Annotated in this window: 50 protein-coding genes (2 of these 50 cut by a window edge); 28 read left to right on the top strand and 22 right to left on the bottom strand. The window is 63.1% G+C overall.

The window, feature by feature from the left end; genetic code table 11:
- On the bottom strand, positions 1 to 720 hold the 5' portion of the coding sequence (gene ubiU / locus AC3IQ7_RS11960; RefSeq protein WP_416208778.1) for a ubiquinone anaerobic biosynthesis protein UbiU. Its footprint begins 318 nt before the window's first position; 720 of the gene's 1,038 nt are visible here — the first part of the coding sequence; the start codon lies at positions 718 to 720; the stop codon falls past the left edge of the window.
- Positions 721 to 882: 162 nt separating this feature from the next.
- Between ubiU and AC3IQ7_RS11955 the strand changes: the two genes are divergently transcribed.
- From AC3IQ7_RS11955 to AC3IQ7_RS11925, 7 genes are all read left to right on the top strand, one after another.
- Positions 883 to 1,299 carry a hypothetical protein gene (locus AC3IQ7_RS11955; RefSeq protein WP_489209733.1) on the top strand — a complete coding sequence of 139 codons (417 nt, stop codon included), beginning with the start codon at positions 883 to 885 and terminating at the stop codon, positions 1,297 to 1,299.
- A 118-nt stretch (positions 1,300 to 1,417) separates the two neighbouring features.
- The gene (locus tag AC3IQ7_RS11950) at positions 1,418 to 3,166 is read left to right on the top strand and encodes a ribonucleoside triphosphate reductase (protein ID WP_489209731.1); all 1,749 of its coding nucleotides are present in this window, start codon (positions 1,418 to 1,420) and stop codon (positions 3,164 to 3,166) included.
- Positions 3,163 to 3,363 carry an anaerobic ribonucleoside-triphosphate reductase gene (gene nrdD / locus AC3IQ7_RS11945; protein ID WP_092712624.1) on the top strand — a complete coding sequence of 67 codons (201 nt, stop codon included), beginning with the start codon at positions 3,163 to 3,165 and terminating at the stop codon, positions 3,361 to 3,363. Before AC3IQ7_RS11950 ends, nrdD begins: the two co-directional genes overlap by 4 nt.
- Entirely contained in the window at positions 3,353 to 4,060 is a 708-nt protein-coding gene (locus AC3IQ7_RS11940; RefSeq protein ID WP_489210437.1) for an anaerobic ribonucleoside-triphosphate reductase activating protein, read from the top strand. Before nrdD ends, AC3IQ7_RS11940 begins: the two co-directional genes overlap by 11 nt.
- 148 nt (positions 4,061 to 4,208) lie before the next feature.
- A complete protein-coding gene (locus AC3IQ7_RS11935) occupies positions 4,209 to 8,264 on the top strand; it encodes a Pls/PosA family non-ribosomal peptide synthetase (protein WP_489209729.1) in 4,056 nt (1,351 codons plus the stop codon).
- A complete protein-coding gene (locus tag AC3IQ7_RS11930) occupies positions 8,264 to 8,791 on the top strand; it encodes a 4'-phosphopantetheinyl transferase family protein (RefSeq protein ID WP_489209727.1) in 528 nt (175 codons plus the stop codon). Before AC3IQ7_RS11935 ends, AC3IQ7_RS11930 begins: the two co-directional genes overlap by 1 nt.
- Before the next feature lie 198 nt (positions 8,792 to 8,989).
- Positions 8,990 to 9,898: a LysR family transcriptional regulator gene (locus tag AC3IQ7_RS11925; RefSeq protein WP_489209725.1), complete on the top strand. Its 909-nt coding sequence runs from the start codon at positions 8,990 to 8,992 to the stop codon at positions 9,896 to 9,898.
- On the opposite strand, the gene AC3IQ7_RS11920 is transcribed toward AC3IQ7_RS11925, so the two are convergent.
- Positions 9,895 to 10,572 carry a phosphoribosylanthranilate isomerase gene (locus AC3IQ7_RS11920; RefSeq protein ID WP_489209723.1) on the bottom strand — a complete coding sequence of 226 codons (678 nt, stop codon included), beginning with the start codon at positions 10,570 to 10,572 and terminating at the stop codon, positions 9,895 to 9,897. The genes AC3IQ7_RS11925 and AC3IQ7_RS11920 overlap by 4 nt on opposite strands.
- Before the next feature lie 221 nt (positions 10,573 to 10,793).
- Between AC3IQ7_RS11920 and AC3IQ7_RS11915 the strand changes: the two genes are divergently transcribed.
- Entirely contained in the window at positions 10,794 to 11,198 is a 405-nt protein-coding gene (locus tag AC3IQ7_RS11915) for a hypothetical protein (RefSeq protein ID WP_489209721.1), read from the top strand.
- On the opposite strand, the gene AC3IQ7_RS11910 is transcribed toward AC3IQ7_RS11915, so the two are convergent.
- The 7 genes from AC3IQ7_RS11910 to AC3IQ7_RS11880 form a co-directional block, all read right to left on the bottom strand.
- A complete protein-coding gene (locus AC3IQ7_RS11910; protein WP_489209719.1) occupies positions 11,195 to 12,223 on the bottom strand; it encodes an RNA methyltransferase in 1,029 nt (342 codons plus the stop codon). The genes AC3IQ7_RS11915 and AC3IQ7_RS11910 overlap by 4 nt on opposite strands.
- A gap of 64 nt (positions 12,224 to 12,287) precedes the next feature.
- Positions 12,288 to 12,629 (bottom strand): zinc ribbon domain-containing protein YjdM, encoded by a 342-nt coding sequence (locus tag AC3IQ7_RS11905; protein ID WP_034756972.1) that lies wholly within the window; start codon positions 12,627 to 12,629, stop codon positions 12,288 to 12,290.
- 90 nt (positions 12,630 to 12,719) lie between these two features.
- Positions 12,720 to 13,679: a CDF family Co(II)/Ni(II) efflux transporter DmeF gene (gene dmeF / locus AC3IQ7_RS11900; RefSeq protein ID WP_489209716.1), complete on the bottom strand. Its 960-nt coding sequence runs from the start codon at positions 13,677 to 13,679 to the stop codon at positions 12,720 to 12,722.
- A 10-nt stretch (positions 13,680 to 13,689) separates the two neighbouring features.
- Positions 13,690 to 13,965: a metal/formaldehyde-sensitive transcriptional repressor gene (locus AC3IQ7_RS11895; protein WP_034756961.1), complete on the bottom strand. Its 276-nt coding sequence runs from the start codon at positions 13,963 to 13,965 to the stop codon at positions 13,690 to 13,692.
- Between the two features lie 58 nt (positions 13,966 to 14,023).
- Positions 14,024 to 14,848 carry a TlpA family protein disulfide reductase gene (locus AC3IQ7_RS11890; RefSeq protein WP_489209714.1) on the bottom strand — a complete coding sequence of 275 codons (825 nt, stop codon included), beginning with the start codon at positions 14,846 to 14,848 and terminating at the stop codon, positions 14,024 to 14,026.
- Positions 14,849 to 14,918: 70 nt separating this feature from the next.
- On the bottom strand, positions 14,919 to 15,458 hold the full coding sequence (locus AC3IQ7_RS11885) for a DUF2325 domain-containing protein (protein WP_489210435.1): 540 nt from the start codon (positions 15,456 to 15,458) through the stop codon (positions 14,919 to 14,921).
- Between the two features lie 274 nt (positions 15,459 to 15,732).
- On the bottom strand, positions 15,733 to 16,338 hold the full coding sequence (locus AC3IQ7_RS11880) for a hypothetical protein (RefSeq protein ID WP_489209712.1): 606 nt from the start codon (positions 16,336 to 16,338) through the stop codon (positions 15,733 to 15,735).
- A 224-nt stretch (positions 16,339 to 16,562) separates the two neighbouring features.
- Here AC3IQ7_RS11880 and AC3IQ7_RS11875 point away from each other — a divergent pair, with 224 nt between their 5' ends.
- From AC3IQ7_RS11875 to AC3IQ7_RS11830, 10 genes are all read left to right on the top strand, one after another.
- Positions 16,563 to 19,721, top strand: a complete 3,159-nt coding sequence (locus tag AC3IQ7_RS11875) for a type VI secretion system Vgr family protein (protein WP_489209710.1) — start codon at positions 16,563 to 16,565, stop codon at positions 19,719 to 19,721.
- Entirely contained in the window at positions 19,718 to 21,478 is a 1,761-nt protein-coding gene (locus tag AC3IQ7_RS11870; protein ID WP_489209708.1) for a hypothetical protein, read from the top strand. Before AC3IQ7_RS11875 ends, AC3IQ7_RS11870 begins: the two co-directional genes overlap by 4 nt.
- 2 nt (positions 21,479 to 21,480) lie before the next feature.
- Positions 21,481 to 22,506 (top strand): PoNe immunity protein domain-containing protein, encoded by a 1,026-nt coding sequence (locus tag AC3IQ7_RS11865; RefSeq protein ID WP_489209707.1) that lies wholly within the window; start codon positions 21,481 to 21,483, stop codon positions 22,504 to 22,506.
- 63 nt (positions 22,507 to 22,569) lie between these two features.
- Positions 22,570 to 22,728: a hypothetical protein gene (locus AC3IQ7_RS11860; RefSeq protein ID WP_489209705.1), complete on the top strand. Its 159-nt coding sequence runs from the start codon at positions 22,570 to 22,572 to the stop codon at positions 22,726 to 22,728.
- A 137-nt stretch (positions 22,729 to 22,865) separates the two neighbouring features.
- Positions 22,866 to 23,891, top strand: a complete 1,026-nt coding sequence (locus tag AC3IQ7_RS11855; protein WP_489209703.1) for a PoNe immunity protein domain-containing protein — start codon at positions 22,866 to 22,868, stop codon at positions 23,889 to 23,891.
- A 250-nt stretch (positions 23,892 to 24,141) separates the two neighbouring features.
- Positions 24,142 to 25,395, top strand: coding sequence for a type VI immunity family protein (locus AC3IQ7_RS11850; RefSeq protein ID WP_489209701.1), 1,254 nt, complete (start codon positions 24,142 to 24,144; stop codon positions 25,393 to 25,395).
- 90 nt (positions 25,396 to 25,485) lie between these two features.
- Positions 25,486 to 26,367: a PoNe immunity protein domain-containing protein gene (locus AC3IQ7_RS11845; protein ID WP_489209699.1), complete on the top strand. Its 882-nt coding sequence runs from the start codon at positions 25,486 to 25,488 to the stop codon at positions 26,365 to 26,367.
- Position 26,368: 1 nt separating this feature from the next.
- Entirely contained in the window at positions 26,369 to 27,286 is a 918-nt protein-coding gene (locus tag AC3IQ7_RS11840) for a PoNe immunity protein domain-containing protein (RefSeq protein ID WP_489209697.1), read from the top strand.
- Positions 27,287 to 27,288: 2 nt separating this feature from the next.
- A complete protein-coding gene (locus AC3IQ7_RS11835; RefSeq protein WP_489209695.1) occupies positions 27,289 to 28,125 on the top strand; it encodes a PoNe immunity protein domain-containing protein in 837 nt (278 codons plus the stop codon).
- Positions 28,122 to 29,225 (top strand): hypothetical protein, encoded by a 1,104-nt coding sequence (locus tag AC3IQ7_RS11830; RefSeq protein ID WP_489209693.1) that lies wholly within the window; start codon positions 28,122 to 28,124, stop codon positions 29,223 to 29,225. The genes AC3IQ7_RS11835 and AC3IQ7_RS11830 overlap by 4 nt, the downstream gene beginning before the upstream one ends.
- Positions 29,226 to 29,243: 18 nt before the next feature.
- Here AC3IQ7_RS11830 and AC3IQ7_RS11825 read toward each other — a convergent pair whose 3' ends face one another.
- From AC3IQ7_RS11825 to AC3IQ7_RS11805, 5 genes are read right to left on the bottom strand one after another with little or no spacing between them, the layout of a single operon-like run.
- On the bottom strand, positions 29,244 to 30,887 hold the full coding sequence (locus AC3IQ7_RS11825) for a T6SS phospholipase effector Tle1-like catalytic domain-containing protein (protein WP_489209691.1): 1,644 nt from the start codon (positions 30,885 to 30,887) through the stop codon (positions 29,244 to 29,246).
- A gap of 3 nt (positions 30,888 to 30,890) precedes the next feature.
- Complete coding sequence (locus AC3IQ7_RS11820) at positions 30,891 to 31,553, bottom strand: hypothetical protein (protein ID WP_489209689.1); 663 nt, start codon at positions 31,551 to 31,553, stop codon at positions 30,891 to 30,893.
- A complete protein-coding gene (locus tag AC3IQ7_RS11815; protein ID WP_489209688.1) occupies positions 31,550 to 32,485 on the bottom strand; it encodes a DUF4123 domain-containing protein in 936 nt (311 codons plus the stop codon). The genes AC3IQ7_RS11820 and AC3IQ7_RS11815 overlap by 4 nt, the downstream gene beginning before the upstream one ends.
- Positions 32,486 to 32,487: 2 nt before the next feature.
- Positions 32,488 to 35,385 (bottom strand): type VI secretion system Vgr family protein, encoded by a 2,898-nt coding sequence (locus AC3IQ7_RS11810; protein WP_489209686.1) that lies wholly within the window; start codon positions 35,383 to 35,385, stop codon positions 32,488 to 32,490.
- On the bottom strand, positions 35,382 to 36,125 hold the full coding sequence (locus AC3IQ7_RS11805) for a hypothetical protein (RefSeq protein WP_489209684.1): 744 nt from the start codon (positions 36,123 to 36,125) through the stop codon (positions 35,382 to 35,384). Before AC3IQ7_RS11805 ends, AC3IQ7_RS11810 begins: the two co-directional genes overlap by 4 nt.
- Before the next feature lie 269 nt (positions 36,126 to 36,394).
- Here AC3IQ7_RS11805 and AC3IQ7_RS11800 point away from each other — a divergent pair, with 269 nt between their 5' ends.
- Genes AC3IQ7_RS11800 through tssA form a run of 7 tightly spaced genes read left to right on the top strand, consistent with a single transcriptional unit; the run spans position 36,395 to position 45,685 of the window.
- Positions 36,395 to 37,237 carry a M15 family metallopeptidase gene (locus tag AC3IQ7_RS11800; RefSeq protein WP_489209682.1) on the top strand — a complete coding sequence of 281 codons (843 nt, stop codon included), beginning with the start codon at positions 36,395 to 36,397 and terminating at the stop codon, positions 37,235 to 37,237.
- An 11-nt stretch (positions 37,238 to 37,248) separates the two neighbouring features.
- Positions 37,249 to 37,518: a PAAR domain-containing protein gene (locus AC3IQ7_RS11795; protein WP_099380627.1), complete on the top strand. Its 270-nt coding sequence runs from the start codon at positions 37,249 to 37,251 to the stop codon at positions 37,516 to 37,518.
- 31 nt (positions 37,519 to 37,549) lie between these two features.
- Positions 37,550 to 38,986 (top strand): hypothetical protein, encoded by a 1,437-nt coding sequence (locus AC3IQ7_RS11790; protein ID WP_489209680.1) that lies wholly within the window; start codon positions 37,550 to 37,552, stop codon positions 38,984 to 38,986.
- 53 nt (positions 38,987 to 39,039) lie between these two features.
- Positions 39,040 to 42,804, top strand: a complete 3,765-nt coding sequence (gene tssM / locus AC3IQ7_RS11785; RefSeq protein WP_489210433.1) for a type VI secretion system membrane subunit TssM — start codon at positions 39,040 to 39,042, stop codon at positions 42,802 to 42,804.
- Positions 42,801 to 43,784, top strand: a complete 984-nt coding sequence (gene tagF, locus AC3IQ7_RS11780; RefSeq protein ID WP_099380629.1) for a type VI secretion system-associated protein TagF — start codon at positions 42,801 to 42,803, stop codon at positions 43,782 to 43,784. Before tssM ends, tagF begins: the two co-directional genes overlap by 4 nt.
- Before the next feature lie 2 nt (positions 43,785 to 43,786).
- Positions 43,787 to 44,599 carry an OmpA family protein gene (locus AC3IQ7_RS11775; RefSeq protein WP_322428642.1) on the top strand — a complete coding sequence of 271 codons (813 nt, stop codon included), beginning with the start codon at positions 43,787 to 43,789 and terminating at the stop codon, positions 44,597 to 44,599.
- A gap of 48 nt (positions 44,600 to 44,647) precedes the next feature.
- Complete coding sequence (gene tssA, locus AC3IQ7_RS11770; RefSeq protein WP_489209677.1) at positions 44,648 to 45,685, top strand: type VI secretion system protein TssA; 1,038 nt, start codon at positions 44,648 to 44,650, stop codon at positions 45,683 to 45,685.
- A 13-nt stretch (positions 45,686 to 45,698) separates the two neighbouring features.
- Here tssA and tssH read toward each other — a convergent pair whose 3' ends face one another.
- The 8 genes from tssH to AC3IQ7_RS11730 all read right to left on the bottom strand — a co-directional run bounded on the left by tssH (position 45,699) and on the right by AC3IQ7_RS11730 (position 55,063).
- On the bottom strand, positions 45,699 to 48,356 hold the full coding sequence (tssH, locus tag AC3IQ7_RS11765) for a type VI secretion system ATPase TssH (protein ID WP_489209675.1): 2,658 nt from the start codon (positions 48,354 to 48,356) through the stop codon (positions 45,699 to 45,701).
- A 55-nt stretch (positions 48,357 to 48,411) separates the two neighbouring features.
- Complete coding sequence (gene tssG / locus AC3IQ7_RS11760; RefSeq protein ID WP_099380633.1) at positions 48,412 to 49,497, bottom strand: type VI secretion system baseplate subunit TssG; 1,086 nt, start codon at positions 49,495 to 49,497, stop codon at positions 48,412 to 48,414.
- Complete coding sequence (gene tssF / locus AC3IQ7_RS11755) at positions 49,461 to 51,305, bottom strand: type VI secretion system baseplate subunit TssF (protein WP_099380634.1); 1,845 nt, start codon at positions 51,303 to 51,305, stop codon at positions 49,461 to 49,463. The genes tssG and tssF overlap by 37 nt, the downstream gene beginning before the upstream one ends.
- 2 nt (positions 51,306 to 51,307) lie before the next feature.
- Positions 51,308 to 51,799, bottom strand: a complete 492-nt coding sequence (gene tssE, locus AC3IQ7_RS11750) for a type VI secretion system baseplate subunit TssE (RefSeq protein ID WP_035817453.1) — start codon at positions 51,797 to 51,799, stop codon at positions 51,308 to 51,310.
- A gap of 95 nt (positions 51,800 to 51,894) precedes the next feature.
- Positions 51,895 to 52,386: an Hcp family type VI secretion system effector gene (locus tag AC3IQ7_RS11745; RefSeq protein WP_035817450.1), complete on the bottom strand. Its 492-nt coding sequence runs from the start codon at positions 52,384 to 52,386 to the stop codon at positions 51,895 to 51,897.
- A gap of 33 nt (positions 52,387 to 52,419) precedes the next feature.
- Positions 52,420 to 53,904 (bottom strand): type VI secretion system contractile sheath large subunit, encoded by a 1,485-nt coding sequence (gene tssC, locus AC3IQ7_RS11740; protein ID WP_077402280.1) that lies wholly within the window; start codon positions 53,902 to 53,904, stop codon positions 52,420 to 52,422.
- A 1-nt stretch (position 53,905) separates the two neighbouring features.
- Positions 53,906 to 54,415: a type VI secretion system contractile sheath small subunit gene (tssB, locus tag AC3IQ7_RS11735; protein ID WP_035817446.1), complete on the bottom strand. Its 510-nt coding sequence runs from the start codon at positions 54,413 to 54,415 to the stop codon at positions 53,906 to 53,908.
- Positions 54,416 to 54,487: 72 nt separating this feature from the next.
- The gene (locus AC3IQ7_RS11730) at positions 54,488 to 55,063 is read right to left on the bottom strand and encodes a hypothetical protein (protein WP_489209672.1); all 576 of its coding nucleotides are present in this window, start codon (positions 55,061 to 55,063) and stop codon (positions 54,488 to 54,490) included.
- Between the two features lie 289 nt (positions 55,064 to 55,352).
- On the opposite strand from AC3IQ7_RS11730, the gene tssK reads away from it, so the two are divergent.
- The 3 genes in view from tssK to AC3IQ7_RS11715 are tightly spaced (at most 9 nt apart) and all read left to right on the top strand, a layout consistent with a single transcriptional unit that may run on beyond the window.
- Positions 55,353 to 56,699: a type VI secretion system baseplate subunit TssK gene (gene tssK, locus AC3IQ7_RS11725; protein ID WP_099380636.1), complete on the top strand. Its 1,347-nt coding sequence runs from the start codon at positions 55,353 to 55,355 to the stop codon at positions 56,697 to 56,699.
- Between the two features lie 9 nt (positions 56,700 to 56,708).
- Positions 56,709 to 57,491, top strand: coding sequence for a type IVB secretion system protein IcmH/DotU (gene icmH, locus AC3IQ7_RS11720; RefSeq protein WP_489209669.1), 783 nt, complete (start codon positions 56,709 to 56,711; stop codon positions 57,489 to 57,491).
- On the top strand, positions 57,491 to 57,671 hold the start of the coding sequence (locus tag AC3IQ7_RS11715; protein ID WP_489210431.1) for a type VI secretion system Vgr family protein. Its footprint extends 3,647 nt past the window's final position; the window shows 181 of its 3,828 coding nt (coding positions 1–181); it begins with the start codon at positions 57,491 to 57,493; the stop codon falls past the right edge of the window. Before icmH ends, AC3IQ7_RS11715 begins: the two co-directional genes overlap by 1 nt.

Raw genomic sequence — 57,671 nt, 5'->3', positions numbered from 1 at the left:
GGCGTTTTCACCGGGCGCATAGCGGTCGATCAACACGCCGTTCAGGCGCGATTCCAGGCCCTTCGGCGTTTCCAGCCAGCGCACGGATTTCGCCGGCGAGCACACGCCGTGCGTGTTCGGCGCCTCGCCCGTCGCATACGACGACAGCGCGCAGCGCCCTTCGACCATCACGCACAGGCTGCCGAAGCCGAAAACCTCGATCTCGACTTCCGTCTTGGCGATCAATTGCTCGACCTGCGCCATCGACAGCACGCGCGGCAGCACGGCGCGGGCGATGCCGAAGTGTTCATGGTAAAAATTGATGGCTTCGTAGTTGGTGGCCGAGCCCTGCACGGACAGGTGCAGGCGCAGCTGCGGGTGGTGCTGGGCCGCATACGCCATCAGGCCAGGATCGGCCACGATCATGGCGTCGATGCCGGCTTGCGCGGCGCGGTCGATGGCGCTGCGCCACACGGCCCAGTTGTGCGGCTGCGGATAGGTGTTCAGCGCCAGCAGCACCTTGCGTCCATATTGATGGGCGTAGCGCACGCCCTCGGCGATGGCCTTCTCGTCGAAATTGAGGCCGGCGAAATTGCGCGCATTGGTGGCATCGCGAAAGCCCAGGTAGACGGTGTCGGCGCCATTGTCGACGGCCGCTTTCAAGGCAGGCAGGCTGCCGGCGGGGCAGACCAGTTCCAGCGGTCCGGCCACGCGGGTGGCGGTGGTTGAATCAAGCATCATGATATTCACAGTCCTGTATCGGCTCAGGGTGCAGACTATAGCCCCGCCCATGCCGCCCAGTCCTTGACGCAGGTGAAGGAATGCATGCATGGCTGGCGCGCGTTCAACTTGCTTGACCTGGCTGTAAAATGCCCCACTTTTCTCCCTCTTCGATTGCCCGCCATGACCCGCAAACCGCTGCTGATTTTCCTGCTCACCCTGTTCCTCACCGCGCTGCAAGTGCAGTGGGCCGGCCCGGCCGATGGCTATGACGCAGAGACCATCTCCGTCCTGTCGCCGGAAGTACTGGGCGCGTATCCGGGCGTGCTGCTGCTGTTCCTGCTGGCCGTGTTCGCGCGCCGCCAACTGCCGCTGCTGCGTCAGGCCGCCATCTGCACGGGCCTGCTGGCCGTCTACTGGCTGCTGGCGAACTACGTGACGTTCGACGCACGCGTGGCCAGCTGGAGCACCTACTCGCCGCTGGAAATCTGGGCGCACGTGCTGCCCGCCTCCGTCGCCAGCATCGCCGCCTGCGGCGTCGCGTTCTTTTGCGTGAGCTGGCTGATCCTGCGCGAAACGCGCTGGAACAAAACCGGTTGAGGTGGTTTTTTCACCTGCATCAAGGATTCGTCACGCAACTGCACGCACCCTTTGACGCCACTATATTTAGTGATTAATCTCCATAAAAACACCGCATGTTGTGTTTATTGGAGGTTTCATGACGACAAATGCAGTTTCCCCCACACGCGGCCAGGTCGATGTCGCCGCGTCCATCAATGAATACCTGGACCGGCGCGACTGGCGTGTCAACGCCAATGCCAACCAGGGCTACTCGCTGGGTGGCCTGATACTCAACGTGTCGGGCAAGGTCATCGCCAACTACTGGCTGGACCAGGTGTATCCGCCGGAAGTGGGCGCGGCGCACCGCGAAGCGGCGCTGCACATCCACGACCTCGACATGCTGGCCGGCTATTGCGCCGGCTGGTCGCTGCGCACCCTGCTGCACGAAGGCTTGAATGGCGTGCCGGGCAAGATCGAATCGGGCCCGCCGAAACACATGTCGAGCGCCATCGGCCAGATCGTCAATTTCCTCGGCACCTTGCAAAACGAGTGGGCCGGCGCGCAGGCGTTCAGCTCCTTCGACACCTACATGGCGCCCTACATCCGCAAGGACAGCCTGCGCTACGAAGACGTGCGCCAGTACATGCAGGAGCTGATCTTCAACCTCAACGTGCCATCGCGCTGGGGCACGCAAACGCCATTCACCAACCTCACGTTCGACTGGGTCTGCCCGGACGACCTGCGCGAACAGATTCCCGTCATCGCCGGCCAGGAGATGGACTTCAGCTATGGCGAGCTGCAGGCGGAGATGGACATGATCAACCGCGCCTACATCGAGATCATGATGGCGGGCGACGCCAAGGGACGCGTGTTTACCTTCCCCATCCCCACCTATAACATCACCGAGAATTTCGACTGGCATAGCGAAAACGCGGAACGCCTGTTCGAGATGACGGCCCGCTACGGCCTGCCCTACTTCCAGAACTTCATCAATTCGGAACTCAAGCCGAACATGATCCGCTCCATGTGCTGCCGCTTGCAGCTGGACTTGCGCGAACTGCTCAAAAGGGGCAATGGCCTGTTCGGTTCCGCCGAGCAGACCGGTTCCCTGGGCGTGGTGACGATCAACTGCGCGCGCCTGGGCCACTTGTGGCGCGGCGACGAGCCAGCGTTGCTGGCCGACCTGGACCGCCTGCTGGAACTGGGCAAGACCAGCCTGGAAATCAAGCGCCGCACCATCGAGGAACTGATGCAGCAAGGCCTGTTCCCGTACACGAAACGCTACCTGGGCACCCTGCGCAATCACTTTTCCACCCTGGGCGTGAACGGCATCAACGAGATGATCCGCAATTTCAGCGGCGACGCTTACGACATCACGTCCGCCGAAGGCCATGCGCTGGCGATACGTCTGCTCGACCACGTGCGCGCCCGCATGGTGGCCTTCCAGGAAGAGACGGGCCATATGTACAACCTGGAAGCGACGCCGGCCGAAGGCACGACGTACCGCTTCGCCCGCGAAGACCGCAAGCGCTATCCCGCCATCCTGCAGGCGGGAACAAGCGACAACCCGTACTACACGAATTCGTCGCAGCTGCCCGTCGGCCACACGGACGACCCGTTCGAGGCGCTGGAATTACAGGACGCGCTGCAGCGCAAGTATACGGGCGGCACGGTGCTGCACCTGTACATGACGGAAGCGCTGTCGGATGCGAGCGCGTGCCGCGAGCTGGTAAAACGCGCCCTGAGCCGCTTTTCGCTGCCCTACATTACCGTCACGCCCACGTTTTCCATCTGCCCGCGCCACGGCTACCTGGCCGGCAAACATGAATTCTGTCCCACCTGCGACGCGGAACTGATCGCCCGCAAGCAGTCCGATTTCGCTCACCCACTCAAGGAAACGCCATGAACGCACGTCCCGACTTCACTCCCGCCATCACCCTGCTCGACACCGAACGCCAGCGCTGCGAAATCTGGACGCGCGTGATGGGCTACCACCGCCCCGTCGCCTCGTTCAACATCGGCAAGCAGGGCGAATTCCACGAGCGCCAGTACTTTACGGAAGCGAGCGCCCGTGTTGGCCAGCCCGCGTGCCATGGCGGCTGAGTTGAAAGTGGGCGGCCTGACGCCCTTTTCCGCCACCGACTATCCGGGCAAGCTGGCGGCCGTGGTGTTCGTGCAGGGCTGTCCCTGGCGTTGCGGCTATTGCCACAATCCGCACTTGCAGCCCCGCACGCCGGAAGGCGCCATGCCCTGGCAGGACGTCCTGACCTGGCTGCGCCGCCGCGTGGGCCTGGTCGACGCCGTCGTCTTCAGCGGCGGCGAAGCATGCATGGACCCGGCGCTGGCGCGCGCCATGCAGGACGTCAGGGAACTGGGTTTCGGCATCGGCCTGCACACGGCCTGCATCTATCCGCAACGCCTGCAGGAAGTGCTGTCCCTGGTCGATTGGGTCGGTTTCGACATCAAGGCGCCGTTTGCCGACTATCGTCATGTGACCCGCGTGGCCGCCAGCGGCGACCCGGCGCGCGCCTGCCTGGACGCCATCCTCGCCAGCGGCGTCGCCTACGAGTGCCGCACCACCACCCACCCGGACCTGCTGCCGGACGAGCAGTTGCTGGCCCTGGCCACCACCCTGGCCGCCAAAGGCGTCGATAATTACGTGCTGCAGCAGTTCCGTGCCGAAGGCTGCGCGGATGCGGCGCTGGCCGGCCGCCCCCTGCACGGCTATCCGGCGGCGCGCACCGTGGCGCAAATCGGCGCCATGTTTCCGCGTTTTACATTCCGTAATCATGGCAGTTGAGCCGATGACCACATAATTTCGCAAAGCCCCGCAAAATTCCCCGTTCTGCAACGCTGAAATGTCTTGCGTACTGTAATGTATCAACTGTGCCGCGCACCACGCGCAGCCCAGCAGATTTTTCACACCGCATTACAGATAAGCGTCATCCATGAACGATTTCACCGCAGTCAACCCAGGCATCCCTTCGACCCACGCCGACATCCTGTACGGCCCACCGCGACCGGATCTGCTGCGCGAGGAAGTGCTGGCCGACCTGCTGGAGGCAACGGCCCGCCGCTGCCCCGAGCAAATCGCCCTGATCGATGGCGCGCGCCGCATCACGTATGCGCAGCTCGATGCGCAGGCGGGCCTGGCCGCGGCGCGCCTGGTGGCGGCCGGCGTCAAGCCCGGCGACATCGTGGGACTGTGGCTGCCGCGCGGCGCCCATCTGCTGCTGATGCAGGCAGCGATTGCCAAGGCGGGCGCCGCCTGGCTGCCCGTCGATGAAGACACGCCCGTCGAGCGCCTGCAGGTGTGCCTTGATGACGCCAATGGCTTTGGTGTGGTCAGCTGCGCGCAGTTCGCGCCGCGCCTGGCCGATGCCGGACTTGGGCGTCCCGTGTGGACGGCGGAAAGCCTGCTGGCCCCCGCCGCTCCGGGCGAACAGCTGCCCACGCGCGCCACCGTGCTGCCCGAACACCCGGCCTACGTGATCTACACGTCCGGCTCCACGGGCAAGCCCAAGGGCATATTGATCAACCAGCGCAGCATCTGCCACTTCCTGCGCAGCGAAAACGCCGTGCTGGAAGTGACGCAAAGCGATACTGTCTACCAGGGTTTTTCCGTCGCCTTCGACATGTCGTTCGAGGAAATCTGGATCGCCTACCTGGTGGGCGCCACCCTGTGGCTGGGTCCCAAGGAGATTTCGGGCGACCCGGAAGCCTTGCCGCGCGCGCTGGCCGACAACAAGGTCACCGTTCTCCACGCGGTGCCGACCTTGCTGGCCCTGTTTGCCGAGGAAGTGCCGAGCCTGCGCCTGATCAACCTGGGCGGCGAGATGTGCCCGGAGTCCTTGGTCGAGCGCTGGTCGCGCCCGGGCCGCGCCATGTTCAACACCTATGGCCCGACGGAAGCGACCGTCTCGTGCAGCCTGGCGCGTTTGCGGCCCGGCGAGCCGGTGACCATCGGCACGCCGCTGCCCAACTATGGCTTGCTGGTGCTGCAGGTGGCCGAGCCGGGAGAAAACCGTCCGCTCGTCCTGCTGCCGCGCGGCGAGACGGGGGAACTGTGCATCATCGGCCCCGGCCTGGCCGAGGGTTACCTGGGCCGGCCCGACCTGACGCTGGAAAAATTCCTGCCCAATCCCTGGAGCACGGGTCCTGACGATGCGCGCCTGTACCGCACGGGCGACCTGGCGCGCATCGATCTTGATGGCCAGGTGCTGTGCCTGGGCCGCGCCGACGACCAGGTGAAAATTCGCGGCTTCCGCGTGGAGCTGGGCGAGATCGAAGCCGTGCTGGCGCAGCAGGCGGGCGTGGGTACGGTGGCTGTATTGTTGCGCAAGGATGACGGTATCGACCAGCTGGTGGCGTATATCGTCGGCAGCGACGAGGCGCCCGACGATGCCCTGGCGGCGAAAACCCTGCGTGCGGCATTGAACTTGCACTTGCCGCCGTATATGGTGCCGGGCCGTTTTGAATTGCTGCCGCTGATGCCGCGTCTGACCTCGGGCAAGATCGACAGGAAGGCCTTGAAAGCCATGCCCCTGTCCGCACCGCCGGCTGGCGAAGCCGGTGAATCGGACGTGCCGGAAACGCCGGCAGAAGCGGCCCTGTTCGCGGCGCTGGCCAAGCTGTTCCCGGGCCAGGCGATCTTGCGCCAGCTGGACTTCTTCAGCGACCTCGGCGGCCATTCCTTCCTGGCCGCGCGCCTGGCGTCCGCACTGCGCGCCGATCCGGCCTACGCCCACATGACGGTGCGCGACATTTACCAGAACCGGCAGATCGGCAAGATCGCCGCCGTGCTCAATGAAGCGCCGGCGCTGGCCACGCCGGAAGCGGAATGGACGCCACCATCGACCCTGAAGCGCTGGATTTGCGGCGCGGCACAGGCGGCGGCCGTGCCTGGCCTCGTCACCCTGCGCATGGCGCAGTGGATGGCGCCGTTCTTCACTTACCACTTCTTCACGGGCGACACGGGCGATACCGTGCCGCGCGCCATCGCCGCCTCCATCGGCGTGTTCCTGCTGGCGACCCTGGCCGAATTTGCCATTGCAATCGCCGGCAAGTGGCTGATCGCGGGGCGTTTGATACCGGGCAGCTATCCGCTGTGGGGCGTCACCTACTACCGCTGGTGGCTGGCCGACCGCCTGGTCGAATCGGCGCCCGCCTACCTGCTCAGCGGCTCGTCCCTGAACAGCTGGTGGTTGCGCGCGCTGGGCGCCAAAGTCGGCAAGGAAGTCGTCATCGGCTCGATGACCCTGCGCGCGCCCGACCTGCTATCCATCGGCGACAACGTCAGCGTGGGCAATGCCGTCAACTTTGAAAACGCCCGGGTCGAGCGGGGCCGTTTGTTGCTGGGCCGGATCAGCATCGGCGACGACGCCTGCATCAGTTCTTACGCCATCCTGGAAGGCAACACGCAAGTGGGCGCCTTCGGCCACCTGGAAGGACAATCGGCCCTGGCCGATGGCGCGGCGGTGCCGGCCGGACGCGTGTACACAGGTTCTCCCGCGCGCGACATTGGCGCGTTTGACCCTGCCAGCCAGCCGCCCCGCCCCGCCGTTTCGCGCCTGCGCCTGACGGGCGAAACCGTGTTCTTCTGCTTCGGCATGGTACTCATCGCCGTGCTGTTCTTCATGCCCGTCTTCCCCAGCTTCGTGCTGATCGACTGGTTCGACGAGCGCGAAATGATGCCGTGGCTGCAGGGGCGCGACGTGACGACCCAGCTGGCCCGCTACTTCCTGCTGGCCTTCCCCGCCAGCGCCGTGCTGATCGTGCTCACGGCCCTGCTGTCGGCCGCCATCCGCTGGGGCGCGCTGCCGCGATTGAAGCCGGGCAGCTCGCCCGTGCACAGCAATATCTATTGCGCCAAGTGGCTGGTCAGCCATATCCAGGAATCGAGCCTGAACGTCCTGCACGGCATTTACGCCACCGTGTACGCGCCGTACTGGTACCGCCTGCTGGGCGCCAAGGTCGGCAAGGGTGCCGAGATTTCCACGGCGCTGGGCGTGGTGCCCGACATGCTGACCCTGGGCGACGATACCTTCATCGCCGACGCCGTCATGCTGGGCGACGAACAGATCGACGGCGGCTGGATGACCATGCGTCCCACTGTCATCTCGCACCGCAGCTTTGTCGGCAACGGCAGCTATATCCCGGATGGCACCACGCTGCCCGAACACGTACTGATCGGCGTGCACACGCATGCGCCGCGCAATGAGCAGATGCACAGCGGCGACACGTGGCTGGGCTCCCCCCCCATGCATTTACCCGCGCGCGAACAGGTCAGCGGCTTTGCCGAACACCTGACGTTCAAGCCATCGCTGTTGCGCCGCCTGGGTCGCAGCCTGATCGAAGCGTTCCGCATCGTCGCGCCGCACGCGGTGGTGATCGCCGTCGGCTACACCCTGGTACTGGACGTGATGCCGATCGCGGGCGCCGGACGCTGGGGCGAAGTGGTAAGCGACCTGGCCATCGCCGGCCTGGCCTACGGCATCGGCAATTTTTTGGTCGTCGTGCTGTTCAAGTGGCTGCTGCTGGGACGCTACCGCAAGCACGCGGCGCCCATGTGGACGCCGTTCGTGTGGATTTCCGAAGGCGTGACCAACCTGTACGAAGGCATCGCCGTGCCCAACTTCATGCGCTACCTGCGCGGCACGCCGTGGCTGCCGCTGGCCTTCCGCCTGTTCGGCTGCAAGATCGGCCGCGGCGTCTACATGGACACGACCGACATCACGGAATTCGACTGCGTGCACATCGGCGACTACAGCGAATTGAATGCGCTCACCTGTCCGCAAACGCATCTGTTCGAGGACCGCGTGATGAAGATCGACCACGTGGAGATCGGCCAGCGCGTCTACATGGGCCCGCGCAGCTCCGTGCTGTACAGCGCCAATGTGGGCGACAATGCGCGCCTGGGACCCTTGACCCTGGTGATGAAGGGCGAGCACATCCCCGCCGGCAGCAACTGGGCGGGCTGCCCGGCCGCGCCTTTGCGTAGCTGATGGATTTTACCGTGCTGTGGGCGGGCGACGGCGTGCTGGCGATCGGCATTGTGCCGCCGCCGTCACGCATGGAAGCGCGCGCGCACCTGCGCCAGGCCGTGTGCGAAGCGGCGGCGCAGTGGCAAAACCTGGACATCGACGCGATTTCGGTGAAGTCAACGCCGGGCGCCCCTCCCCGTTTGCTGCTGGCCGGCCGCGTGGCGGGTTTGTCATTTACCCATGACGAAGGCATCTCGCTGGCCGCCATCGGCCTGCATGGCCCTGTCGGCATCGACGTGATGCGGGTGCAGGACATTGCCGGCTGGTTCAATCTGGCGCGCGACTATCTGGGGCCGCAGGTGGCCGAGGAACTGGCCGCCTGTCCCGATGCACAGCGCCCCTTGGCCCTGGCGCAGGCGTGGACGGCGCGCGAGTCGTTGCTCAAGTGCGCAGGGCTGCCGCTGGCGGAGTGGAGCGGGGTAGCACCGGCTTGCCGCTTGCAAGCGCTGGCCTTGCCGGCACCGTATGTCGCGACTCTGGCATATTAATCTTCCTTGCCTTTGCCAGTTCCACCAATCTGGACGAAAATCAGTTTTACGATAATACTGACGAGCAATCCCAGCACCCCGATCAATTCCAGCATGGCCATTCCTTTGCAGTGACAGCAGACCAGGCCACTGTAACGCGAATACCGGGACCAGGCTAATATCAAATCAGGCAGTCTCCGATCTCGAAAAGGCATACGATTGATTTCCATCAGACAGTTCCGCTATTTTGTCGAAGTCGTCGATGCGGGCAGCTATTCGCGCGCGGCGGAAAAGTTATTTATCGCGCAGTCGGCCCTGAGCCGGCAGATCAAGGAGCTCGAGGGCGAGGTGCAAGCCCAGTTGCTGACGCGCGACGCGCGCCATATCGAACTGACACCCGCGGGACAGGTCTTTTATGAACGGGCAAAGCGCATCCTCGAAGACATCGACGAAACCGTGCGGCAGACGCGCCACGTGGGACAAGGGGCGCAAGGCATCATCCGCCTGCTGCATTCGAGTTCCGTCACCCTCACGCCCGCCATCGGCGCCGTGCTGAACCGCCTGCTGGCGCAGTTCCCCGGCGTCTCTCTCGATGTGTCGAAGGGCTCGTCGGAAAACCAGGCTGCCGATATCGAGGAAGGCCGCGCCGACCTGGGCCTCGTGCGCCTGCCCACCCTGCGCAAGCATGCCAATATCGTCGTGCGCGAACTGTTTGCGGAAAAACTGGTGGTGGCCGTGTCATCTGCCTCGCCGCTGGCCGCGCTGGAACGCACGACGATAGCCGCCCTGCGCGACGAAGCGTTCGTCTCGATCCCGCACAAGGACCGGGGAGGCCTCAGCTACCTGGTGGCGGGCCTGTGCCTGGCGCAGGGCTTCTTTCCGAAGGCGGCGCGCGCCCTGTCGCGCAAGACGTCGCAGCTGAACCTGATCGAGGCCAACATGGGCATCGCCATCGTCCCCGACAGCATGCGCCTGGTGGCGCCGCCAGGCGTGCGTTTTATTGCACTGCCGGATGAGGAATCGCATTCCATCGTTGGCTTGATTTCGCCGCGCGCGGCCAGCGGCATGGTGGCCGCGTTTACGGAAGCGTTCGTGCGCGAGATGAATGTGCTGCCGGCGGCTGATTAGCCCTCCGCATACAGCGCCGCGTCCACGTCGCGCACGGCCGCCATCAGCAGGGCCAGCTTCATGACATCGAGCTTGCCGTCCGTGCGCACGCGCGAGCACAGGTCGATGCCGTAGGGGCGCACCTGGCGCAGTGCATCGGCAACGTTGGTGTCGTTCAGCCCACCGGCCAGGAAAACGGGACGGGGACTGGCGCGCACGAAGCGCGCACTGATGGACCAGTCGTGCGTGCGGCCCGTGCCGCCCAGTTCCGGGACCAGCGCGCCAGGGCGGCCCGAATCGAGCAGGAAAGCGTGCACATGGGGCGCGTAGGCGGGGATCAGGTCCAAAGCCTGCGGCCCCTCCACATGGATCACCTGCACGCGCCGCACATGGGGCAGCAGGCGCGCCAGTTCCTCGACTTCACGCGGGTCGATATGGCCGACGATCTGCACGGTGGACGGCTGCGTGGCGCGCACGTGTTCGGCGATGGCTTGCGCCGTCGTCTCGGACGTCAGCAAGAACGTGGCTACCGGGGGCGGCGTCCAGGCGGCGATCTGCGCGATGCGCGCGTCGGGAATCGGGCCGGGGCCGGACGGCATGGCAGCCACCAGGCCCAGCGCATCGGCGCCGGCGGCTATGGCCAGTTGCGCTTCATCGATGGAAGCGATGCAGCAAATCTTGATGCGGGTTCTCATGGCCTTGTGTGCTCAGTCGGGATGAGCAACATTACAACACAGGGCGGCACGCGCGCCAAGACACGCGGTCAAGGCCGCGTCATGCCGCCGCAAAACCATCACCAGCACAGCAACGAGCAAGGGCCGATCCTATGGCGTCTGATCGTCAGCCCGCGCTGATTGACAGGCGCCAGGCGGCGGACGATACTTGATTTATCCGGGATCGCCATTGGAAGCCGCACATGCGTATCGTCGACTTTGAAGTCCGCAAGGAGTGTCCGCCGCAGTTGTGCGACTGCGGGCGCAAGCGCCTGCTCGACGATGCGCAGGCCGATCTGTCCATCCTGCGCCTGAACCTGACGGAAGAAAAGCGTTTGCTGGCGCACATCGAGGCCATCGCCACCCATGCGCAACTGCAAAAGCTGCAACTGCTGTTGCAGAAAAACCTGGGCGTGGAATTGCAGATTACACCGGGCAGCGGCGAAGTGCGCACTGTGCGCGGCTTCCAGATCCGCCTGATGGAACGGCCCGGCCTGTGCCGCAAGACGCGCGCCGCCATTCCCGCCGCCGTGCGCCGCTGCCTGGCCGCGCACCCCGAGATCGCGTTTGCGATATTGAATGAAAACGATTTGCTGGGAGGAGTTTAGACGCTGGCACGAATGGGAATGACCTTGCCCTTGGCCTCACGCGCACGCAACTGCCCGCAGCCGCCTTCCACGTCCTGCCCGGCCGAATCGCGCAATTTGGTCAGCACGCCGCGCGCGTGCAGGGCGGCGGCAATGGCGCGCGCCTTTTCCCAGCTGGGGCGCTTGAACGGCAAGTCGGCTATGGTGTTATACGGGATCATGTTGAGCACGGCGTACTTGCCCTGCAAGAGCGCGACGATGCCGTCCATCTCATCGTCACCGTCGTTGACGCCTTCCATCAGGGTCCACTGATACTGCACCGGATAGCCGGTCAGGCGCGCATATGCTTCGCCGAAGTCCACCAGTTCGCGCGGCGACAGCCTGGGCGCGCGCGGCAGCAGCTGTTCGCGCAACTCCGGCTTGGTCGTGTGCAGCGACAAGGCCAGCGCCGGCTTGACCCGCCCCTGCGGCAAGCGCTCGAAGGCGCGCGGGTCGCCCACCGTGGAAAACACGAGGTTCTTGTGGCCGATATTGCCCTCGGTACCCAGCAGCTCGATCGCTTCCATCACATTGTTCAGGTTATGCGCCGGCTCGCCCATGCCCATGAAGACGACTTTTTTCACGGGACGCATGGTGCGCGCCAGTACCACCTGGGCGACAATTTCTCCGCTGGTGACTTGCCGGATCAAGCCGTCACGGCCCGTCATGCAGAACTGGCATCCCACGGCGCAACCGACCTGGCTCGATACGCACAAGCCGTCGCGCGGCAGCAGCACGCTTTCCACCGTCTGGCCGTCGTGCAGGCCCACCAGCAGGCGCGCGGAACCGTCGGCACCCGGATGGGTGCTGAGCAGTTTCAGCATGCCTTGCAATTCGAGGTCGAGCGCGGGCAAGGCCTCGCGCACGGGCAGCGGCAAAAAATCTTCGGCGCGGCGCCGGCCCTGGTCGTGTGGCTGGCCCTGGATCCAGTCGCGCAGCACGCGCTGTTCGTGCAAGGGCTTGGCGCCCAAGGCGCGCAAGCGCTGGCGGAGATGGTCGATTTGCATGGCGTCTGAATAAAAAACGGCGCGCTGGTATCAAGCCAGGCGCGCCGTATGACAGGGAATAGCGTTAGACTTTCTTGACGAATTCCGTCTTCAGGCTCATGGAACCGAAGCCGTCGATCTTGCAGTCAATATCGTGGTCGCTGTCGACCAGGCGGATGTTCTTGACCTTGGTGCCCATCTTGACGACACCGCCGCCGCCCTTCAGTTTCAAGTCCTTGATGACGCTGACCGTGTCGCCATCCTGCAGGATATTGCCGGCCGAATCGCGGTACACCTTGGCGCCCTCTTCCACCGCTTCGCCGGCCGTGGCCGACCATTCATGCGCGCATTCAGGGCAGATCAACTGGCTGCCGTCTTCGTACGTGAATTCGGACTTGCATTGCGGGCATGGTGGTAATGTGCTCATTTTATTCTCTGTCTGGTGAACAGCGCGTGCTGTAAAAGCCGACATTATACTGCCTACGCCCCGCATCAGCGTGCTTTTTCGCCATCATTGTCAAGGCCGGCGAATAATCTCGATGGTGCTGTGGACGATTTCCTCGTGGATGCCGATGCGCGCGCGCAGCTGGGCGGCCGTCAATGCGGCATCGCGGCTGACGACGGACAAGGCGCACGAGTACAGCTGCTTGCCGACTCGCCACACGTGCAGGTCGACGATGCGCGGCGTGTCGCCGGCGCTTTCCACCTCCATCGCCTCGCGGATTTCCTCCACCACGGGGTGGTCCATCTCGCGGTCCAGCAAGACCTTGCCCGTTTCCTGCATCAGCTTTTTCGCCCACAGGGCCACCAGCACGGCGCCCGCGATGCCCATCACGGGATCGAGCCATTGCCAGCCGTAAGCCCAAGCGCCGCCCAGCGCGATGATGGCCAGCACGGACGTGGCGGCGTCGGCCAGCACGTGGATGTAGGCGGCCTTCATGTTCAGGTCTTCGCCATGGTGGTCGTCGTGATGGTCGTGATGCTCATGGCCGTGACCATGGTGGTGATCGTGGTGTCCGCCGAGGATCAGCGCGCATACGAGATTGACAGCCAGGCCGAAAGTCGCCACCGCCATCGCCTGCGGATAGTGGATGGGCTGCGGCGACAACAGGCGCTCGACGGAGGCCACGACCATCAGCACGGCCACGCCCAGCAGCAGGATGGCGCTGGTGTAGCCGGCCAGCACCTCTATCTTCCACGTGCCGAAGGCAAAGCGGGGATCGCGCGCATAGCGGCGCGCGGCCGCATACGCAAACGCGGCCAGGCCGATGGCCAGCGCGTGCGAACTCATATGCCAGCCATCGGCCAGCAGGGCCATGGAGTTGTACCACCAGCCAGCGACAATTTCCAGCACCATGGTGGCCAGGGTGATCCACATGACGATGCGCGCGCGGCGCTCGGCCTTGTCGCTGGCTGCGCCAAAGACGTGTTCGTGCTGCCAGGCGGAGAGGTCTTCCTTGATAAATGGCGTTTGCATGGCGGTCTCCTTATTTGAGGTAGGTGCGCAGGATGCCCGCGATGTCGTCGGCGCCCCTGGCCCGCTCCTCGCCGGAGATATCGGGACTGGCCACGTGCTCGCGCAAGTGTTCTTCGATGACTTCGGCCATCAAGCCATTGACGGCGCCGCGCACGGCGGCGATCAGCTGCAGCACTTCGCCGCAGTCGCGTCCCTCTTCCAGGCCCCGCTCCAGGCCTTCCACCTGTCCCCGAATACGCTTCACGCGATTGAGCAGCTTGGTCTTGTTGTGCGCCGTGTGTCCCATGATCCCGCCTCCATAAATACTATAGGGGGGTATACTATCAGAAACGGCTGCGGCCGCGTCAGGGCGCCGGCGCGATCTTTTGCAGCTTGCTGGCCAGCGAGGCGTCGGACAATTCGCCCAGGTGAGTATCGATCAATCTCCCCTGCGCGTCGTAGAACAGGGTGGTGGGCAGGGCCGAGGAACCGGCCGCCTTGCCCAGCGCCGCTACGCTGTCGAGCAGCACATTGCGCAGAGTGACGCCGCTCCGGTCCAGGAAAGCTCTGGCCGCCGCCGCATCCTCGCGCTGGTTCGCATACACGAAGACGATATCGGCGCGCGCCTGCTGCGCGGCGGCCAGCACGGGCATCTCGCGCCGGCATGGCGGGCACCAGCTGGCCCACAGATTGACCACCATGGGCTTGCCGCCGGCCAGCGCCGCCAGGGTCACCGGCGCGCCGTCGAGCGCCTGCAACGCCACGGCCGGCAAGGCCGCCGGCTTGTCGTAGGCCAGCGAGATCCCTGCGCTCAGCACGCCCCAGGCCAGCGCGGCGCACGCGACGCTGACGGCCAGCGGACGGCGCATGGCAGCCATGGCGGGACGCCGGCAGCGCCAAGCGGCGATGGCCAGGCCGGCCGCGATGCCGGCTGGCGCGAGAAAACCGCCATCGCGGATATTGATGATGGACCAGGGCGCCACCAGATATTGTTCGTGCCAGCGCAGGACGAACGCCAGGCGCGCCGCCAGCAGGCCGGCGATCAGCATGTCGGAAACGAGAGGACCGGCGTCCGGCTGTTGGCGATACCGCCTTAGTGACCACGCCACGCCATAGGCGACGCACAGGGAAACGATCAGCAGGACGAGGCCCGTGGGCAGGGCCAGGGGACCGATTTGCAGGGACAGCATGGGCGCTCTCTATAACGTCGAATGGATCGCCATTGTGGCCCAGGCGGATTAAGCGTGCGTTAATCCGGCGTCAAGAAGCGGCAAGCGCCTCCTTGCGCACAAAATGCATGGCTTGCGGCTGGCCCACCAGCACGCACTGCTTGCCCGTGCGCTTGCAGTGGTCCTGCACGCGCCAGTAGGCGTCGTGGCTGACGCAGCCCGTCTGGCAAATCACCAGGTCGGCCGCCACCAGGCCCGCTTCCAGCGCCGCTACGTCGTCGGCGCCATCGTCACCGCCAGCATGGTGCAGGAAGCGCCCGCCGGCCTGCTCGATGGCTTGCTGCGCCACGTTGGCGCCGGCGGCCTGCTGGCCCGCATTCTGCTCCAGATAGCTGCCCACATACAGCACGGCTTTTTCGCGTACGTCGGCCTGCAGGGCTGGCGCGGGCAGCCACTGCAGGCGCAGCAGCTCGCGCATCAGGTCCTGCACCCGCTCGCCGAGCCATTCGACCCGGCGCGCCAGCCTTGCACGCGTCGGCAGGCCCGGCACGCTGGCCGCCAGTTCGGCCAGTTCATCACGCGCCAGCGCCAGTTTTGTATCGCGGATCACGACCTGCGCCCGCGCGCGCATCAAGTCCGACTCCAGCTGCGCGATGCGGGCCGCCTGCGCAGCCAGCTGCGCACTGCAGCGCGCCTGCGCGCGGCCATACTCCGCCATCAACACGCGATGCTCGCGCGCGATCATGTCCTCGTTGCCATACATACTGCCCATCATGCCCTCCTTCACCGACCGTGGCGCCATGGCGCCAGCCCATCGCTACCCCATGGATCCGCATTATAAATGAGAATCATTATTATTTGTCCATGCGCGTGCGCGCAGTAGGGGTATGCGGTGGCCGCCAGCGTCACGCAGCCGGCGGGCAAGACAGCAGTCGCTTCCATACGTCGTCCTGCACCTCCCGCACATGCCGCAGGCCATCGGGGCCACGATAGATCCCCAGCGTGTTCGGCCACGCCATATCGATGAACAACAGCCGCGCCGGATCGATCAGCAGGGACTGGCCCACATAATTACCCTTGATCTCGCCCTTGTTCACGGTCAGCAGGCGCGCACCACCGGCAAGCGCCCGCTCGTCCAGCGCCACGCCGCTGCGCTCGGCCACATCGCGCAGCCAGCGTTCACGCCAGCGCGCCTGCTCGCCGAACTGCCCCTTGGGCGGCCGGTCCAGCTTGACGATGGCCGCCACGGGCCCGTCTATCCCCGCCTGCAGCGAAAAGCCCAGGCGTTCCTGCAGTTCGACCGTGTAGGTCTCACCCTTGACGTCGATCTGATAGCGCCCCACCCCGTCCTGTACCCGCAGGTCAGCCTGATGGTAGGAAGGTTTGACGCAATTGGCGTATTGATGGACGAGCACATCGAGAAACGGCGGCTCGACGGGGGATGTCGCCGCCATGGCGGGCGACAGGCTGGCACACAACATGGCGGCAGCCACGCATTGCATCGTATTCATTCTTGCTCCGGTTATTGCACAATTTTTTTCAATGGTGGAATTGGCAAGATCCACACTCTAGCAGAAGGGGAAAAAACGCCCCGCACGGCCCGAGCATGACAGGCCCCGGCGCACGATTCAATTGAATCGCGCTTGTTAAATCACTATTTCTAAGGTGTAATCTTATAAGCAAATCATTGAATTAAATGCAAGTACCCTCATTTCGCCACACGGAGTTCCAGTCAATGTCCGAATTGGTCCAAGCAAGCGCGTCGCCGTCACCCGGTACGTCACCCGTCGCCAACGGTTTCAGCCAGGCCACGCGCCTGCTGAAGCTGAGCACGCCCCTGGGCCCGGACAAGCTGCTGGCCGAATGCGTGCGCGGCGAGGAAGGCCTGGGGCTGGGCTATACCTTCCACATCGCCGCCCTGGCGCTCGACGCGGCCATTCCCCTCAAGTCGCTGATCGGCCAGCCCATCCTGCTGGAATTGCTCATGGCCGATGGCGGCTGGCGCCCGTTCCACGGCCACGTCACCGCCGTCGAACTGGCGGGCGCGAACGGCGGCTTTGCCCGCTACAACCTGACCATGCAGCCGTGGACGGCCTTCCTGGCGCACGGCCGCGACAGCCGCGTCTTCCAGGACCTGGCGGTGCCCGACATCCTCGAAGTCGTCTTTGCCCGCTACCAGGGCCAGGGCATGCTGGCGCCGGCTTGGCGCTTCGATCTGCTCGACCGCGCAATCTATCCGAAACGCAGCATCTGCAGCCAATACCAGGAAAGCGACTGGGCCTTTGCCGAGCGGCTGATGAGCGAGGAAGGCCTGTTTTACTATGCCGAACACACGGGCGACGCGGGCAGCGCCAGCCTGGGCAGCCATACCCTCGTCATCGCCGACCACAACGGCAGCTTCAAGCCCAACACCCAGGCCAGCATTGCCTACAGCCAGCCAGGCGCCGTCATGCCGCAAGATACGATGGACCGCTGGCGCATGCAGCTGCGCCAGCAAACCAACGGTATCGAACTGTCCAGCTGGGACTACCGCGCACTGGGCCTGCGCCCCATCAGCGCCGCCAGCGCCCATGACGGAACGATGGCGCTGGTCAGCCGCGACGCGCCCGGCGCCTATGCCTACCCGTCGCGCGAACACGGACAACGGCTTGCCGAGCGCCAGTTGCAGGCGCTGACGGCGGCCAGGGAAGTGTTTACGGGCGCCGGCACCGTGCGCACGCTGGCGCCCGGCACCACGTTTACCCTGAGCGGTCAGGCGCAAACGGATGCGGCGGGCGGTGGCGACGCTGCAAGCTTCCTCGTCACCCGCACGGTGCACCTGATGCATAACAACCTCGATGCGGAACTCGGCGGCGGCCTGCTGCAGCGCTTCGGCCAGGGCTTGCTCGACGCGCTGATCGGCGAAGAGGCGGCCGGCAGCCTGCATGCCGTCGGCGACACCATCAGCGAACGCCCGCCCTACCGCAACCGCATCGACGCCATCCGCAGCAAGGTCCCCTACCGCAGCACCTATGCCAACGACCACGGCCAGCTGCTGCATCCACGCCCCGTCATCATGGGCCAGCAGACCGCCATCGTCGTCGGCCCGGCCGGCGCCCAGCTGCATACGGACCGCGACCACCGCATCAAGGTGCAATTCCACTGGCAGCGGGGGGCGCAAAGCCATAGCCGGCTGGCGCATCCGGCCGCCGACGGCCACACGGGTGCGCCCGGCGACGACAGCGCCGGCACCTGGGTGCGGGTGGCCACGCCGCTGGCCCCCGTCGCCGGCGCCAACTGGGGCAGCAATGCCCTGCCCCGCGTGGGCCAGGAAGTGCTCGTCGATTTCCTGGAAGGCAATATCGACCGCCCCGTCGTCATCGGCACGCTGTACAACGGCCGCGGTCAGGCCGACGCGCAAAACAACCAGGTCAGCCAGGGCACGGGCGCGGCGACGGGCAACGCGCCGGCCTGGTTTCCCGGCCAGGCCGGCGCCCATGCCCACCCGGCGGCCTTGTCGGGCATCAAGACGCAGGCATTGCCAACGAGCCAGGGCGGCGGTGGCGCCTACAGCCAGCTGGTGTTCGACGACAGCCCGGGCCAGGGCCGCGTCGCCCTGCAGCGCCACGCAGGCCCCCATCAGGGAACGGCCGAACTGAACCTGGGCCATTTGCGCCACCAGAGCGACAACCAGCGGCTGGCGCCGGCCGGCTTTGGCGCCGAGCTGAAAACGGAACACAGCGCCGCCCTGCGCGCGGGAGCGGGCATGCTGCTGTCGGCGCATGGCCGCGATGCTGGCGGCAGCCAGATGGATGCGCAGGAAGCGCTGGAACAGCTCAGGCAAAGCTTGCAACTGCAGACCTCGCTGACTGAGCAGGCGCAGAAACATTTCGCGCTCGAAATGCCCAGCCCGGCCACAGCCGGTGCGGCCGCGCCAGCTTCCGCTGCCACGCCGGACCAGACGGAGACGCCTTCGCCAGCCGCGCAGCTCCCCGCCCTCGCCCAGATGCAGCACAGCATCGATGTCCTGGGCGCGACGGCCGAGGGCGCCGCCACGACGGGCCAGGGCCAGCAGGCGGCGGGCGGCGAAGGCCAGGCCAGCGCGTATGGCGACCCGCAACTGCAATTATCCAGCCCGTCCGGCATCGCCGCCACCACGCCAGCCAGCGCCGTCCTGGTCGCGGGCGGCAATGGCAGCCTGACGGCGGACGCCGATCTCAACTTTGCGGCGCAAGGCAACAGCCTGTACGCGCTGGGCAAGGGCATCAGCCTGTTCACCTACGGCAAGGCCAGCAGCAAGGACAAGCCCAACCAGGAAACCGGTATCCGCCTGCATGCGGCCAGCGGCAAGGTCAGCAGTCAAAGCCAGTCCGATGCGACACGCCTGACAGCGGACAAGGCCATCACCGTCAGCAGCACCGCCAAGAGCGTCACGGCGGCGGCCAAGCAGCACATTCTGATGACGGCCCAGGGCGCGTACATCCGCCTCGAAGGCGGCAACATCATGCTGCATGGCCCCGGAAAAATCGATTTCAACGCCAGCATGAAGGAATTGACGGGACCGGCAAGCAGCCAGCCCACCTTGCCTGCACTGCCGAATGCGGCCGACCTGGGCCGGGCAGTCGAACTGAACCTGCATTATGGCGATCTCGAACCTGTCATTAACTCCCCCTACAAAATCACGTTCGCCAACGGCACGTCGCTGAGTGGATTACTTAACGACAAGGGCCATGCCCGCCTCGAAAACATTCCTCCCGGCGCGTATCACATTGAATATGGTGAGGACCAACGCGACTGGGTGGCGCCGCCATTGGTAGCGGAGCCCCGTCTACAGCAAGCGAGGCAGCAGTTGAAACAGGCATCCGCATTGCTGGAGGCAGCCCGAAAAACCAGTAAGCCGGAGCCCAAGCCATGAGCCAGAACTTTGTCGATGAGATCGTGGAGTTTTTCAAGGACCTGATCCTCGGCGACTTCGAGGATGACCAGGGCAAGGCCGCCATGATCGTTGGCGGCGCCATTTCCCTGATCCCCGTGGTTGACCAGGTGATGGACGTGCGCGATGTCTCGGGCATGATCTACCGCGTCGGCAGGAAAGGCGTGTCGCGCGCGACCCGCGATGACTGGGTCGACATGGCGCTGGCGGCGTTCGGCTGCATTCCGGAAGTCGGCAGCCTGTTCAAGACCATCATCAAGCCTTTGCGCAAGTACCGCAAGGAGGTTGGCACGGCGGCCGCTGGCGGCAATGTCATGATCGAAGCCATGCTGGGCAAGAGCAAGGGCGCCGCGATCAAATTCCTGAAAACCTTCCAGTGGGCGCAAAACACCCAGCTGGCAATCAGCACGGCCATGAGCGCGCTGGACAACTGCGTGCAATTGCTCGGCTACCTGTCGACCAGCCATTGGTGGCTGCCGTCGGACTTGCAGCACCTGGCGCGCGACATGAAGCCGCAAGTCGAAGCGGTGCGCGGTCCCCTCAAAGCAGGCATTGCGCAGGGCGCCAAGGCGCTGCAGGAATTGATCGAGGACATGCTGGGTGAAGACGCCTTGTGGGCGGCAAAAAAAATCGCCGCCGCAGCTGGCACCGGCGCCAATACGGCAGCCAGGCACAATCACAAGCCAGGCAACGCGCATCCGCACAGCGCCAACGCCCAGTTCAAGTCGCCCACGACAAGCTCAGATAAAAAGTCAAAGGGCGTGGATGCCAAAGCAAAAACCAAAGAACGGGACTCGCCGGGCAAGGGCAAGGAACACAAACCGGTGGCCGACTCGCACCGCCAGAGCAGCGACGGCGGCACCGCACCGGTGAAGAATACGTCACGGCCGATTCGCGAATTGCTGTCCAAAGTGCCATTCGGGCCAAAGGGACTCCTCGGCGAGCATATGGCAGATTATTACCATATGGAACACGTGCTTAAAAAAGCCACCGCCTGGCCGCACGGTAACGTCAATGGAAAATGGCGCTTTGACTACCCGCGCATTGTTGGACCCGATAACGCACACAGACGCCCGACAGAGCTTGTACCCGAAGACTTAAAAAAAATGGTACAGAATGGTGTGGATACCATCTGGCAGACGAATAGTGACACATTCCATTTCATCGAAGCAAAATTCAGTGGCAGTGCCTACACGCTGTTCCAGCGGCTGCAAAAGGAAGTGGAACGTGGCAACATCCCACGCCCCCCAGCATCCCTCAACGACAGAGAGCTGATGTTATGGACTTTGCTCGGTGAACGTATAAAGGGCACGCAAATGGGAAAAAAATGGCTTACCAACAGCACCAAAGCCGGTGTCATGCAATCCGATAAAAATTTAAAAAATCGCTGGACATATCTAATACTGGGAAGTACCGCACTCTCCAATCCGTTCGTGACGGCAGCCCACCCGCATGGCAAGCTCAAGCTAGCAGCAGCACCTGGAGTTGTCGACCATCTTGAAGCGACATTGGAGCTACTCGCATCAGGCGATCATTACAATATAAAAATACATGACAAACACAAAGAAACTCATGGAATAAGCGACACATTCAATTACATGGAAATCGATCGCATAGACAAAAGACGTAGGAGCCTCGAAAACTCAACGTCCAAAAAACCAGCCGATCAGCAGGAACAGCAAGAAGGCAAGAATAAATCAAGCAAAGCAGCTTCAGGAAAGAGAAACCGGAGAAAGTAAAAATGAAAATTCCAGAATTTCATGAGCGCCGACGCCAACAATTCCTTTATGAGGAGCTTTATACTAAAACCAGAAAAAATCAACTCTCACTGATTGAAGGCCAACTTGCCAATAAAAAAGTGGCCGACTCAACGCAAAGTCAAACTGTTATTTACCAGTTTTTGTATTTGGAAACGTTCTGGATATGGATACTCGACTATACGGCAGGTGAGCCAATTGATGCACTGGCGCCGCGCATTGCAGACATCGTGGATAAATTTGAAGAATGGAACGAGGTGGATCAACTCTATCAGCGGGAATTGGCGCTCGATTTTCCAGAAGATGGGCCATATGAATACCAGGGTGCGCCGCAGTTTTCCACCCTTTCCGACTATGAGGACACACTACAACTGCTCAGCATCGCCATCCTGCTGCGCGATCAGCGTTCGGTGCGACGTATTATTCACGTACTGCGCAGCCACCGTGGCCGCGATGGGCTGTTCGAGCAATTGATTGGCGCATATGTCGAGGACAGTCAAGACCTGGACACCTGCATTATCAGCAAGCCCTACAACACCCTGCTGCAAGTATTCTATGAAGAAGACGACAACGCTGCCTTAGCCCTGCTCCAGAAGTATTTGAAACAGTGGTATCCGGCCATGAAAAATCATCCACGCTGGTACGATGAGCATCTCAACATCAACGGGGAAGGCTATGCCGCCTATTACGGCTACTGGGCATTCGAAGCAGGGGCGACCGTCTTTATACTCGACCTGGACGACAGCCAGATCGACCATCTGGTCTACCCCAAAGACCTGGTCGATTATGCACGACAGTTATGGGAAGAAGGCCGCTTTACCAGTCAGGAAACAGAACCACTGATGCGCAAGGGACGCGTCGACGGTGGCCAGCCCTGCCCTCAATCTGGCTTCTGGGAAACCCCGGCAAAGTTACACAGCCGTAGCCATTTTGAGCAAGGCCAAGTCATGCCTGTTTTTGATGATGCGGCATACGGTGAAACCATCTGGCATTGGAGTGAAGAACAATAGCCAAATTCCATCTTGCACAGCCAGCGGCTGGCCCCGCGTCGAGCTGCGCCAGCGCAGGAGCCTTTGGAATTGCGCGCCTACGCCGGCGAGGCATGCCCACAGACCGGTAAGTGGCAAGCGCTCGATATTCCGCCGCCAACCCGCAGATTTGAACAAGGCAAGATCATGAGCAATCTGGATTCTGCCTATGGCTTGACGGTGTGGCGCTTCCTGAAAGCATGAAGAAACAGCCACTGTACTGATGTTCGAGACCATCAGCCTGATGCTCGACCGGGAAAGGCAATCATGCATTGCGGTTCCAGCTCGCGCATATTTTCTTTGACAAAAATACAATTTACCCAAGAAAAAAGCACGTAGACATGGAAGATTTATCCTTTCATCACCGACGCAGACAGCAATTTCTCTATGAAGAACTTTACAATAAAACGCGATTGAATCAATTGTCGCTAATTGGAGGAGGAATTGAAAATAGAAAAATTACTAAAACGATGCAACAAAATTCTGCGATTCATCAATTCTTGTATTTGGAAAAACTCTGGATCTGGATGCTCGACTATACGGCAGGCGAACCAATCAATGCGCTAGCGCCGCGCATCGCAGGCATCGTCGATAAATTTGAAGAATGGAATGCGGTCGATCAACTCTATCAACAGGAAACGGCAATTGAGCTTCCAGAGTTTGGGCCGTACGAATATGTGGGAGCACCGGAGTTTTCCGTCCTTTCCGACTATCAGGACACACTACAACTACTCAGCATTGCCATCCTGCTGCGCGATCATCATTCGGTTAAACGCATCATCTACATGCTACGCAGCCACCGTGGCCGTGATGGCCTGTTCGAACAATTGATTGACGGGTATGTGGAGGATGGGCAAGCGCTTGGCACCTGTATCCTCGGCAAGCCCTATGACACCCTGCTGCAAGTGTTCTATAAGGAAGATGAGAGGGCCACGCTCGACCTGCTCCAAAAATACCTGAAACAGTGGTATCCAGCGATGAAAAATCATCCCCGCTGGTACGACGGGCATCTGAGAATCCGGGATGAAGGCTACGCGCCCTATTACGGTTACTGGGCATATGAAGCGGGTGCGACGGTTTTTTTACTCGACCTGGACGACAGCCAAATCGACCATCTGGTTTATCCCAAGGACCTGGTCGATTATGCACGCCAGCTACGGAAAGATGGCCGCTACACCAGCCTGGCCACAGAACCGCTAATGCGCAAGGGACGTGTCGAGGGCGGGCAACCCTGCCCCCAAACTGGCTTCTGGGAAACCCCAGCAAAATTACACAGCCGTAGCCATTTTGAGCAAGGCCAAGTCATGCCTGTTTTTGATGATGCGGCATACGGTGAAACCATCTGGCATTGGAGTGAAGAACAATAGCCAATTTTCCATCTTGCACAGCCAGCGGCTGGCCCAGCGCCGAGCTGCGTCAGCGCAGGAGCCATTGGAATTACGCTCCTATTCTGGCGAGGCCTGCCCGCAGACCGGCGAGTAGCAAGCGCTGGACATTCCGCCGCAAACCCGCAGATTGGAACAAGGCGAGATCATGAGCAATCTGGATTCTGCCTATGGCTTGAAGGTGTGGCGTTTTCTGAAGGCATAAAGAAACAACCCGGTGAGAGGAGAAAAGATGAGTGCAGCACACAGTTTTCTTGGCAATGACGATATCGAAGGATTTGCTTCCGATCTCAAGGAGTGGCCGAATTCATCTTATGGAAATGACCAGATCACACATAATGTCAGCCCTTTCGTCAGCTTTTATTTTCTCTACGACAGCAAGCATCATCTTGATACATCATTACTGATGGTGGATATACATGAGAAATTTGAGCGCCTGACGGGAAATCCCTATCTTATTGGCACGCATCCCGATTCGGAACGTCCTCACCCTTACGGCTCAAAGCGTTTGCCAGATCTGCGTGAATTTGCCCGAAAAACAAAAAAAGAAGACTATTTCGCCTTCAATTTTACAGATCAAAAAAATCATATTTCCTCTCCTGCGACGGCAGGATACTTTTGGAAAGTTCGGGATTATATGAACGACAACGCGGTGCCATCAAACAGAACCTATTCATCGATTCAATTTTACTATCGTTGGTCATGGTGGCTAGAGAATAAAGACGCCTGGAGAAAATTTGTCCTTCAAACGGCTGAAATCCTTGATGCTGCGCAGGTATACAGCGGCTTTGCCATGGCGACGCCGTTGGCGTATGGCTCCCGTTCGGAAGTCTCTGTTTGGGAACGCTCCCTGACATCCCATTTCTACGGGCTTGATATCGATGACTTTCTCGGCATGCACGGTGAATTGGCGATAGGTATCCGCCCCCCCACGTGGGGCTTTCTGCTGTCGGACACCTGGCGCGAGAAACTGGATATCACCCGCAACCAGGTCAAGCTCAGCCTCAATCATCCGAACATCAAAATAGAAGAACTCAGCACGGGGCTGTGGATTGAATTAGGCGACGAACCGTCGCTTTACCCGGTCGAAGACGGTATCCCGGCGCTGCCCGTATTACTAAACAAATTACTCAAACCGATACGCCATGATCATATGGGCCTGCTAAGTGGCGCCCAATGGGACGGCGATCCCAACGAACGCTTCAACGATGCCGACTCGCTGCGCTGGATGCGGCGCTTCGACGCCGACAGCGACTGGCCCAGCGCCGAACTGCGTCAGCGCCAAAATAACGGCGGCCCGGATGTCGCCACGTCAGCGCAGGAGCCTTTGGAATTGCGCGCCTACGCCGGCGAGGCCTGCCCGCAGGCTGGACAGTGGCAAGCGCTGGACATTCCCCCGCAAATCCGGCGATTTGAACAAGGCGAGATCATGAGCAATCTGGATTCTGCCTATGGCTTGACGGTATGGCGTTTTATATTTTCTTAAGAACGTAAAGGCATGTGGCATTACGATTCCAGCACGTGCGCACCTTCTTTGATACGAATACAATTTACGCAAGAAAAGAGGTTTATAGGCATGGAAGATTTACCATTTCACCAGCGCCGCCGCCAGCAATTCCTTCACGAGGAGCTCTACAGGGAGACAAGAAAAAATCAACTCGCGATAATAGATGTTGAACTCGAAAATAAAAGAATAACCGACTCAATGCAGGGAAATGCTTCCGTCCATCATTTTTTGTATTTAGAAGAATTCTGGGTCTGGATGCTCGACTACACCGCTGGCGAGCCGATCGAGGCACTGGCGCCCCGCATCGCGGGTATCGTAGATAAATTTGAAGAATGGAACGAGGTGGATCAACTCTATCAGCAGGAAGCGGCGATTGAACTCCCAGAGTACGGGCCATACGAATACGAGGGAGCGCCACAGTTTTCCATCCTTTCCGATTATGAAGACACGCTTCAACTGCTCAGCATCGCCATCCTGCTACGCGATCAGTGTTCGGTGCGACGCATCATCCACGTACTGCGCAGCCACCGTGGCCACGATGGGCTGTTCGAGCAATTGATTGGCGCATATGTCGAGGACAGTCGAGACCTGGACACCTGCATTATCAGCAAACCCTACGACACGCTGCTGCAAGTATTCCATGAGGAAGATGAGAAAGCTAGCTTGATCCTGCTTCAAAAATACCTGAAGCAGTGGTATCCGGCCTTGAAAAATCATCCGCGCTGGTACGATGAGCATCTCAACATCAACGAGGAAGGCTATGCCGCGTATTACGGTTACTGGGCCTTTGAAGCGGGTGCGACCGTCTTTATACTCGACCTGGACGACAGCCAGATCGACCATCTGGTCTACCCCAAAGACCTGGTCGATTATGCGCGCCAGCTACGGAAAGAGAGCCGCCACACCAGCGTGGAGATGAAACCATCGGCCAAACGAGAGCGCGGCGAATAAAATGAAAAATCCACCATTCGATGATCGCCGCCGCCAACAATTTCTTTGTCGGCCGTTATATGAAAAAACCCTGGGGAATTCACGTGCGCTGCTACAAGTTCAGCTAAGAAACAAGGAATTAGCTGAATGCGCTGGAGACACCGGTTTGGCTTGCTATTTCCTATATCTGGAAAATTTATGGATCTGGATGCTGGATTACACCGCTGGCGTGCCAATCGAGGAACTTGCGCCACGGCTGTCCGATATCGTGGACAGGTTTTCGGAATGGAACGAAGCCGATCAACATCAACAAAAGAAAATGTTGTCGCAATACCCCGAGTATGGCCCATACAAATACAGGGCGGCGCCAAATTTCGGCGACCTTTCCGATTATGAAGATACGCTGCAATTACTAAGTGTCGCCATATTACTGCGCGATCAGCGCTCGGTCATGCGCATCATCCGCATATTTCGCAGTCATCGAGGACAGGACGGCCTGTTCGAACAGCTGATTGGCGCGTATGTGGACGATGAAATGACCCTCGATACCTGCATACTGGGCCAGCCATACGACACTTTGTTGCAGACGGTATATGAAAACGACGAGTATGCGGCACAAACGCTCATCAAAAAGTATTTGACGCAGTGGTACCCTGCCATGAAGGATCATCCACGCTGGTACAACGGCCATCTGCGCATTAGCGACGAAGGCTACGCTCCCTATTACGGTTACTGGGCATTTGAAGCGGGTGCAATGGCCTTTGTGTTTGACCTCGATGACAGCGGTATCGATCATTTCGCCTACCCGACAGATCTCGTTGCGTATGGGCGTGCACTGCGCGAGGAAAACCGTTATACCAGCAGAGATATGAATGCGTCGGGCGAGGTCGGACATGTCGAAAGCAAACAGCCCTGCCATGACACGGATTTCCGGGAGTAAACATGCAGACTCTGGACGAACACACTTTTTTAGCCAGGCGCAGGGAACCGCTGCTGTCCTACGCGATTTATCTTGAAAGCAAAGACAGCCAGGACGAGTGCTTCGACATGGTGGAGGCAGGCTTGCAACAGCCTGCTGAAGTACTGCAAAATATCCCGCCAGAAAACTTCATGACGGCCACGCGCCAGCGGGCGTGGGATGGCATCGACCTGCTCAGCCTGGCTTACAGCGCCGGCCATACGACAGCCGATCTGCGCGCGCTGTACCCCACGATACTCGAATACTGGGAAGAGTTTGCCAACTATGACAGGGCCTTTGACGTGCAGGCCAGCGCCGCGGAACAGGGATTTCCCCACTTCGCCCTGCCCGGTGACGGCTACGAGCAGGTCAACCGGATGATCTGCCTTGGCATTCTCCTGGGTTGGGGCAATTTGCTGCCCCGCCTGGCGCCTGTCATCGATTTCAACAACCATGAAAAAGATGGGCTGGTCGAACGCCTGCTGGCCTCTTCCGTCGATGGCAGGGACACCGCATGGCCAACATGCACGCGCCGCCAACCCTATTTCAAGACGCTCAAGATATTTGCGGCAGAAAAACAAGAGCGTCCGGCATTGATGCGGGACTACCTGGCAAAATGGTATGACGCCAGCCGCCGCGAACCCTACCATGACAGCCACGCGCGCGACACGTCATTTTCAGGCTACTGGTCATGGGAAGCGGCAGCCATTACCTGCCTGCTCGATATCGACGACAGCAGCTATCGCGATGCCGCATTCTATCCCGCCGACCTGGTGGCATTCCAGCGTCAGCCACCCTCCATGCGATTGGATCCAGCATGAGCAACAAACCCGCCGTGATGGCAGCCTGTCTCATTTTCGCCATGCCCGCGCTTGCGCACGCCGCCGACGGCCCCTTCCCAGGGATTTACTCCGTCATCGATCCCGTCACGGGCATGACACAGGATGTGCTGAAAATCAAACCCTTCATCGATGGCGAATTCAACGTCTTTCCCCGTTTCGCGGGCGAACGGGCATGGGCCGGCGTGCTCTCCGCCAAGGTCATGGGCGCCAGGGACGACTACCTGGCGGAAGCATTATTCCCTCAGGACGGCAAGGTGCGCGCCCTGGCGATAGAGGACATCGGCTACCTCTACTACACGCCCGGCGGAAGTTATTCGCGCGACGGCCGCTCGGATACCGGCTACCTGAGCCATATCTTTGCCATCGGCATCAAATCCATGCAGCGCCGTCCGCTGCTAGCAGGCCATGCCGAACGGAGCGAGCGCGGCCAGCATGACTACCGGCCCGGGGCCGATGAGGCAAAGATAGCGGTCAGCACCTTGAACTACAGCGCCCGCTCCATCCAGGTCGGCGTCAGCGATGCCGGCAATCCTGCCAACGCCGTCGATACCGATCCCCTGAACCCTTACATGAGCAGCGCCGCCAATTGCTGTTTCTACCTGCCGGCCACGCCGCACAAACCGGTGCAGGTCAACATCGAATACCGCTGGCTGCCGGACGGCAAGCCGGAAACGGGCACCTTGCCGCTGCCGGCCGGCACCGCCACCGAGGAACTGCTGGTCATCGTGCAAGCCGATGGCAAGCTGGCGCTGGAATTTCGCGCCCCGCACGCGTCGCTGTCGATGTCGGCCGATGGCAGTGTCGAGGCTGGCAATGGCAGGCTGTATCCGGCCCTGCCCGCCGCCGAGCGCAAGGCCGTGCTGGCCGCGGAACTGGCGCGTCAAAAAAATTCGCTACAAGACATCACCAGAAAGCTGGAGAAAATGCCCGCGACGACACCGTTGCAGCTCACGCAGCAGGTGGCAGAACAGGTCGCAGAGCGGCAGAGCGCCGTGACCTATCTGGAAGCGTTTTCCGCATGCAAAGCGGCCGTACGCGAGTGCGACAAGCAAGCCAGGGCGGCGGTCCGCGCCAGATAGCGGCCAAGCCCGTTTCTGCTAGGCTATCGCCGTATTGCCACCTGCCGACGCTTCTTTCGGCACCAGCATCGCCTCTTTTACGCCGCCCCATTCCGGTTTTGAACCCTCATATCGCCAGTAAAGATATTTCTTGCCTCGTTTCCCCATGAAGTACTGCCGGTTTCGGGACCAGCGACTGGCTTCAACAAAGCCGATACTGGCGTCAGTCATCTGATTCTTGAATCCCGCAACAGAATCATGCACATAACGATCGAAGAATTTGTCAAATAAAGTCCGCTCCGCAACCGACATCGACTTTCGGAGCTTGCCTTTCCAGGCATCGTAGATCGCGTCTTCCAGCGGTTCCGTGGCACTACGAAAAAAGCCTGTTTTCTTTTCTGCGATATTCTGCACGTCGCGTTCCCATTCGCTGTCCGTCGTGGTCATGTATTTATCCGGCGTGGCATACATGACGGACTGCCCCTTTGCGATGATGGCTTCGCGTTCTTTGCGCGCCGCGCGCTGGCGTTCCGTGCGCCCCCAGCGCCAATGATAGTAATTGTTCATGTGGCTGATGACTTGTTTCTCGAGCCGCTTGTCTGCGCTGACGTGCTTCATGTAGGTGTCGAAGCATCCCTGCAATTCGCTGCTGATGTTAAACAGCGAGCCATAATCCTGAAGAACCTCTTCGGGAGACTTGAACGGCACCCCCGCCGCATATGCCGACAGATACATATTGCACAGCGGAATGCGCGACAACTCGTTTGAGCGTCCTTCCTGATTCATGTCGTCATAACCGCCGCCCACGTCGGAGTGTGCCCCGGGATAAAGGGTTTCCCGGCAGTTTGAGTCAGTGGCCTGATCGATTCGAATAGAATCGGATGGAAATTTCTCCCGCACTTCATGCGCTGCGACATAATGTTCGCAGAAGCGCACGTATGGTGGAATACGCAGATCGGCGGCCCATTCCGCATGGCCGCCCTCGTCTGCCAGATACATCACGCCCCCCCACACAGGTCCCAGGTAATATTTGAGATCAGACTCAAGACGACTGCCGCCAAATCCCACCGAGGCCACGGTATCAAAAATGCCGAGGAAGTAAATCACCAGACGCGGCTGAATAAATCCGCCACTTTTTGTCCAGATCAGCCCATCTCCTTGCTGATAACATTGTCCTGCCAACTGACGCACAAAGGCCCGCGCCTGGGCTGCCCCCCGACTGAAGCCAAACACTGCAACATTGATTTGATTTACATGCGGCATGTGTTTGTCCACCCGCATCTTGAACTCCTTCAGCATCCAGCTGATCCGAGCCTGCCCTTTTGCAGCAGATGCCATGCCGAGCGCCCCATCGATTCCATCACCACTATCCTGAATCTCTGGAAACGGCGTGCCGACCCCTGGCGCATATATCGCGTAGGTCTTGTTCTTTTCATCTTCGGCCGTATGCGCAAATTTTCCCAATTTCGCAATATTGCTGTACTTTACATTCGACGCAGCCAGCGAGCCATTGCCATCTTTTTTGAAATTATTTCCAGTCCCGTCAAAAAAACAACTGATCCAGACGGGCTTTCGGCAATCCGATTCCTTCGCACATTTCTCCAGTTCCTTGCGATAAATTCCTCGCGCAAGCCTTTCACTCTTCGTGACGTCGCTAAGCCGGCGTATCGTTGGATTGCTCATGGTCTATTCCCTGTGCGGTGTCCGCGGTATGCCATAAAAAGGATTCTCGATTTCCTGCCTGCAGAACTGGCCTTGGGGAAGGCGCGCGGCATGCCGTTTTACCTGCTCGGCAGCAAGCGGTGCCTGCGTCTTGAATGTGCCCAGATGTGCCTGAACCGTACCATCGGCAAGAAAGTGCAAAACCACGGTGGTTGGGCGATCAGGCCCTTTGGCGGGCAGGATGTCCACAGTGGCCTGACACCAGCGGCTTCCAGGAGAACTCATCCGGGAAGTGCGTTCGTCATAGTCGACACCCGATTTTCCATCGTGGTAGGCCGTATCGAAAACCACGCTCCAGACCACGCGCACGCGCAGCGGTTTATCCACAGGACTATCCCAGATGAAACAGCAATTTCCACTGCTGAAACTGACTTTTTCACCATTGTCCATCTCCGCCTCGCTTGCGTCGCGAAAAAAAATGGAACCGCCGCTGGGCGCTTCATCAACATTGAATGGCAGTGAAATGCCCTTGAATGCGATCGAATAAATATCGTACGGCGTGTAGTTATATGACGTGGTAGTGAAGGTTTTCTCGCTTAATTCCTGTTGCAAGCGTTCTTCCTTCGCCCTGGAATCGCAAGCGGTCAAAATAAATAGGCACAACACGATGGAGGTCAGTTTTTTCATGTCGGGATCGCATTCATATTGGAAGCGGAAACTTCTTCGAGCACAGCCCATTGCCCAGGAGTCCAGGCCAGGATCCGGTCACTGAAGGACTGCGGCGTTCCTTCGGCCTGCAAAGCGATGGCGGCGAGTGGGGCCAGATGAAAATCGGCACCTAACATGAGCGACAACATGCAGTAACTTTTCAAGTCTGTGGGCGAACTTAATCCATATGCCTGCGCCCTGCCCAGTTGTTCAAAAAAAAAGTCGTAGCGCTGGTCCGGAGGCAAACCATCGAGCGCCTGCGGATCATCGCTCTCCATTTGCTTCATCAGCATGTACGGCGATGCTCTATTCATCAGTTCGAGATATTGATGTTGTGTCAAAAGCATGCATTCACTGCCAGGCGGGGCAGGCGCCTCATTTTCCTCGCCAGGTACAATTTGTGGCACCCCACGCACGTCCTTGTACAACCAGCCTGTGATGCCTGCGAGTGCAGTCTTGCGCTGCGCCGTTTCCAGCACGTCCAGCCAGTGCGGCAGGATAAGCGGATCGTAGTAGCGCATGATCCACTCGGTACCGTCATCGTGCACCACCTCTGTCAACCAGGTCAGCCGTTCTAACAATTGCTGCAGGGGCTGGCCAGAAACAATCAGCGACATAAAATGGGCGCTGCCGGCAGTGCACAGCAATTTGGCGAGCAAGGGACATTTCTCGCGCTGCATATGCTGCAACAATATCGGCCCAGCGTACAGGGCGTCCGGCTCAGCCAATTCACCCAAGAGGGAATACAACTCAACGCTGTGATCGCCAGGCAAGCGGATACGGGCCACACCATCCAACTTGGCACCATCAATCAAGCTGTAGAGGGACTCCCCCTTGTCGAGAGCAGGACTATCTAGCAGCGCAAGCAACTGCAAACCACACGCGGGGGCCCCGCCATCGTTTTCGCGCATGATCATTCCCCCTTCGCGGCAAAGGGCGAGCCGCTCCTGGCCGCATTTAACAGACATTCCTTGCAAATACTGCGAGGCATTACCGGCAGTGGATAGCTTGCACGGGATGGCCCGTCAAAACTCTTCTTGCCGGCATGCACCGTGATCTTGCCCGGGCACTGCACGGTGATATTGCCGCCCTCGATCGTGATATTCGCGCCGCCCGCCGTCGACAGGCGGATGCTCTTGGCCGCCGCCCAGTCGATGTGCGCGGCGGCGCTGACGATATTGACTTCCTCGCGCGCCTGCACGTTGAGCACGTCGGCCTGCGCCTGCAGGTCGATGGCCTGTTTGGCGGCGATCAGCTGCAGGCCGATATTGTTCTCGCCCGCCTTGACGACGCCAGCCAGCGCGCCGATGGCCTGGCCGCTGTGCACGCGCAACTGGCCGCCGCCGACGAACTGGGTGTCCTGGCCGCTCATCAGGGAGGTGGTTTCGCCATTGACCAGCTGGATATCCTGGCCTGCCAGCACGCCCAGGCCGGCACGGGCGGCGATGGCGATGATGGCGTCGCTGCTGTGCGGCAGCTTGTCGTCGCCGGGACTGGTCGGCTTGCCCGCCGCGTCGCGCCTGGCGGCGGCCGTATTTTCCTGGCTCAGCATGCCGGAAACGCTGGTCAGGAACGCCGGCAAGGGCGCCGCCTTTTCGTCGAGCACGCTGGCATTCGCCTTGGCCGGGCCCAGGTGGCTGGCATACGCGACCGTCTTGTGCGTGACGGCGGCGGCGCTGAAGGTTGCACCCAGCTTGGCTGCCTGCTTGAGCAAGACCATGCCCGGTGCATTGTCGCCGGCCGGATCGCGCGCCTGCGCGTCATGGTTGACGAGGTAGCTGGAAATGAGCAGGCCGGCACCGGCCCGCACGGCGCCGTAAGCGTCCGTGCGCAGCTCGGCGCCCGTGCCGCGCAGGCTGCCCCGGTAATTATCGGCCGCATGGATCAGGTGGCCAAGATTGAGTTCGCTTGCCGCATGGCTGCTCTTGAGCTGGATGCGCCCTTGCTGGTCGGTATCGTCGAACAGCAACTGGTTATAGCCAGAGCCGGAGCCGGCGGCGCCGAATTCCTTGCTGCGGATGCCCCATTGCGCCGCGCCGTTGCGGTGACCGGCGCTGCCGCCAGCCGCGCCATGCCAGAGCGGACTGTTGCCGCCGGCCACGTTGCCCTGCGCCGATGGCGCATGGTCGCGCGCCGGCTCGAAGACGCTGGCGTCCGCGGGCTTGTCCGTGATGCCGCCCGGCGTGGGCGCGACGCCGCCCTCGCCTTGCCCGTTGTACAGGGCGCCGACGATGATGGGCCGGTCGATATCGTTTTCCAGGAATTGCACCAGCACTTCCTGGCCGATGCGCGGCAGGAACTGGCTGCCCATGCCGCCGCCGGCCGAGCGCTGCGCCACCCGCACCCAGCAGGTGGCGCTGCCGTCAAGTTGCCAGTGGAAACGGATGCGCACCCGGCCCAGCTTGTCGCAATGGATTTCGCTGCCGCCGCTGGCGCCGGTGCCGCCGTCGGCGCCGACGACGATGGCGCTCTGGCTGCCGCAGGCCGTCGGTTTCGGGTGGTGGCGCGCGTCGCCGCCGTCATGCACAGGGCGCCATGGCGTATCGGCCGCGATCGCTTCAATATGGTTGGCATACCCGCTCTCGGCCGCCTGCGCGACCACTTGCTGGAAATGCGCGATATCGCGCGGCGCCAGCGCCTGGCCAGCCAGGCTTTCCTGCAGCAATTCGGGAATGGGGCCGAACAGTTCAGCCAAGCCCTGCCTGGCGGGCGCCGGCAGATTATTCACGCCCACGCTGCACACGCGCAGCACCACCAGCGCCGGCGCCTCGGCGCCGTCCTGCTGCAGCGGTCCCTGCGTCAGGGTAAAGCGCGTGCCGGCACGCAAGGTGCGCACGGTCGAACGCGCCTGCCAGCGCTCGCCGCGCGCTTCGATCGCCTGCATCTGCAGCAAGGCATAGCGTTCGGCCTGGGCCGCACTGGCATAAAAATACTGGCCGGGCGTGTCATAGCTTTCCAGCGCGGGCGCGCTTTTCCCGCCCGGTGCCAGCCGCGTCGGCACGCTGGCGCTGACGGCTTTCTTGGCCTTGTAATCGTAGCTGAGCACGGTTGCCACCGCCGTGCGCAAGCCGTGTGCCCGGCACAGCGCCTGGATGGAATCGGCCTGTTCCATGGCCCGCGCGCCCTGAAAACGGATGCCGCCGCCTTGCGCGCTGCTGGGATCTTCCGGCACCGCGCTCAGGGCGCTGCTGTCGGCGAACAGCACCAGGCAATGGCCTCCCTCGTGTTCTTCGAAACGCCAGGCCAGGCCTTCTTCGCCCAGCAGGCGCGTGACGAAGGCCAGGTCCGACTCGCGGTACTGGCAGCAATAGCTGCGCGGCTGCGCCTCGGCCATGAACGGCCCCGTATCGCCGCTCCAGCGCCAGTCGGCTTGCGGCGCGTAGGCCTGGAACACGCTGTCGACGATCTCGATCACGCTCTTGTCTTGCCAGACGCGGCTGTTGCGTACCTGGCTCAACAGCCATAACCACGGCGTCAGGCGCAGCCGGAAACGGGCCAGTCCGCCGTTACTGCCCAGCATGGCGGCAGCGCTGATATAGCCGCTGAAGACAGCGCGGCTGCCATCGGCCAGGCTGGCATGCAACGCGGCCGGCTTGCCCAGCAACGGCGCCAGCGCCACATTCGCCTGCGTGGACAGCACGATGATGTCGCGCGCGCCCACGGTCTGCAACTGTTCGTCGGCGACAAACGCTTCCACCAGCCACTGCGCCGTCCCGCCTTCGCCGCCGTCCAGCGACAGTTCATACAGCCGCGTCACGCTGCTGAAACCAGCCAGGGAAGCGTTGACCTGATCGGCGCTGGCGGCACTCATTTTCCATCTTTCGCGGCGGCTTGTCCGGCCTTGCATTGCGCGTTGTCGGCATGGCCCTGGCAGGCGCGCGCGCGGCACGCCACGGCCGCGTCGCGCTTGAGCGCCGCGCATTGCTGCAACTGGGCCCGCAGGCCGGACGCGGTTTTCTTCGGCGCCGGCGCGGCCTGCGCGTGGGCCAGCAGGGCCGACAGCAGGGCGATATCGCTGTCTTCCGCGCGGCGCACGGGCGTGGCAGCAGGCCCTTTCGCCGCTGGCTTTTTGGCTGCCGGACGGGGCGCCTTGGCCACCGGTTTCGCTGCAGCCGGTGGCGGCGACGGCGTTTCCAGCGCCTTGCTCAGCACATCGTCGGGATGCGCGGCACGCGCGTTCCGGGCAGCGGCAGTGGCGGTTGTGGCGGTCGCGCCTGCATCGAGCATCTCGCTCAGGCTCTGCTGCGGTGCGGCTGCGCCGGGCGGCGCCTCGTCATGGATGCTGGCAACGGCCGGCGGCGCCGCCACGACGGCGGGTACGGCGGTGGCGACGGGCAGGGAAAGCGGCGCAGCGTCGTCGCCAGCCCGTTCTCCGCGCTGGCCCAGCCAGACGCCGGCGGCCAATAACAGCAGCAGCGCGGCCACCGCGCCCATGCCCCCGCGCAGCGCCAGGCTGCCACGCCGGGCCTTGGCGGACGAGCCGGTACTGCCACCCTCGAGCGTGGTCAGGATGCGGTTACGGTCGGCCTCCGCCTGCTGTGCCTGGGTCAACAGGCTGGGCCGGGCCGGGAGCCGGGGGCTATCGTCATGAGTTCGCAAAATGTGCGCTCCTGTAATATTTGCAAGACTTTACGCTATTCAACAAAATCATGACGCGTGCCATAAAATCAACAGTGCGCACCCCCCCGCACAATTGAAAAAAGCCCCCCTTAATTATCAGTTTTGTAAGATATACTTCTAGGCAATATCCATCGCTTTCCTGTTTTCTGTGATGGACAGCACCGTTTCCCGCAGCCAAACATTTATTGATTGAGGTTAGCGTGTTCCTACTCGCGGTAGCGCTGTATTTCATCCTGGCATGCCTGATCAGCTGGCTGATCCTGTTCCCGGCCGGGCGCGATTTCGTGCTGCACGCCGTCGACGGCGCGGAGCAGCGCCTGGCGGCCTGCCTGCAGCGCGTGACCAGGCGCCGGCAGTCGGGCATGGCCAGCCTGGCACAGCGATGCGCCACGCTGTGGACCCGCACTGCCGAGCTGCTGCGCCGTCATTACCTGCTGTGTCTCGCGGGCGTGGCCGCGATCAGCCTGCCGACCCTGCTGGCCCTGATGGCCGACAGCAAATCCATGCTGGGCGCCTACGATGTGTCGACGCGGGAAATGAATACGCAGGTGGCAAGCCTGTTGCAGGGTGAGCAGCTGGTGCCGCCCGTCGACCTGCCGCCGCTGGTGTTTGCCACCGAAGAAGTGCGCCAGGAGCGCCCGCTGCTGGTATCGGCCAGCCGCAACTGGACCTTGCTGAATGTGGAGTACGCCCAGCGCTTGCTGCTGGTCTTCAAGATCATGAAGGAAAAACACGGCTACGAGATGGCGCTGCTGGAAGGCTACCGCAGCCCCGAGCGGCAAGACATGTTGGCCGGCATGGGCCCCAACGTCAGCAACGCGGCCGCCTTTCAAAGCTGGCACCAGTACGGCCTGGCGGCCGACTGCGCCTTCCTGCGCAATGGCAAGCTGGTCATTTCCGAGAAGGATCCGTGGGCCATGCGCGGCTACCAGCTGTATGGCGAAGTGGCCGAATCGGTCGGCATGACCTGGGGCGGACGCTGGAAGATGATGGATTTCGGACATACCGAACTGCGCCTGCCCGGCGTAATGAAAAAACACTGAAGGGAGCGCGTATGGCGGGTCCGGTAATCAGATTAGGCGACAAGACATCGCATGGCGGCACCGTGCTGGAAGCATCGGCGGTGAGCGACAGCGGCGGCATCGGCATGGCGCGGGTCGGCGACAAGGTTGCCTGTCCCCTGCCCGGTCATGGCGTGTGCCCCATCGTCAGCGGCGACCCCGGCTTCATCGTCGATGGCAAGCCCGTGGCGCGCCACGGCGACAAGACCAGCTGTGGGGCGCTGCTGATCGCCAGCCAGCAAGCTACCATCGACCAGGCATGACGGCCCTGCCCATACGCGGAGGAGCCCGCTGATGCGCCCCTGGTTGCGACGCTGCCTGTTGAGCGTGTCCGTCTTTGCGCTGAGCTGGACGGGCGCCATCGCCTACTGGCGCGACAGCACGCGCATGCCGACGCCGGGCGAACTGGCCGCCGCCATGCTGGCACTGCCGCTGGCCCTGCTATTGCTGCTGTGGCTGGGTAAAAAAGTGCTGGCCAGGCTGCTGGCCGGGCCAGCCCTGGCGGCGCCGGGCCTTGCCGCCCCCCTCCAGGCCGAGGCGGCGACACCTCCCGCGGCGCCGGTGCCGCTGCATATCGTGGCGGCCAGCCTGCGCATGCCGGGCGGCGCCACGCCGTCAGAATTGCTGGCCGCCATGCGCTCACGCCAAAGCCGTCCCGCGCTCGACAGCCAGCTGCTCGATGAAGATGGCTATCCCCTGCTGTGTGCCAGGGTGGACGGCATCGACGAAGAGCTGCAGCAGCAATTGCTGGCCGCCTGGCTGCGCGAGCATCCGCAGGCCGACCTGGCGAGCGAACCGTTTCCCTTCAATCCGGAAGACTTGCGCGCGTTGGCCCTGGGCGCCGTGGTGCTGGCCGAACTGGTGGACGAAGCCCTGCAGCATGCGCTGTCCGCAGGCGCACCGGCCTCGCCGGCCAGCGCGCTGCCCATGCTGCGGCTGCACCTGCTGATGCCGGCCTCGTGGAGCGCCGCCCAGCACCAGGCCGGCGACGCCTGGCTGCGCCAACTGACGCGCGAGCAGGGCTGGCCAGCGCAGCAGTTGCTGCCGCCCACCGAACCGGCCACCCGGCAACTGGCGCCGTTTGTCCTCTTGAACCAGCTTGCCGGGCACGCGGCGGCGCCGCAGCCGCCCTGCCTGTCCATCGTGCTGGCCTGCGATTCGCACCTGGGCGAGCTGCGCGTGCATATCCTGGCGAGCCAGGGCCAGCTGTTCAGCGCCAGCCAGGCGCACGGACAGATTCCCGGCGAAGGCGCGGCCGGCCTGCTGCTGGCCATCCCTGGCGCAACGGCACCACCGGACGAGCCGGCGCCAGTCCTGCTGCACCGCGCCGCCACGGGCGAACTGCCGCAAGGCGCCAGCCAGCGGGGAGCAGCCGACAAGAACATGCTGGCGGACCTGGGCAGGCAGGCGCTGACGGCGGCAGGCGACGAGGCGACGGCCGGCATCGCGCTGGTCAGTGCCGATACCGACCAGCGCGCCAACCGCATGCTAGAACTGATGCAATGCGCCGCTGCCCTCCTGCCCCAGCTGGACCTGGGCGAGCAGGTGCTGGGCGTCGGCGCCGCATGCGGCCAGTGCGGCGCCGTCACGACGCTGGCCGCATTGGCCATGGCGCGGCAGGCGGCGGCCGACGACGGCGCGCACGTCTTATGTCTCAGCAACCTTGATCCACTCCAGCGCGGCGCCCTCGTCATTGGTCCCCCCGCAAAAAGCAGTCACAGCACCACCTGATACAGCGACGCCCCATTCACGCACCTTAACGGTTTGCACACTATAAAACTATGATGCAACGATTCTGGCACTTCCTGACTTCACGCACCAGCCTGCTCATCCTCGGCATCGCGGCCGCCATCCTGCTGCTGTTCGCCTGCGCCGTCATTTTCGACTGGCCGGCCATCCGGCTGCTGCCCTTCCTGACCGCGGCGGCGCTGCTGGGCGCCATCGTGTGGTGGCTGCGCCGCCGCCGGCGCCGGCGCGAGGGCGCCAGCTTCAACAGCATGCTGGAGCAGCAGGCGGCCGGCGCCGCGTCCAAGGCCGGTCCGGTGCAGCGCGAGGAAACCGAAGCCATCCGCAAGCGCATGCTGGAAGCGATCAATACCATCAAGACGTCGCGGCTGGGACAATTGTCGGGCGATGCCGCGCTATATGAATTGCCGTGGTACATGATCATCGGCAATCCCGCCGCCGGCAAGAGCACGGCGATCGCCAATTCCGGCCTGCAGTTTCCTTTTGTCGACAGCAAGATCGTGCAAGGCATGGGCGGCACCCGCAACTGCGACTGGTTTTTCACCACCGACGGCATCCTGCTCGACACGGCCGGTCGCTACGCCATCAACGATGAAGACCGCGCCGAATGGTTCGGTTTCCTCAACCTGCTGAAAAAGCACCGCAAGCGCGCGCCGATCAACGGCATCATCATCGCCGTCAGCATTGCCGAGCTGACCGGCAGCAAGCCTGAATTCGCCATCGAACTGGCCAAGAACCTGCGCCAGCGCGTGCAGGAACTGACGGAGAAGCTGGAAGTCCATGCGCCCGTGTACGTGGTATTCACCAAGGCCGACCTGATCACCGGCTTCAGCGAATTTTTCCAGGATGCCGAGCGCGCCGAACGCGACAAGGTCTGGGGCGCCACCCTGCCCTACAGCGTCAACAGCTCGAAGCAGGACGTGCTGGAGCAGTTCGACCAGCGCTTCGACGAGCTGTACGATGGCCTGAAGGACCTCAGCCTGGCCAATATGTCGCTGCTGGGACGCGAGCGCATGCCGCCCGGCGTGTTCACCTTCCCGCTGGAATTCAGCTCCGTGAAGGGGCCGCTGCGCGCCTTCATCGCCACCCTGTTCGAGGAAAACCCGTTCCAGTTCAAGCCCGTCTTCCGCGGTTTCTATTTCACCAGCGCGCTGCAGGAAGGCGCTTCCGTCTCCGCCTCGTCGGAACGGGTGGCGCAGCGCTTCGACCTCAAGCCGCAGCAGCAGGAACACAAGGCGGTGCAGGTCCAGGACCAGCATGGCTACTTCCTGCTGAACCTGTTCCGCAAGGTGATCTTTGCCGACCGGGAACTGGTGGCGCAATACGCCAGCCCGCGCAAGACGCGCTTGCGCTATGCCACGTTTTTCACCGCCATCGCGCTGGCCGGCCTGGCGCTGGGCGGCTGGAGCTGGTCCTACCTGGCCAACCGCCAGCTGGCGGCCAACGTCCAGGCCGACCTGGAGCAAGCCATCAAGGTGCAGGACCAGCGCCTGGATTTGCAGTCGCGCTTCCAGGCCCTGGAAATCATGCAGGACCGCATCGAGCAGCTGGAAGCGTACCGCAGCAAGCGGCCGCTGGCGCTCAGCCTGGGCCTGTACCAGGGCGACTTGCTGGAGCGCAAACTGCGCGAAGAGTATTTTTCCGGCCTCAAGGAAGTCATGCTCGCGCCGGTGGCGCAATCGCTGGAGTCGTTCCTCGCGGAAGTAAACGCGGGCGCCGACCGGCTGCAGCCGCTGACGGCCGTGTCAACCGGCACGACGGCCGCCACCACAGCCAATCCGCCAGCCAGTACGCCAGTCACTGCGGCAAACCAGCCCTTCAAGGATGCCGCGCCGACGAATGTGGAGGATGCCTACAATGCCCTGAAAACCTACTTGATGCTGGGCGACAAGTCGCGCGCCGAGGCCAGCCACCTGAACGACCAGCTGACCCGCTACTGGCGCGGTTGGCTCGACGCCAATCGGGGTAACATGCCGCGCGAACAGATGATCCGCAGCGCCGAGCGCCTGATCTCGTTTTACCTGACGCAGATCGACGACCCGTCCTGGCCGCAGATCGAGAACAAGCTGGCCCTGGCCGACCAGTCGCGCGACAGCCTGCGCCGCGTGGTGCGCGGCATGCCGGCGCGCGACCGCGTGTATGCGGACGTGAAGGCGCGCGCCGCCACGCGCTTCCCGTCGATGACGGTGGCGCGCATCGTTGGCGAGCAGGACAAGGAACTGGTGCTGGGCAGCTACGCCATCCCCGGCACTTTCACGCGCGACGCGTGGGAAAAATACATCCAGCAGGCGTTCCAGGAAGCGGCCAACCGCGAATTGCAAAGCGCCGACTGGGTGCTCAAGACGGCGTCGAAGGATGACCTGACCCTGGAAGGCAGCCCGGAACAGATCCAGAAGGCGCTGGTGGAACTGTACAAGACCGATTACGCCAGGGAGTGGCAGAAATTCATCCAGGGCGTCAGCATCCGCGAATTGAACGGTTTCGACAACGCGGCGCAGGCGATGAACCGCCTCGGCGATCCGCAAGCGTCGCCCCTCAACAAGCTGATCGAGACGGTGTACCAGGAAACCTCGTGGGACAACCCTTCGCTGCTGGGCCAGGGCTTGCAGCGCGCCCAGCGCGGGGCGATGGACTGGTTCCGCGAAACGGTGCTGCGCCAGAAGCCCGCCGCCACGGCGGTGGGCCAGGTCGGCGGCGCCATGCCGATGGGGCCCGTCGGCCGCGAATTTTCCGGCGTGGCGCGCCTGGTGGTGGCACGCGACAAGGAAGCCTCGCCCATGCGCGGCTACCTCGCGGCCCTGTCGAAGCTGCGCGTGCGCCTCAACCAGATCAAGAACCAGGGCGACACGGGACCCGGCGCCAAGCAGCTGATGCAGCAGACGCTCGATGGCAGCGGCTCGGAGCTGGCCGACGCGCTCAAGTACGTGGACGAGCAGATGCTGACCGGCATGAGCGACCAGCAAAAGCAGGCCATCCGCCCGCTGCTGGTGCGCCCGCTGATGCAGACGTTCGCCGTCATCGTCAAGCCCACCGAGACGGAGATCAACAAGGTCTGGCTGGCGCAGGTGCTCGAACCGTTCCAGAAAACCCTGGCGCCGAAATATCCGTTCGCGCCCGACTCGCGCATCGAGGCAAGCAATGCCGACATCGGCCAGGTATTCGGTCCGGAAGGCGCCATCGCCAAGTTCTTCAACACCACCATCGGCCCGCTGGTCGTGCGGCGCGGCGACGCCATCAGCGCCAGGACCTGGGCCGCGATGGGCATCACCCTGGCGCCGCCGGTGGTGGCCAGCCTGCCCGGCTGGGTCGCCCCGCTCAGCGCCAACGGCGTGGCCACGGCGGCCGGCGCCGCCGAAGCGCAGACGCGCTTCGACCTGCAGGCACTGAATGCGCCCGGCGCCACCGAATATACGATCGAGATCGATGGCCAGGCGCTGCGCTGGCGCGGCCAGCCGCAGCCCTGGGTGCACATGGTCTGGCCCAACCCGCAGGGCGTGCCCGGCTCGCGCATCAGCGCCATCACGCCGGAAGGGCGCACCGTGGTGCTGCTGAACGAACCGGGGCATTTCGGCCTGAAGAAGATGATCGACTCGGCCAGGCGCACGCGCAAGGAGGGCGGCGTATTCGAACTGAGTTGGGAGAACAGCGGCGTCACCGTGACGGCCAACCTGAAGATCGTGGCCGCGCCCGCGCCGGCCGCCACCTCCGTCGGCAACCAGGGTTTCCGTGGTCTGAAACTGCCGGAATCGGTCGCCATCGGCGCGCCGGAAACGGCCACCGCCATCGCCGGGAACACGCCATGAGCCGCCCTACCGTTACCCAGATCGGCTATTTCGGCAAGATCCCCAGCCGCGGCGACTTCATCAAGCACGGCGACAACCCGGCCCTGCTGAAGATGCTCGATGACTGGCTGGCCAACGCCATGGAACTGATGACGGCCGATGCGCGCTGGAAGCTCACCTACGATGCGCTGCCGCCGCTGCATTTCGCCTTCATCGGCCCGCGTCGCGGCCGCGCCATCGCCGGGCATATCGCCGCCAGCAGCGATGCCTCGTCGCGCCGCTTTCCCTTCCTGATGATGGGCGCCATGGACGTGGCGCAGCCGGCCGGCTTCGTGCCGACCAGTCCGCTGGTGCTGTCGCGCCTGTGGAACCGCCTCGATGCCCTGAGCACCGAGATGTGCGGTGCAGCGGCCGGCGCCGCGCTGCCGGCCGCCGCCGCGGGCGCCAGCATCGAACTGGACTTGCGCGGCAGCGCCTACGATGCCGCCTTCGACGATTTCCTCGCCTTGCAGACGGTGGGCGCGCTCGACGCCCTGCTGGCGCCCACGGGTTTTGGCGGCTCCGTGCGCCAGGTGCTGCTGGCCCTGGGCATGCTGCTGCAGCCCGTCATGGCCAGCAGCTCCAGCCGGCTGGAAAAAAGCCTGGAATTGCCGCTGCCGGCCGACCCGCTGTACCGCAACCTGGTGGCGGCCTTCTGGATGCACCTGATCGCCCCGTTCCTGGCGCGCGCCGACTTCGAACTGGCGCTGTTCATCACCCGCATCCGCGGCCGCCATGCGCTGGTGCTGGGCTTTTGCGGCGCCTCGGCGCAGACCCTGCACGCCATCATGGAACCGCAGGCGGCGCTGGAACACCACATCGCCTTCGACGACCTGGCCTGGGTCGAGGAACACGCCAACAGCGACTACGCCATCAAGAAAGCCTCGAGCTACCTTGCGCAGGCCAACCTGTCACTCAAATCGGCGCACGACACGTTTCGTGCCGCCTTCATCGGGACCTGATCATGCGCCACATCCGCCTTGCCATCCTACTCAGCCTGGTCTTCGCGCCGGCCGGCGCCAGCGCGCAAAACGCCGCCGCGCCGGCGGCCGCTGTCTCGGCGCCCGCCGCCGCCACGCCGCAACCGGGCCAGGTCCTGGCCAGCGGCACGGTGCCGGACGAAGCGGCCAAGGCGGCGGTGCTGGTACGTCTGCGCGAACTGTATGGCGCCGACAAGGTCGTCGACCAGATCGCCGTCGGCCCGGTCGCGCAGCCGGCCAACTGGAACGCCTATGTGCAAAAGCTGCTGACGGCGGACCTCAAGCAGATCCGCCGCGGCCAGCTGAAGATCGAAGGCAGCGTGGTCAGCGTGCGCGGCGAAGTGGCCAACGAGGCGCAGCGGCAAAAGATCGCCAGCGACTTCGCCACCAGCCTCAATCCCACGTACACCGTCAACAACGGCTTGCGCGTGTCCGCTTCCGAGCAGAATATCCTCGACGGCGCGCTGGCCAACCGCACCATCGAATTCGAGAGCGGCAAGACCACGCTGACGCCGTCGGGCCGCGCCATCCTCGACGAAATGAGCGCGGCGCTGCACAAGCTGGCAGGCCGCAAGGTGGACATCATCGGCCACACCGACAACCTGGGACTGCGCGCCAGCAACCAGAACCTGAGCCAGGCGCGCGCCGAGGCGGTCAAGACCTACCTGGCCGGCAAGGGCATCGACGGTGACCTGCTCAGCGCTTCCGGACAGGGCCCGGACCGTCCCATCGCCAGCAATGACAGCCCCGATGGCCGCGCGCGCAACCGCCGCATCGAATTCCGCATGGTCCAGTAAGGCCGCCATGCCTCCAGCAAGCCATCCGCCCCACTGCCGAGAACACACATGATTTCAGCCGACCAGCTCCTACTTCCCATCAGCGCCGAGCAGCCATGCGGCGTCGACCTGTCCTTCTCCACCGACTTCGACGCCATCGGCCAGGCGCGCAAGTTCGACGACCCCACGCTCGACCAGGGTGAGTGGGTCACCGACCTGAAGGAAGCCGACTGGGCCTTCGTACTGCAGCGCTGCGCCGCCCTGCTGGGCGAAAAGAGCAAGGACTTGCGGCTCGCCGCCTGGCTGGCCGAAGCCAGCGCCAGGCAAGACCATTTGCGCGGTCTGGGCGAAGGCTATCACCTGCTGGCCGGCCTGCTGCGCCAGTACTGGGACCTGGGCCTGTACCCGCAGCCCGATGGCGACGACCACGAGCAGCGCATCGGCAACCTGAGCTGGATCCTGGCGCGCACGCCATCCCTCGTGCGCGCCATGGCACTGACGGACAAGCAATCGGGCGGCTGGTCGACCATCGACTTCGAGACGGCGCGCAAGCGGGCAGCCAGCAACCAGGACGGCGTCAACGGCACCAGGCTGGTGGACATGGAGGCGGCGCGGCGCGCCACGTCGGCGCAGTTCCGCGCCGCCTTTGCCGCCGACGCCCAGTTCTGCCTGGACGCGCTGACCGAGCTGGAACAGGCCGCCGATAGCCGCCTGGGCAAGGATAGTCCGGGCTTTTCGCTGGCGCGCGAGGCCCTGCAGGCGATGCAGCTGGCCCTGCCCGCCGCGGCCGTAACCATCCCTGCCGCCAGCGTCGCCGCCGCACCGGTGAAGGCTGGCGGCCTGGCGGCACCGGCCGCCGTGCCGGCGCTGCCGCCGGCGGCGCCCGGCGAACTGCAAAGCCGCGCCCAGGCGCTGGCGCAGCTGCGCCAGGTGGCGCAGTACTTCCGCCAGACGGAGCCGCACAGCCCCGTCTCGTACTTCGCCGACAAGGCCGCCAACGCGGGCGAACAGAATTTGCACGAATGGCTGCGCGGCGTGGTCAAGGACGGCGCCTCGCTGGCCCACATCGAGGAGCTGCTGGGCATCGCGCCCGGCAGCGGCCACTGAAGCGGCTTGACGCCTATTTGATCGTATACCGGAACTGCCCCTGCTTGCCGGCGCTGGCCTTGATCCGGCTGATGCCCTGCCCTTCCGCCATGCGCGCCAGCACGGCTTCGGCGATTTCCGGCAGCAGGCTGCCGTTCAGGATATTGTCGACATTGCGCGCGCCCGAATCGACTTCGGTGCAGCGCGCCAGCACCGCCTCGACCAGCGCCTCGTCGTAGAGGAACTCGGCCTGGTGATTGGCGGCGATGCGCGCGGCGATCCGGCCCAGCTTCAATCCGATGATACTGGCCAGCACATCGTCGCCGAGCGGATAGTAGGGAATCACTTTCAGGCGCCCCAGGAACGCGGGCTTGAAGACCTTCAGCAACTGCGGGCGGATGACCAGCTCCAGCTGCTCCGGCGTCGGCAGCTGCTCTTGCGGCAGGTTCAGGCACGCCTGCATCATGCTGGCCGACGCCACGTTCGAGGTCAGGATGATGATGGTATTCTTGAAATCGATCTCGCGTCCCTCGGCATCGTCCATCACGCCCTTGTCGAAGACCTGGAAGAACAGCTCCATGACATCGGGATGCGCCTTTTCCACCTCGTCGAGCAGCAACACGCTGTACGGATTGCGGCGCACGGCCTCGGTCAGCACGCCGCCTTCGCCATAGCCGACATAGCCGGGCGGCGAACCCTTCAGCCCCGACACGCTGTGGGCTTCCTGGTATTCGCTCATGTTGATGGAAATGAGCTTGCGTTCGCCGCCGTACAGCACATCGGCCAGCGCCAGCGCCGTTTCCGTCTTGCCGATGCCGGACGGGCCGACAAACAGGAACACGCCCTTCGGCTTGTCCGGGTCGTCCAGGTTGGCGCGCGCCGTGCGCACGCGTTGCGCCACCGCCTCGATCGCGTGGGGCTGGCCCAGCACGCGCTCCTGCAGCAAATCCTTCAGCCGCAGCACCGTCTTGAGTTCATCCTTGACCATCTTGCCCAGCGGGATGCCGGTCCAGCCAGCGACGATTTCCGCCACCACGTGGCCGTCGACCTGCACCGGCACCAGCGGCGTCTCGCCCTGCAGCGAAGCGAGTTCGGCCTGCAGCGCCAACAGTTCGCGCCCCTGGCCCGCGTCGGCCGGCGTGCCCTCCTCGAGCTGGCGGCGGATCGCCTGGATCTGTTCCGACAGCGCCTTTTCGCTGTCCCAGCGCGTGGCCAGCTGCGCGTGTTCCTGCGTGGCGGCGCCGCGTTCGGCCTCGAGTTGCTGCAGCCGTGCGCCGTGGCGCGCGCCGCCGCTCTCCTCGCGCGCCAGGGCCGAGGCTTCCGCATCGATGCGCTCGCGCCGGCGCGCCACGCTGTCGAGCAGGGCCGGCGTGGCGCTCTGCCCCAGCGCCACCCTGGCGCAAGCCGTATCGAGCACGCTGATGGCCTTGTCCGGCAGCTGGCGGCCGGCGATGTAGCGATGCGACAGGCGCACGGCTTCGGTGATCGCCTCGTCGAAGATGCGCACCTTGAAATGCTGTTCCATCAGCGGCGCCATGCCGCGCAACATGGCGCACGCCAGCTCTTCGCTCGGTTCCTCGATCTTGACGACCTGGAAGCGGCGCGCCAGCGCCGCATCCTTTTCAAAATATTTTTTGTATTCGCCCCAGGTGGTGGCGGCGATGGTGCGCAGCTCGCCGCGCGCCAGCGCCGGTTTCAGCAGGTTCGCCGCATCGTTCTGCCCGGCGCTGCCGCCGGCGCCGATCATCGTGTGCGCCTCGTCGATGAAAAGGATGATGGCGTGCGCGCTCTTGCCCACTTCGGCGATGACGTTTTTCAGGCGGTTCTCGAACTCGCCCTTGACGCTGGCGCCGGCCTGCAGCAGGCCCATGTCCAGCGTGTGGATTTCCACGCCCTGCAAAATGTCGGGCACGTCGCCCTGCACGATGCGCAGCGCCAGGCCCTCCACCACGGCCGTCTTGCCGACGCCCGCCTCGCCCGTCAGGATGGGATTGTTCTGGCGCCGCCGCATCAGGATGTCGATCGCCTGGCGGATTTCCATGTCGCGCCCGATCACGGGATCGACCTTGCCGGCGCGTGCGCGGGCCGTCAGGTTGACAGTGAACTGATCCAGCGCCGGCGTTTTCGACGCCGCCGCACCGGCCAGTTCCCCCACGGGATCGCCGCCGGCGTCGCCCGCATCCTCCTGCCCCGCAACTGCCTCGCCGGCTTCCTGCGACCCCTCGGTCAGCTTGTCGAGCCCGTGCTTGATCTCGTCGAGCTTGAATTCGTGGAACAGCGCCGAGCCCCGGTAGGCCAGTTGCGCCAGTTCCGGCTCGGTCAGCAGCGCCTGCAGCAGGTGGCCGCTGCGGATGCTCACCTGCCGCCCGGCGCGCAAATCGAGCGAAGCGATCAGCCAGGCATGCTCGAACAGCTTGGGCAGGCGCACGGAAAACACGGGTGTGCGCGTGTTGCCCGTCTGCAGGCGCGCCACTTCGGCGCGCAAATCCGCTTCCAGCATGCTCACGCTGACGCCGCTCCTGCGGGCAATCAGCACGAAATCGCTGTGCGGCTGCTCCAGCAGCGCGAGGAAAACGTGCTCCAGGTCGACTTCATACTGTCCCAGGCCGACGCAAAGACTGGCCGCCCGCGTGGCGGCCGTGCGGCAGGTGTCGTTCAACTTGCTGATCAGAGTTTTCAGGTTGATGCTCATGGGGCGGCGGTCCTTGTCGGGTGATGGTTAACGAAATCGGTGGAGAAGCGCGAGGTCAAGCCAGCGCATGCAGTTCATAGCGGACATCGGCGCGGTCGCTCGCCTCGCCGCCGGTGATCAGGAAACTGTCCCAGCCCAGCCGCCCGCCGCTGCGCGGCACCGCCAGCGCAATGCCCTGCACGTCGGCGGCGCGCAGCACCAGCTGCACTTCGTATTCCAGGCACAAGCCGGTGAACATGGCGAGCATCTTCTCGAGCGCGAGGGCGGCCGCGCCGCCAGGCAGGAAGGCGTCGAAGTGGCAGCGGGCCAGCGGGCCGATGGTCAGCCGCAGGCGCAGGTCGCGCTGCCAGACGCGCGCGCCGACCATGGCGGTGGCGCCCAGCAGGGCGTTGCTGCCGCCCAGCGTGCTTTGCTGCTCGCGCGGCACGTCGTACCAGCAGCCGACAAACTGGCTGACGGCGATGCGCTGCCCGAAATACTCGGACAGCACCTGGCCGATCAGCACGGCCGATGGCGGCCGGTGGCGCATGGCGGCGGCAAAGTAGCCCACCGATTCATCGAGTACGCCGGCGCCGTCCCCCGCCAGGCGCTGGCGCAGCGAGGCGTTGCCCAGCCCTGCCAGCGACAGCAGCAGCGGCAGGAACTGGTCCTTGCCGTCGAGCTGGTATTTGAGTTCCAGCCGGTACTTGCGCCACGCTTCATAGAACAGGGCCAGGGCGCGGTTCGAAAACGTGTCGAGGAAGGCGCGCGGCCCCTCGTCCTTTTCATATAGCTGGTGCGTGGCGATGCGTTCCGTATAGTGCAGCGGCAGCGCGCCGGCGACGCCGAGAAACCCCATGAACGCCGGCGTGACGCGCACGTATTTCAGCTGCGCGCTGCGCAGCGCCGCGCCCAGGGCGTTGGCGTCCGTGGCCAGTTCGCGCGGTTCCGGCGCCAGCGCCTCGATCTGGCTGGGGGCGAAGTCGAGCGAGACGGAATTCTGGAAGCGCAGGAAGCTGGCCACCGCATCGTCGTGCGGCAAGCCATTGCGCCTGAGCCAAAGCTCCAGCATGCGTACCGCCTGGAAGTACTGGAAGCGGCAAGGCTGGGCAAACAGGCGCTCGATTACACTAGGCTGGAATCGCCGCTGCGTGGTTTGCATCGCCACAGCTCCTCTCCTGATTTTTTTGCCAGCACCACCAGTTGCGTGAAGCTGTTCGCATGCACATACAAACCGAGGAAGCACTCGATCACATGCGCAAAGGCGTGGATGCCGCTGCCGACGAAGGCCTCTTCGTCTATCGTCAGCCGCACTTCGACGCCGCGCACCAGGCAGGCGAAGGGATTGCCTGGCAACCAGGCATTGACGGCCTGGTGGGCGATGGCCGTGATGCCGCGGATTTGCCGCTGCGAAGTGGCCGAGCGCGGCAAGTCGTACAGGGTCAGCATTTCCTGGAACGCTTCCAGGCCGCTGCCGGCCAGCGACAGGTGATTCAGCGCCAGATGCGAAATCAAGCGCCAGTGGGCGCCCCGTCCCCGCTCGAAACGGTGCGACTCGCTGGGTTTGCGCAGCAGGCTGATGCTGCGCACGCTGGAGCCGCCTTCGAGGAACAGGTCGCCGCCGTGCAAGCCGTAGGTCAGCTGTGCCGGCAAGTCGCGGTTGGTGCAGCTCAGCTCCAGGCTGAGCGTGTCCGTTTCCACTGCGGCCGGATCGAAATCGATGTCGACGATCGATATCTGCGTCTCGTAGCCGGGACTCTTGCCGGCGATGATCTCGTCGCGCCGCATGACCCAGTAGTGGCCATCCCTGGCCGGGGTCTCGCCATGGCGCAGCGAATAGAAGGGACGGAATTCCACCACGGATTCTCCCTGCGGCGTCTGCCGCACCAGCTTGACCGAGTCGATCGACTGCACCTCGAACGCATAGGCGCGGCGCGCATCGGCCAGCACGGGATAGCTGGCGGCCGTGTGCGTGAGGCGGATAGGCTCGCCGCGCTGGCGGAACAGGTTGACCACTGGCGTGCAGCCCAGCAGCAGATTGTGCGTGTTCATCGTCCCCAGCAGGCGCGCCGTGTTCGAATCCGTGCGCAAGCCGCTCAGCGCCAGATGCAAGGTGATGCGGCGGCAGCCGGACGGCAGCGCAGCGCACAGCGCACCGAGGTCGATGTCGAAGAAATTGAATTTTTCGGGAAAGCAGAAATACTCGGTCAGCAGCCGGTAGGCCGGATGCGAGCGGGCGGAAAACGGGATCAGCGCATCGTCCTCGGCAAAGCCGGCGCTGCGCACCGGAATGCCGTCGAGCGCAACCCAGCTGCCGCTGCCGTCCGCCTCGGCGTAGGCCTTCACGGTGCGCATGAACAGGGCGTCGCGCAGCGCCGCGCAAAACGAGGGCTGGCCATCGATGAACACGCGCAGCGACGCCAGTCCCAGCTGGCCCAGCGACAGCTGCGCGGCGCTCGACTCGATGGTGATGCGCACGCCCGAGGTGGCATTCGCCGGCAGCAGCACCTGTTCCGGCGCCTCGATGATGGCGGAAAAAGCCGCATGCGTGAGCGCCAGCGGTGCCACCGTCACGGGGTAGGCCGTGCGGAAGGTGCAGGCCACGCCTTTCACGGGGCGCGTCGTCAGCTCCGTGCCGCGGGCGATTTCCGCCGGCGCCGTCAACTGCGCCGCCGCGGCGGCGTAATCCATGCGGGCGATCGAGCACGAGGGAAACGGCCGCAGGTAATGCGGATAAAGCACTTCGAACAGCGCTTCGGTAAATTCGGGATAATCGTCGTCGATACGCTTCGAGATGCGCGAATTGAGCAGCGCGAACGACTGGATCATGCGCTCGATGTGCGGGTCTTCGCACACCTCGCCGCCCATCAGCAGGCGGCCTGCGATCTTCGGGTAGCGCTCGGAAAACTCGCGCGAATAGCGGCGCAGGAAACCCAGTTCGCGCTCGTAATAAGGCAGCAATTCATCCAAGGTCAGGCTCCCGTGGACGCGGCGCGGCGTCCCTTGCTGATCGTGTAATGCAGGCTGGAAGGCTGCAGGATGGCGTCGAAGCTGACCGGTTCGTGCGCCGCATGCACCACCAGCAGCGCGCTGATGGCGAAATTGAGGCGGTTGATCGAGCCTTCCTCGATTTCCAGCGATGCACGTACCTGGCGCAAGCGCGGCTCGTGACGGGCGATGGCCTTCTCCAGGCACTGGCAGATATAGGCGCGGTCGTCCGTGCTCGACAGGCTAAGCCCGGCGAAATCGTTCAAGCCGTACGTGATGATCGACTTGCCGCATTCGGGAAAGGGTTTGAGCAGCGCCTCGGGCAGCACGGCGCGCGTGTTGAGCAGCGCTTCGAGATCGCGCGCCACGGTGTCTTTCAAGTCTTCGAGCGAGAGGCGCGAGACGGTGCCGCTGGAGGCGCCGTGCACGGGCGTATCCATCAGGCGGTCGAACAGGCCCGGCGTAAAACCTTTCATGGGTTTCCCGTTTCTTGGGTGGCGTGGATACCGCTGCCGGCGGCCAGGAAAGCCAGCGGCGGCAGCGCGCCGCTGGCGTACGCGGTCAGATACGGTCAGGCTGTCTTGTTGGCCGACAGGTCCCAGCCGCCGGAGGTGTTACCGCCCGAGCCGCCACCCACTTTTTGCTGCGTGTACTTCCACTTGACCTTGGAATACTTGAGCGCCAGGTCTTCGCCGAGAATGTCGCCCGCGGCCACCGATGGCGCCACGCTGCTGATCATCACATTCTCGAGTTCGATTTCGAAGTACTTGATGCGCTCGCCCTGGCCATCGGCGCGCAGGAACTCGAGCTTGGCTTTCGGGATAGTCTTGCCCGAGGAGCACGTTTGCAGCAGCAAGGGACTGGCGAGATCGGCCATCTTGGCGATAACGATATCCTTGTGCTCGGTACGTTCGGCGGTATGGCCGCCGCCTGTCGAGGCGGTCGCCGATTTGGGTTGCAACACCTGCCACTGGACCGACTTGCACTCGATCCAATCTTTGTGGCTGTTATCCGTGGATTCGCCTTTGATGCCATCAATTTGCAAGTATACGTCGATTGCCATGTCATTCCTTTCAAGGGTGTGAAGAAAAATACATTACGATTTGGTCGACTGCGGAAGCTCCGCGACCAAACGGAGTGAAACGGACAATTCGTCCAGTTGAAAATGCGGACGCAAAAAGGACACGGCGCGGTACACGCCGGGCCGGCCCGGCACTTCCGATACCTGCACCGACGCTTCGCGCAGCGGAAACTGGGCTTTCTGTTCCTGGCTGGCGTTATCGTCGAGCAGCACGTACTGCGTCAGCCAGCGGTTGAGGAAATCTTCCACGTTGGAGGCGGCGGCAAAGCTGCCGATCTTGTCGCGCATCATGGCCTTCATGTAGTGGGCGATGCGCGACACAGCGAAGATGTATTGCAGTTGCGCCGACAGCACGGCGTTCGCGTTGGCGGCGTCGGTATTGTATTTTTTCGCCTTCTGCGCCGACTGGGCGCCGAAAAACGCGGCATAGTCCGTGTTCTTGCAGTGCACGAGGGAGATGAAGCCCAGGTCGCTCAATTCCTTTTCGCGACGGTCCGTGATGGCGATCTCGGTCGGGCATTTCAGCGCCACCTCGCCCTCGTCCGTCTTGAAGGTATGCGTCGGCAAGTCTTCCACCAGGCCGCCCCCCTCCACGCCGCGGATCGCCGCGCACCAGCCGTAATCCTCGAAGGCGGCCGTCAGCTTGGTGCCGAACGCGTAGGCGGCATTGCACCACAGGTATTTCTGGTGGTCGGTGCCGTCGACGTCCTCGACGAAATTGAAGCCGTCGACGGTGGCGCCATCGAGCGGATTGAACGGCAGCCGGCCCAGGAAGCGGGGCAAGGTCAGGCCCACATAGCGCGAATCTTCCGATTCGCGCAAGGATTTCCACTTCGCATACTCGACCGTGTCGAATACCTTGGCCAGGTCGCGCGGCTTGCCCAGGTCGCTGTAGCTTTCCAGGCCAAACAGTTCCGGCGACGCGGACGAGATGAACGGCGCGTGCGCGGCGGCGGCCACATGCGACATCTGTTCGATGAAATACATGTCTTCCGGCTGGCGGCTGAATTCGAAGTCGCCCAGCAAGGTGCCGAACGGCGCCCCGCCAAAGGTGCCGAATTCCTCTTCGTAGACCTTCTTGAACATGGTCGACTGGTCGAACTCCAGCGCGCTCTGGAAATCCTTGACCAGTTCGCGCTTGGTCGCGTTCATCATCTTGATTTTCAGGTTCGTGCCGGTGGCCGTGTTCTTCACCAGGTAATGCAGGCCCGTCCAGCTGCTTTCCAGCTTCTGGAATTCGGGCGCGTGCATGATGGCGCTGAGCTGCGCGGAAATGAGCTGGTCCAGTTCGGCCACGCGGGCATCGATGGTGGCGGCCAGGTTGTTCGATACCACCACCGTGCCATCCATGACCTGGCTGACCAGTTCGGAAATCAGATCCTTGGCGCGGGCGTGTTCGACGCTGGACTTGGCCACCTTGCTCTGTTCGACGATCTGGTCGAGCAAGTCGATTTCGGCGGCGCCGGCGGCGCTCAATGCGGGGGTCAGTTGTGCGGACATATCAATCTTTCCTGACGTGGGAATGTTGTTCCAGCTGGGCCAGTTTTTCCGTGCTATTGAGCACGTCATTCAGGATGTCTTCCAGTTTGTCATTGCCGGCCAGCTTGTTGCGCAGGTCGGCCAGCTTGGTGCGCGCTTCGAGCAGCTTGCGCAGCGGCTCGACCTGCCCGACCACCGCTTCCGGGCGGAAATCGGCGATCGAGCGGAATTTCAGCTCGACGCCAAACTGGTCGCCGCCGGCGCCCAGTTCATTCGGCACGCGGAAGGTGGCGCGCGGCTCGATGCCCTTCATCACTTCATCGAAATTATCGCGGTCGATATCGACGAACTTGCGGTCCTTCAGGCGCTTCTGTTCGAGTTCGGAATTGCCGCCGAAATCGCCTACCACGCCCACCACGAAGGGCAGCTCCTTGTTTTCGATGGCGTCGCCGATCTCGACGTCATACGTCATCTGCACGCGCGGCGGGCGTACCTTTTGCAAGCGCTTCTGCACACTATCTTTCTTCGACATGACATCCCCTTCCAAATATTGGCGGCATCGGCGATGCGCCTGTTGAACTGCGGCGTACCCGTGCCTGGCTGGCTACTTCAGGGCATTGAATGGATTGGCGCTGCCCTCGTCGGCAGTGCGCTTGCTTGGCTGCTTGCGCGACGCGCGCACGGGCGGCTTGTCCGGCGGCGGCACCAGCACGGTTTCGCCCAGGCTCTCGCGCAGCAGCTTGGCCAGGTCCTGCGATTCCGCGCGCAGCGGACCGGACAGGTTGTTCTGACGGCTCAGGTCGGCCAGCGCCCGCGTCGACAGGCGCAGGCCGCTGATGGCAATCACGCTGTTGGCCAGCTTGTCGGCAGGATCGCGCACCAGCACTTCCTGGGCGTTGAGGATGGCTTCGCCATACTGGCCGGCATCGTAGCGGCTTTGCGCCATGCGCACCCAGGGCTGCTTGTCGGCGGGCGCCGCGGCGGCCGCCTCCTGCCACAGCGCCAGCGCCGCCGCCTTGTTGCCCGTGTCCACGGCCTGCGTGGCCTTGGCCATCAGCTCCTCCAGCGTCGGCGGCGCCACGACGGGCGGCGCTTTGGCCACCGGCGCCGTACTGCAGGCGCTGAGGGCAAAAGCACAGGCGATAACTGCAAGCGTGTGTAGCGAAACCGAGCGTGTCATGTTGATCTTTCCTTCAAAAAAGAAGACTGTTTGGCGAACTGAAAAGTTGCTTTTTATAGTTGCTAATTATCTATTTTTCGGAGCGTAGCATGATTTGAAAATTCACTGCGTTCAATAGAAAATACGCGAAAACTCACACTACTCGCGCTAAAAACGTACAGTACGCACCATTCTTCAAGATAATGTTAAGGTTCTTGCAGTTGCGAAAAAAGCACCAGGTTGCGCGATGCGAAGCATGATTTTCAGTCGCTGCCGCGCGCCTCACTGTGTCTGGCATAGAGGGCAATCCATGAGCATGGCAAACAAATTGTTATGGGGCGAAGGGCTGTTTCTGCGACCCCAGCATTTCCAGCAGCAAGACCACTACCACGAACAGCGCCTGCACGAGAGCGTCAAGGCACTGCACCCGTATGCGTGGGGAGTGAACCAGTTGCAGATCGACCGCGATGCGCTGGCCAACAACAGCTTGCGCCTGCTGGAACTGTCGCTGGTCTTCCAGGACGGCGAAATCTACAACGCCGCCGGGAGCGATGAACTGCCCGACGCGCTCGACCTGGGCAACGTGCCGTCGTCCTTGCAATCGGTGACCTTTCACGCCGCCTTGCCGGCGTTCAAGCCATTCGGCGGCAACTTCGCCGCCAGCGGCCAGCCCAACAACGCGGCGCGCTATGCCCAGGCCAATCTCAGCACGCCGGACCTGTACACCCAGGCCGCGCAGGCCGAACTGACCTACCTGAAAAAAACCCTGCGCCTGGTCGCCGATGCCGAGCCGCGCGATTCCTACGTCAGCTTCCCCCTGCTGCGCCTGCGGCGCCTGTCGACGGGCGGCTTCGAGCAGGACCCGGCCTTCGTCCCCCCCAGCCTGTCCATCCGCAGCGCGCCCCTGCTGTTCCTGCAGCTGCGCCGCCTGATCGACGCGCTGCAAGCCAAGGTCAACGCGCTGTACGGGCATCACCGCGAGCCTAGCAAGAGCGTGATCGAGTTCCGCTCGGGCGACATGTCCTCGTTCTGGCTGCTGCATACGGCCAGCGCGGCCTACGCATCGCTCAGCCATTATTTCCATCATCCGGGGCTGCATCCGGAGCGGCTGTACGAACAGCTGCTGGCCCTGGCGGGCGGCTTGATGACCTTTTCAAGAAGCCATGCACTGGCCGACCTGCCGCCGTACCGGCATGCCGATCCCGGCCCCGCGTTCGCCCAGCTGCACGCCATGATCCGCGAATTGCTCGACACCGTGATCTCGTCGAAATACTTCGCCATCGCGCTGACGGAAACCAAGCCGTCCTACCATCACGGCAAGCTGGACTCGGAAAAGATCGATGCCAAGACGGCGTTCTACCTGGGCGTGTCGGCCGACATGGCCGGCGTGGAGCTGGTCGACGTGGTGCCGCTGCGCTTCAAGGTGGGCGCGCCGGACGATGTGGAAAAATTCGTCCTGTCCGCCCTGCCCGGGGTGCGCCTGCAGCATGCGCCGCAGGTGCCGGCCGCCGTGCCGGTGCGGCCCGACATGTTTTACTTCACCATCGAGGCCAAGGGCCAGATGTACGAACGCATGCTGCAGGCGCAGTCGCTGCTGGTCTATGTCCCGTCCGGCATGCGTGAACTGAAACTCGAACTTGTCGCCGTCACTTCCTGAGGTCCAACGATGCACTCCAGCGCTCCCCCTTCCCTGATGTCCGGCAGCCAGGCCGCCTATGCCTCCAGCATGGCTGCCGGTCCCGGCACCGAACACACCTTGATGGACTTGATGTACGACGGTTTTTACGCCCTGTTCATGCTGAAGAACGGCAGCGGGCCGCAAGACAATGCCGATTTCATCAGCAAGATGACGCACTTCCTCGATGAGTTCAGCCGCGGCGCGAAAAAACAGGGCGCGTCGGCGGACGACATCGACGCCGCAAAATATGCGTTCTGCGCGGCCGTCGATGAAATCATCCTGCGCTCGCCCTACAGCATCCGCGACGAATGGGCGCGCCGGCCCTTGCAGCTGGTGCTGTTCGGCGACCAGCTGGCCGGCGAAAACTTCTTCATCCGTCTCGAAGCGCTACGCGCGCGCGGCAGCGCGCACCTGCAGGCGCTCGAGGTCTTCCACATGTGCCTGCTGCTGGGTTTCCAGGGCCGCTACATCCTCGAAGGCCCGGAAAAACTCAACTACCTGACGGCGCGCCTGGGGGACGAAATCGCCCAGATGAAGGGCAAGAAAACCGGCTTCGCCCCGCATGCGGAGCGGCCCGACCAGATCATCCACAAGCTGCGCAACAACGTGCCGGTCTGGGTGCTGTGTTCGGTGTTCGCCCTGATCTGCGCAATGGGCTACCTGAGCCTGCGCACCATGCTGGCCAAACAGACGCAAGCGCAGATCAATGCCTACAACGACATCGTCAAGCTGGCGCCGCGCGTGGCTAACCTGAGCATTACCCTGCCGTGATGGGCGGCGCACAGGCAACCCCCGCAGCCACGGGCCAGTTCGGCACCGGCCTGAGCCAGCATGCGCGGCTCATCACCCTGGCCACGGCCCAGCAGTCCGGACAGCCGGAATCGCTGATGGCGGAACAGTTCGAGGGCCGCGAGGCCGTCAATGAACTGTTCCGCTTCGAGGTCGACGCGC

This window comes from Janthinobacterium sp. GL_088, assembly GCF_057837845.1.
This window is presented reverse-complemented; position numbering and strand designations above follow the sequence as displayed.

Bases quoted from the DNA above. Each gene is read 5' to 3' on its own strand.
- AC3IQ7_RS11875 (WP_489209710.1), top strand. From the start codon at position 16,563: ATGTCCGAATTGGTCCAAGCAAGCGCGTCGCCGTCACCCGGTACGTCA.
- AC3IQ7_RS11830 (WP_489209693.1), top strand. From the start codon at position 28,122: ATGAGCAACAAACCCGCCGTGATGGCAGCCTGTCTCATTTTCGCCATG.
- AC3IQ7_RS11790 (WP_489209680.1), top strand. From the start codon at position 37,550: ATGCGCCCCTGGTTGCGACGCTGCCTGTTGAGCGTGTCCGTCTTTGCG.
- AC3IQ7_RS11745 (WP_035817450.1), bottom strand. From the start codon at position 52,386: ATGGCAATCGACGTATACTTGCAAATTGATGGCATCAAAGGCGAATCC.
- AC3IQ7_RS11820 (WP_489209689.1), bottom strand. From the start codon at position 31,553: ATGAAAAAACTGACCTCCATCGTGTTGTGCCTATTTATTTTGACCGCT.
- AC3IQ7_RS11930 (WP_489209727.1), top strand. From the start codon at position 8,264: ATGGATTTTACCGTGCTGTGGGCGGGCGACGGCGTGCTGGCGATCGGC.
- AC3IQ7_RS11935 (WP_489209729.1), top strand. From the start codon at position 4,209: ATGAACGATTTCACCGCAGTCAACCCAGGCATCCCTTCGACCCACGCC.
- AC3IQ7_RS11865 (WP_489209707.1), top strand. From the start codon at position 21,481: ATGAAAATTCCAGAATTTCATGAGCGCCGACGCCAACAATTCCTTTAT.
- tssE (WP_035817453.1), bottom strand. From the start codon at position 51,799: ATGAAAGGTTTTACGCCGGGCCTGTTCGACCGCCTGATGGATACGCCC.
- AC3IQ7_RS11815 (WP_489209688.1), bottom strand. From the start codon at position 32,485: ATGCGCGAAAACGATGGCGGGGCCCCCGCGTGTGGTTTGCAGTTGCTT.
- dmeF (WP_489209716.1), bottom strand. From the start codon at position 13,679: ATGCAAACGCCATTTATCAAGGAAGACCTCTCCGCCTGGCAGCACGAA.
- tssA (WP_489209677.1), top strand. From the start codon at position 44,648: ATGATTTCAGCCGACCAGCTCCTACTTCCCATCAGCGCCGAGCAGCCA.
- AC3IQ7_RS11870 (WP_489209708.1), top strand. From the start codon at position 19,718: ATGAGCCAGAACTTTGTCGATGAGATCGTGGAGTTTTTCAAGGACCTG.
- AC3IQ7_RS11910 (WP_489209719.1), bottom strand. From the start codon at position 12,223: ATGCAAATCGACCATCTCCGCCAGCGCTTGCGCGCCTTGGGCGCCAAG.
- tssH (WP_489209675.1), bottom strand. From the start codon at position 48,356: ATGAGCATCAACCTGAAAACTCTGATCAGCAAGTTGAACGACACCTGC.
- tssC (WP_077402280.1), bottom strand. From the start codon at position 53,904: ATGTCCGCACAACTGACCCCCGCATTGAGCGCCGCCGGCGCCGCCGAA.
- AC3IQ7_RS11940 (WP_489210437.1), top strand. From the start codon at position 3,353: ATGGCGGCTGAGTTGAAAGTGGGCGGCCTGACGCCCTTTTCCGCCACC.
- AC3IQ7_RS11730 (WP_489209672.1), bottom strand. From the start codon at position 55,063: ATGACACGCTCGGTTTCGCTACACACGCTTGCAGTTATCGCCTGTGCT.
- AC3IQ7_RS11855 (WP_489209703.1), top strand. From the start codon at position 22,866: ATGGAAGATTTATCCTTTCATCACCGACGCAGACAGCAATTTCTCTAT.
- tssK (WP_099380636.1), top strand. From the start codon at position 55,353: ATGAGCATGGCAAACAAATTGTTATGGGGCGAAGGGCTGTTTCTGCGA.
- AC3IQ7_RS11775 (WP_322428642.1), top strand. From the start codon at position 43,787: ATGCGCCACATCCGCCTTGCCATCCTACTCAGCCTGGTCTTCGCGCCG.
- AC3IQ7_RS11920 (WP_489209723.1), bottom strand. From the start codon at position 10,572: ATGAGAACCCGCATCAAGATTTGCTGCATCGCTTCCATCGATGAAGCG.
- AC3IQ7_RS11915 (WP_489209721.1), top strand. From the start codon at position 10,794: ATGCGTATCGTCGACTTTGAAGTCCGCAAGGAGTGTCCGCCGCAGTTG.
- tagF (WP_099380629.1), top strand. From the start codon at position 42,801: ATGAGCCGCCCTACCGTTACCCAGATCGGCTATTTCGGCAAGATCCCC.
- AC3IQ7_RS11845 (WP_489209699.1), top strand. From the start codon at position 25,486: ATGGAAGATTTACCATTTCACCAGCGCCGCCGCCAGCAATTCCTTCAC.
- AC3IQ7_RS11890 (WP_489209714.1), bottom strand. From the start codon at position 14,848: ATGCTGTCCCTGCAAATCGGTCCCCTGGCCCTGCCCACGGGCCTCGTC.
- AC3IQ7_RS11850 (WP_489209701.1), top strand. From the start codon at position 24,142: ATGAGTGCAGCACACAGTTTTCTTGGCAATGACGATATCGAAGGATTT.
- AC3IQ7_RS11950 (WP_489209731.1), top strand. From the start codon at position 1,418: ATGACGACAAATGCAGTTTCCCCCACACGCGGCCAGGTCGATGTCGCC.
- AC3IQ7_RS11835 (WP_489209695.1), top strand. From the start codon at position 27,289: ATGCAGACTCTGGACGAACACACTTTTTTAGCCAGGCGCAGGGAACCG.
- AC3IQ7_RS11810 (WP_489209686.1), bottom strand. From the start codon at position 35,385: ATGAGTGCCGCCAGCGCCGATCAGGTCAACGCTTCCCTGGCTGGTTTC.
- tssG (WP_099380633.1), bottom strand. From the start codon at position 49,497: ATGCAAACCACGCAGCGGCGATTCCAGCCTAGTGTAATCGAGCGCCTG.
- nrdD (WP_092712624.1), top strand. From the start codon at position 3,163: ATGAACGCACGTCCCGACTTCACTCCCGCCATCACCCTGCTCGACACC.
- tssM (WP_489210433.1), top strand. From the start codon at position 39,040: ATGCAACGATTCTGGCACTTCCTGACTTCACGCACCAGCCTGCTCATC.
- AC3IQ7_RS11955 (WP_489209733.1), top strand. From the start codon at position 883: ATGACCCGCAAACCGCTGCTGATTTTCCTGCTCACCCTGTTCCTCACC.
- AC3IQ7_RS11825 (WP_489209691.1), bottom strand. From the start codon at position 30,887: ATGAGCAATCCAACGATACGCCGGCTTAGCGACGTCACGAAGAGTGAA.
- AC3IQ7_RS11895 (WP_034756961.1), bottom strand. From the start codon at position 13,965: ATGGGACACACGGCGCACAACAAGACCAAGCTGCTCAATCGCGTGAAG.
- AC3IQ7_RS11880 (WP_489209712.1), bottom strand. From the start codon at position 16,338: ATGAATACGATGCAATGCGTGGCTGCCGCCATGTTGTGTGCCAGCCTG.
- tssB (WP_035817446.1), bottom strand. From the start codon at position 54,415: ATGTCGAAGAAAGATAGTGTGCAGAAGCGCTTGCAAAAGGTACGCCCG.
- AC3IQ7_RS11885 (WP_489210435.1), bottom strand. From the start codon at position 15,458: ATGCGCGCGCGGGCGCAGGTCGTGATCCGCGATACAAAACTGGCGCTG.
- AC3IQ7_RS11905 (WP_034756972.1), bottom strand. From the start codon at position 12,629: ATGAGCACATTACCACCATGCCCGCAATGCAAGTCCGAATTCACGTAC.
- icmH (WP_489209669.1), top strand. From the start codon at position 56,709: ATGCACTCCAGCGCTCCCCCTTCCCTGATGTCCGGCAGCCAGGCCGCC.
- AC3IQ7_RS11840 (WP_489209697.1), top strand. From the start codon at position 26,369: ATGAAAAATCCACCATTCGATGATCGCCGCCGCCAACAATTTCTTTGT.
- AC3IQ7_RS11795 (WP_099380627.1), top strand. From the start codon at position 37,249: ATGGCGGGTCCGGTAATCAGATTAGGCGACAAGACATCGCATGGCGGC.